Below are 54,080 nucleotides of genomic sequence, written 5' to 3'. Positions count from 1 at the left end.
CCAGCGCCTCCTGCGGCGCGCCCATCAGACCGCCGGCGTCGTTCAGCCAGGTCTCTGCGTCCGTCAGATCGCGGCCATAGGCTGACAGGGTGTGAGGCGAGGCGTCGCGCTCCACCGCCATCATCTCCAGAAAGGCTTCGATCTGCGGGGTCATGCGGGCGTCAGGTCATCGCTTCTGGGTGTGGAGCCGGGCGGCGTCTGGTGTAGAGGGTGTACGGACCATGCCTTCCGACGCCTCGCCTGATTCCTTCCCGTTGTCTTCGGTCCGCACCATAGCCTTGGTGGGGCTGATGGGCGTCGGAAAATCGACCGTGGGGCGGCGCCTGGCGGCCCGATTGGGCTTGCCGTTCGCTGACGGCGATCATGTGATCGAGGAAGCGGCGGGCATGACCGTCAGCGAAATCTTCGCCACGCGCGGCGAGGTCGAGTTCCGGGCAGGCGAAGCGCGGGTGATGAAGCGCCTGCTGGAAGGGCCGCCGATCGTGCTGGCGACCGGGGGCGGGGCGGTGCTCAACCCCGACACCCGCGCCCTGATGAAGCAGCACGCCGTCAGCGTCTGGATGCGCGCGGACCTGAAGGTCATCGCCGAGCGGGTAGGACGACGCGACACCCGGCCGCTGTTGCGCAATCGCGATCCTCTGACGGCCCTCAACGACCTGGCCAAGGCGCGCTATCCCATCTACGGCGAGGCCGATCTGACGGTCGATGTGGGCGGCGGATCGCATGCCCAGGCCGTCGAGGCCATCCTGAAACAATTGCGCCGGTTCGGACGGCAGGAGACCCAGTCATGACCACGACGATCCCGGTCGCGGGCGGCGCCTTCGCCCCCTATGAGGTCGTCGTCGGGCGGGGGCTGCTGAAGACGGCGGGAGCCGAGGTCGTCGCGTTGAAGCCCACGCGCGCCTTCATCGTCAGCGATGAGACGGTGGCGGCGATCCACGGCGAGACGGTGCGCGCCTCTCTGGCGGTGGCGGGCTTGGCGACGGGTATCGTCACCGTTCCGGCGGGCGAGGCGTCCAAGTCTTTCGAGCAGCTTGAGGCGGTGCTGGACCGATTGCTGGCCGAAGGGCTGGATCGCAAGAGCGTGGTCGTCGCCCTGGGCGGCGGCGTGGTGGGCGACCTGGCCGGCCTGGCGGCGGCCCTGTTCATGCGCGGCGTGGATTTCGTGCAGGTTCCGACCACTCTGCTGGCTCAGGTGGATTCCTCGGTCGGCGGCAAGACGGCGATCGACACACCGCGCGGCAAGAACCTGATTGGCGCCTTCCATCAGCCGCGCCGGGTGCTGGCGGACATCGAGGCCCTGGCCACCCTGCCGGTGCGCCAGGTGCGTTCGGGCTGGGCCGAGGTGCTTAAGCACGGGTTGATCTGCGACGCGGCCTTCTTCGACTGGCTGGGCGGCGAGGGGGCAGCGGGCGCCAAGGGCGACCCTGACGCGCTGGAGCGGGCGGTGATCCGCTCGGTCGAGATCAAGGCTCAGATCGTCGGCGAGGATGAGAAGGAGGCGGGCCGTCGCGCCCTGCTGAACCTGGGCCACACCTTCGGTCACGCCCTGGAGGCTGAGCTGGCGTTTGACGAGACCCTGACCCACGGCGAGGCGGTGGCGCTGGGTTGCGCCATGGCCTTCCGCTATTCGGCGCGGCAGGGGCTTTGCCCGGCGGTCGAGGCCGAGCGGGCCGAGGCGGGCATCCGCGCGGCGGGCCTGCCGACGCGACTTTCGGATGTGGCCCACGCCTTCGCGGCCGACGCCCTGATCGCGCGCATGGCGGGGGACAAGAAGGCCGAGGGCGGACGCCTGACCCTGATCCTGGCGCGGGCCGTCGGCGACGCCTTCACCGACAAGGACGTGGACGCCGAGGCGGTGCGCGCCTTCCTGATCGAGGAAGGCGCGGCGTGAAACTGTCGCCCGTCGTCCTTGAAGACGCCTTCGTCCGGCTGGAGCCGTTCACCGAGGCGCTGAAGGATGAAGTTCGGGCGGCGCTGGACTGCGACCCGGACGCCTGGAACGGCATGGTCGCGGCCGCCTATGGCGCGCACTTCGACGGCTGGTGGGACGCGGCGCTGAAGGCGATGGCGGCGGGGTCTCGCATCGCCTATGCCGTGCGGCGCAGGGACGGCGCCGTGGTCGGCACGACCAGCCTCTATGAGATCAAGCCCGAGCATCGGCGCTGCGAGATCGGTTCGACCTTCTATCGACCCGAGGCGCGGGGCGGGGCGATCAACCCGGCGTGCAAGCGTTTGTTGCTGGACTACGCCTTTTCGAACGGGGCGATCCGGGTCGAGATCATCACCGACGCCCTGAACGCCGCCAGCCAGGCGGCCATCCGCAAGCTGGGCGCGACCTTTGAAGGCGTGCTGCGCAAGCACAAGACGACCTGGACCGGGCGGGCGCGGGATACGGCGCAGTTCGCCATTCTGGACGAGGACTGGCCCGACGTGCGGCGACGGCTAGACGAACGGTTGGCGGCGCTCGCCTAGTCGACGGCCCGGCATTCGGTGGGTTCGCGGTCGGCGGCGGTCCATGTCGCCATGACGCCCTTGCCGCGCAGCTCATAGCCGGAGGCGCGATACCAGATGCCGTCGGCGGCGCGTTCCTGGAACAGATCCACCGCCTCGCCGCTGGAGTTGCGCACGGTGGCCATCTGGCGGGGGTTGTCGAAGTCGACCGACAGACGTTCGGAGTTGTTGCACAGGTAGACGGCGTGGACGACGCGGTTCAGGGCGCGGTCCTGAAGCTCGGCGCCGGTGCGGCGGCGCGCGGTCTGGGCTTCGACGGCGCGTTCGCGCACGGCGTCGCCGTCGGTCGGGGCCTCGCGCGGCTCCTGACCGCAGGCGGACAACAGCACCAGGACGGAGACGATGGTCGGCCAGAGGATACGGGTCGGCAAGAGGAGCCTCTCAAGGTCAAGCTTGGAAACTCAACGCCCGGCGTCGCTCAGCGTTCCTGATCGTGATTTCCGGCGTGAGCGGAAGAAGCTGCGCAGCATTTCAGCGGCCGGATCAGCCATGACGCCGCTCTCGGTCCGGGGCCGCCAGTGACAGGTCGGCTGGTCGAAGAAACGCCCGCCGTGGATCACGGCGCCGCCCTTGGGATCGTCCGCGCCCCAAACCACGCGGCCGATGCGGGCGTGGCTGATGGCGCCCGCGCACATGGCGCAAGGCTCAAGGGTGACGTAGAGAGTCAGGTCCGTAAGGCGATAATTCTGCAACTTCGCCGCCGCATCGCGCAGGGCGACGATCTCGGCATGGGCGGTCGGATCATGGGCCGTGATGGGCCCGTTTTGCCCGCGCCCAAGCACTTCGCCGGTGTTTTCGTCCACGATCAAGGCCCCGACCGGCACCTCGCCGGCCTCAGCCGCCGCTTGCGCCAGATCGAGCGCCATGCTCATGAACCGCTCATCATGGATCGCCATCCCAAAGACAACGACAAGAAGCCCCGTTCCCGTCAAGACGACGGCGCGCGCGGTCCCCGCAATTTCGCCGATAAAGGCCCGCGAAAGCCCTTCGACAAGGACGGAAAGCCGGGCGGCAAGCCTCGCGACCGCGCCGGGGGCAAGTCGAGCGACAAGTCCGCGCCCGAGGCCAAGGGCCCCGAACGCACCGAACGAATCGCCAAGGCTATGGCCCGCGCGGGCATCGCCTCGCGTCGTGAGGTCGAACGGCTGATCGGTCTGGGCAAGGTGGCGGTGAACGGCCGCATCCTGGCCACGCCCGCCGTACTGGTGACGCGCGACGACAAGATCACCGTCGACGGCAAGCCGATCGGCGCGGCCCAGGCGACGCGCGTTTGGCGCTATCATAAGCCCGCAGGCCTGATCACCAGCCACAACGATCCGGCGGGCCGCCCGACCGTGTTCGACGCCCTGCCCAGCGGCCTTCCGCGCGTGATTTCGGTCGGCCGCCTCGATCTGGCGACCGAAGGCCTGCTGCTGCTGACCAACGACGGCGAACTCAGCCGGGCGCTGGAACTGCCGGACACGGCCCTGGTGCGCCAGTATCGCGCCCGTGCGCGCGGCCGCATCACCCAGGAGCAGTTGGACAAGCTGAAGGACGGCGTGGTCGTCGACGGCGTGCGCTACGGCCCCGTGGAAGCCACCATCGACAAGGCCAAGGAAAAGACTGAGGGTGAAAAGTCGTCGGCCAACCTGTGGCTCAGCGTCTCGATCACCGAGGGCAAGAACCGCGAAGTCCGCAAGGTGCTGGAGAGCATCGGCCTGACGGTCAACCGCCTGATCCGCCTGGCCTATGGTCCGTTCCAACTCGGCACCTTGCCGGTCGGATCGGTTGAGGAAGTCGGCCCGCGCGTGATCCGCGAGATGCTGGCCGAGCATATCCGTCCCGAGAACCTGCCGACCGGCAACACGGTCGCGACGCCGGCGCCTATTCCGGGGCGTCGCGCCAACACGCCGATCGTGCGCGGCAAGTCCGGCTCGGCCATGTCGGACCCCTCGCGCAAGCCCAGCCGCGTGCGCGCCGCCGAAACGGCCGCCGAGGAAGGCGCTGAGTTCGGCAAGCCCGCTCGCAAGGAGGGCTGGGCCAAGGCCAAGCCGAAGTTCGAGCACAAGAAGACCTTCAAGCCGCGCGCCCGTCCGGGCGATGACGAAGGGACGGAAGGCGGCGATCGTCCGCGCCGTCCGTTCACGCCGCGCGAACCGCGCGCCGACCAGTTCATCGACGACCGCCGCGGTCCGCCCAAGGGCGGCCGTCCCGGCGGAAAGCCCGGCGGCAAGCCGTTCGGTCGTCCCGGTGGAGCCGGTGGGCGTCCCGATGCGCGTTCGGACTCTCGTTCGGGCGACCGACCAGGCGGTCCTCGCGGCGGCGGCAAACCTTTCGGCGGCAAGCCTTCGGGCGGTGCAGGCGGTCGTGGCGGCCCGCGCGGACGCGGCTGACTATTGAGCAGAGGCGCAAGGCATGGCGGACGTTGAAACCCAGTTGAACGGCCGCTGCCTGTGCGGGGCGGTGCGCTTCACCGCCACGCCCAAGGGCGGAATGCACGCCTGCCATTGCGAACGGTGCCGCCGGACTTCGGGCGGGGTGTCGCTCAGCGTCGACTGCGGCGACACTGTCGAGGTCGAGGGGCCGCTGTCGACCTATGACTCGTCCGATTGGGCCGTGCGGCAGTTCTGTTCGGCCTGCGGCTCCAACCTGTTCTGGCGATTGAAGGCGGGCGGCATGGTCATGGTCTCGGTCCAAGCGTTCGACGATCCGTCGGTCTTCGCCTTCGACAGCGAGATCTATATCGACGCCAAGCCTAGCAACTACGCCTTCGCCGGCGATCGCTCCCGCATGACCGGCGCCGAGGTCGAGGCGCTTTACGCGGAGGGCTGAGCGCGTCGGGCGCGCACGATCCGCTCGACGACGATCAACACCACGACCAGGGCGACGGCTTCATAGGCAAGCGCCGATAGCGGCGTGGGCTCCGTGGAAACCGCTTCCGTGGTCAGCGGTTCGCCCAGCAGGGCGATGGCGAGGTTTCCGGCCCAGTGGGCGCCGATGGCGAACTCGATCCCGCCAAGGCGCAAGGCCGCCCAGGTCCAGATCAGGCCTGACAGGGCGCGCGCGACGAAGGCCACAGGATCGGGGTCCAGGTGAATGGCGGAAAACACGACGGCGTTGAACAGGCATAGGATGATCAGGCTGCCTGTGAATCCGCCCGTCACCCGGAGCAGGACGCCGCGAAAGACGACCTCTTCGGCGGCGGCTGCGGCGAACAGGCCGAGGGTCGCGGCGGCGACGTAGAACAGGCGGCTTTCGATCGAATAGGCGGGATTCACGATCGGCGCCGGACCCGTGGGGTCGATCAGGTTGTAGATCAGAACGCTGGCGCTACCCACGACGGCCATGACGATGAACCCGAGCCACAGCTGGCGTCGGGCGAAGGGGCGGCCGGGCCACAGGAAGGCCGTCGTCGGCGCGCCATAGGCTATCTTGGCGCTGAGCAGCACGGCGCCCGCCAACAAACCGAGGAAGGCGCCGAGGCCCAGCACGGATACGATTTCGCCATACAGACGGTTCGGTCCTTCCGGCACAGGGTCAAAGACGCCGGCCCGAACAAGGCCCATCGCTTCGATGGCGATCATCGCCAGGGCGATGACGATGGAGGCGGCGATCATCAGTACGAACGACAGGGCGATGAAGCCCGCGAGCCGCTTCCACCGCGCCGCGGGCCGAGCGCCGACGATCAGCGGACTGTTACGCGCTTCTTCAATTGCAACGAGAAATGGCGAGAGGCGGGAGCCTGAGAATCCGGCGTTCGACATGGGGCGACCGTTGCATTGCGCGCGTGGTCGGTCCAGAGGCGGGGTCATGAGAATCGTCGCTGGACAATATCGCGGTCGGGCCATCGTCACGCCCGAGGGACAGAACACGCGGCCGACGTCGGATCGGGCGCGTCAGGCGATCTTCAACGTGCTGGAGCATGCGCCGTGGGCCGAAGGCCTGCATGAGGCGCGGGTGATCGATCTGTACGCCGGTTCGGGCGCGCTGGGGTTCGAGGCGCTGTCGCGCGGGGCGGCCTTTTGCCTGTTTGTGGATACGGACGACGGCGCGCGCGGCGCGATCCGCGAGAACATGGACGCCTATGGCCTGTTCGGACGGTGCCGTGTGCATCGGCGCAGCGCGACCGATCTGGGGCCGCGCCCCGGTTCGGCGGGCGAGGCCTTCACCCTGGCGTTTCTGGACCCGCCCTACGCCAAGGGGCTGGGAGAGCAGACGCTGGCGCGGTTGCTGGAGGGCGGCTGGCTGGCGCCGGGCGCCATTGTGGTGTTCGAGCGCGGCTCGGACGAGCCCGAGATCGACACCCCCGGCTATGAGCGATTGGACGCGCGCGACTACGGCGCCGCGCGCGTCCTGTTCCTCAGGGCGTCAGAAGCTTCGACCTGAGGTCCGGTTGTCGGCCCGGCTGCGCAGGCGGCTGAGGCCGTCGCGGTTGACGACATAGGGGCCACCGTTGCGGGACTTGATGACGCCCTTGCGCTTCAGGCTGCGCCATTGATCGAGGTTACAGCCGTCCAGCACCCAGCCTTCGCGGGTGAAGCAGCGGGCGGCCAGGATGCGGCCCTGTTCGTCGCGTTCCAGCAGGATGCGACCGCCCTGGGCGAGGGCGTGGAGCGTGCGTTGCTCCGCACGTGACAGGTTCATGGGATTGAGATTTCCAAGGCATGAGAAGACACGCGCCCGGCGCAACGGGGCGCGGGGCGGGCTCAGGAGGCCTCGGGACGATCAGCGTCCAGGCCTATGCCGTGGCTACAATCTCAAACATGGTTCCATCCCATTGGGGGAAGGCGCGGCTTATAGCGCGAGGTGTGGTCGGCGGCTAGGCGCTTCAACCTCTGCGGCGCTGAAGCTCGGAGGCCAGGGCGCGGGCGCCGGCCGTGACGTCGGCCCAGGTGACGTCGAAGCCGTCGTCCTCGCCGAAATAGGGATCGGCCACGGCCTGACCGGCGCGGCCCTCGACGTGATCCAGCAACAGGGACAGTTCGGCCGTGGCGTCGGGCGGGGCGAGGCGGCGCAGGTTGGCCAGATTATCGTGATCCATCGCCACCAGATGGGTGAAGCGGCGGTAGTCGGCGGGCTTCACCTGACGGCCGCGCAGGGCCGAGATGTCGACGCCGTTTTTCAACGCGACCGCCTGCGCCCGCGGATCAGGCGGAGAGTCGACGTGCCAGCCGCCTGTGCCTGCGGAATCGGCGACCACATCCAGCTTCAGGCGGCGCGCCTCTTCACGGAAGGCCGCTTCAGCCAGCGGCGAGCGACAGATGTTGCCGAGGCAAACGAAGAGGACGGAAGGAGTCATGCCCTCAGGTAGCGAAGCGGTAGGGTGACGAAAAGATCATCGCCGTCCGAACAGCTTCTCTAGATCGTGCAGCTTCAGCTCCACATAGGTCGGACGGCCGTGGTTGCACTGGCCGGAGTGGGGCGTGGCCTCCATCTGGCGCAGCAGGGCGTTCATTTCGGGCGCCGACAGGACGCGGCCCGAGCGCACCGAGCCGTGGCAGGCCATCGTGCCGCAAACCTCGGCCATCCGCTCCTTCAGCGACAGGGCGGCGCCGTGTTCGGACAGGTCGTCGGCGATGTCGCGGATCAGGCCCTGAACGTCGGTGTCGCCCAGCAGGGCCGGGGTTTCGCGCACCAGCACCGCGCCCGCGCCGAACGCTTCGACGATCAGGCCCATCTCGGCTAGTTCCTCGGCCTTGGCGGCGACACGCTCGGCCTCGGCGGGGTCCAGTTCGACGACTTCGGGCGTCAGCAGGGCCTGACGGGTGACGGCGCCGTCGGCCATCTGGGCCTTCATCCGCTCATAGACGAGGCGTTCGTGGGCGGCGTGCTGATCGACAATGACCAGGCCGTCGCGGGTCTGGGCCACGATGTAATTGCCGTGAAGCTGGGCCCGCGCGGCGCCCAGCGGGTAATCGATCAGGTCGGCGGGGGCCGAGGCGCCGGGCGCGATCTGGCCCGCATGTTCGGCCTGAATCTCGCCAAGGGTGCGGAAGCTGGTGGGGGCGGCTTCACCGCTCCACGTATGCTCGACGCGGGCGGAGCGTTCGTTGAGGCCCGGCAGGTTCTGGGCGGCGGCGGCCGGTTGCGACCAGCCCTGCCAGCCGCTCCAACTCGGCGCGGCGTTGCTGAACGTCTGCGGCGCGGCCGGGTTGTAGAGGGCCTCGCCCGTATGCGGGCGGAACCCTGACAGAGCGTCGGCGGCGACCGTGGTCGAGGCGCGGTGTCCCGCCGCGTGCAGGGCGTGGCGCAGGGCGCCGACGATCAGGCCGCGCACCAGCGCCGGATCGCGGAAGCGGACCTCCGCCTTGGCCGGGTGAACGTTCACGTCGACATACAGCGGGTCGATGTCGATGAAGAGGGCCGCCGCCGGGTGCCGGTCACGCGCCAGGAAGTCGGCGTAGGCGCCGCGCAGGGCGCCCTGCAGCAGGCGGTCGCGCACAGGGCGGCCGTTGACGAACAGGAACTGGTGCGCCGCATTGCCGCGCGAATAGGTCGGCAGGCCCGCATAGCCCGACAGGCGCACGCCGTCGCGCTCCTGATCGATCAGCAGGGCGTTGGCCTCGAAGTCGCGGCCCAGCAGGGCGCCGAGGCGTTTCAGCCGTCCCTCGTCGCCGGGATGTTCGGCGGGCAGGCGCAGGGTCGTCTTGCCGTCGAGGCTAAGGGTGAAGGCCACCGCCTCATGCGCCATGGCCTGGCGTTTGATCTCCTCGGAGATGGCCATGGCCTCGGCCCGCTCGGACTTCATGAACTTCAGCCGGGCAGGGGTGGCGTAGAACAGGTCGCGCACCTCGACCCGCGCCCCGTGCGGGCCGGGGAAGGCGGCGGGCGACAGGGGCCGCTGGGCGCCGCCCTCGACCGAAATGGCCCAGGCGTCGTTCTGAGGCTGGCCCGCCTCGACGCGCGCGCGGGTCGTGATGTTCAGCCGGGCGACCGAGCCGATGGAGGGCAGGGCCTCGCCCCGGAAGCCGAGGGTGAAGATGCGCAGCAGGTCCACGTCGCCCGCATCGTCCGGCTCAAGCTTCGATGTGGCGTGGCGTTCGATGGCGACGGGCAGTTCGTCGCGCGGGATGCCCTTGCCGTCGTCGGCGATCAGGATGCGGGTCAGGCCGCCGCCGTCTGCCTGAATTTCGATGCTGCGGGCGTCGGCGTCGATGGCGTTCTCGACCAGTTCCTTGATGGCGCTGGCGGGGCGTTCGACCACCTCGCCGGCGGCGATGCGGTTGACGGTTTCGGGGGGGAGGCGACGGATGGTCATGTGAGTCGCGAGGATAGGCGCCGTCGCCCGCAGACGCACCTCAATCCTTTTTTCGTGAGGTCGAAGGCTGTTTTCGTGATCGGGGGGCTTGAAGCGCGTGAATGGCAACTTATACTGTTGCAGTCCGACGGCGAGGCCGGACGGACACTCGACCTGTTTCCGGACTGTCTGTCCAGTTTTCGTTTCAACCGTTTGATTGAGGTTTCCTCTCCCATGAAGATCAAAGCCGCCCTGATCGCCGTTTCGGCCGCCGCCCTGCTGGCCGCCTGCAGCCAGCCCGCCGACACCGCCGGCGCCCCGACGACCGACGCCGCCTCGACCGCTCCGGTCGCGCTGAAGGCGACCTCGGGCGTCTATGTGATGGACCCGACCCACGCCTCGCTGCAGTGGTCGCTGCCGCACAACTCGATCTCGAACTACACGGCGCGCTTCAACAAGTTCGACGCCAAGATCACGCTGGACACCGCCAACCTGGCCAACAGCACGGTTGAGGCGACCATCGATCCGGCTTCGGTCGACGCCAACTATCCGGGCGACTACGTCGGCACCCACGCCGCCACCGGCTTCAAGAGCTGGAGCGAGGACATCGCCAAGAACAAGGCCTTCCTGAACGCCACGGCCTTCCCGCAGATCACCTTCAAGTCGACCAAGGTCGAGCTGACCGGCACGCGCACCGCCAAGGTGACGGGCGACCTGACCTTCCTGGGCGTGACCAAGCCTGTGACGCTGGACGCCACCTTCAACGGCGACCTAGAGAAGCACCCGTTCGTGCCGGCGCCGGCCATCGGCTTCTCGGCTGAAGGCAAGTTCAAGCGCACCGACTTCGGCATGGCGCTGGGTCCGGTCGGCGATGAAGTGACGATCCGCTTCGACGCCGAGTTCATCCAGGAAGTCGCCCCGGCGGCTCCGGCGGCTCCCGCCGCCTGATAGGCTGCGACACGACGAAGGGGCGGGGCCGTTCGGCCCCGCCCTCTTCATGTTCAGACTGACGCGAGAGCTCTCATGACCCGCCGCCGCCCCAGCCGATACAGCGCCGTCGCCATCACCCTGCACTGGTTGATCGCGGTCGCCATCCTGTCGATGATCCCGATGGGCTGGTGGATGAGCGACGCCATTGTCGAGCCGGACAGCCAGGCGCTGGCCTATCGCGTCTTCCAGATTCACAAGTCGATCGGCTTCCTGATCCTGGCGCTGACGGTGCTGCGGATCGCGTGGCGGCTGACGCACCCGGTTCCGGCCCTGCCCGGCGCCATGAAGGGGTGGGAGCAATTCGCCGCGCGGGCGACGCACGCCGCCTTTTACGCCCTGATGCTGGCCCTGCCGCTGACGGGTTGGGCCTATGTCTCGACCGGCTGGGCCGTGGTCACGGACACGCCGTTGGCCGTGGCGACCAGCTGGTTCGGCCTGTTCACCATTCCGCATCTGCCGTTCATCGAGCACGCCTCCGAAGCCGCCCGTCGCACGACAGCCTGGATGGCCATGGGTGCGCACAGCAAGCTGGCGTGGGGCGCGATCGTGCTAGTCGCCCTGCACGTCGGGGCGGCGCTGAAGCATCAGTTCTTTGAGCGCGACGGCGTGCTGTCGCACATGATCCCGGTCCTGCCGCATGGCGGTGACGCGCATGGTGTCGCGCCCGAGCCGACGCTGGCCCTGCGCTGGGCCGAGCGGCTAGCGGGCGTGGCCTTCGTGGTCGTGATCGGCGCCGCCTTCGGACTGGCGGCCAAGCCTGCGCCCAAGACGGAGGGGCAGGCGGTCGCCTCGGCGCCTGCCGCCGCGCCTGCGGCTGACGCCGCTGTGACGCCGGGCGCGGCCGCCGCCTGGACCGTGGACAAGGCCGCCTCGACCATCCAGTTCACCGGAACCCACACCGGCAAGGCCTTCACCGGCCGGTTCGAGCAGTGGGACGCGCAAGTCTGGTTCGACCCGGCCGATCTGGCTGGATCGAAAGCCGTGGTGACGGTCCAGACCGGCACGGCCAAGACCGGCGACGCCACCCAGGAAGGCAGCCTGCCGGGCGCCGAATGGTTCGACGCGTCGACCTATCCGACCGCCCGCTTCGAAGCGACGACGTTCAAGGCGCTGGGCGGCAACCGCTATGAGGCGACGGGAACCCTGCGCATCAAGACGACGACGGTCCCGGTCGTCCTGCCCTTCACCTTCGACGAGGCGAGCGGCACGGCCACGGTCGCGGGCAAGCTGGAGCTGGACCGCACGGCGCTGAACATGGGCATGATGTCCGACGCGGGCGGCGACTGGGTGTCCAAGGCCATCGGCGTCGAGATCAAGGTGACGGCGACGCGTCAGGGTTAAGAAATCGGGCGCGGGGTTTGCCCGACTCCGCGCGGGGCGCTACAGCCTTCGGCTCTCCCTTCCTTGAGCGCCGAAAGAGCGACGCCATGCACGATATCCGAGCCATTCGCGACAATCCCGAAGCCTTCGTTGCGGGCTGGTCGTCGCGCGGCGTGGATGACGCCGCCGATGTCGTCGCGCGCATTCTGGCGCTGGACGTCGACCTGCGCGCCGCCCAGACGCGCGGTCAGGACGCCCTGGCCAAACGCAACGCCGCTTCCAAGGCCATCGGCGCGGCCATGGGCAAGAAGGACATGGCCGAGGCCGACCGCCTGAAGGCCGAGGTTGAAGCTCTCAAGAGCGAGATTGTCGATGCGGGCGAGGCCGAAACCGCCAAGGGCGCTGAATTGCGCGACCTGCTGGCCGGGCTGAAGAATCTGGCCGCCGCCGACGTGCCGGACGGCGAGGACGAGAACGACAACGTCGAAGTCCTGAAATGGGGCGAGCCGCGCACGACGGGGCCAGCCAAGGATCACGCTGATCTGGGCGAGGCTTTGGGCCTGCTAGACTTCGAAGCCGCCGCGAAGATGTCCGGTTCGCGCTTCGCCGTGCTGAAGGGCCAGCTGGCGCGTCTGGAACGCGCCATCGGCCAGTTCATGCTGGACCTGCAGACCGACACACACGGGTATCAGGAAGTCGCACCGCCCTACATGGTCAAGGACGACGCCATGTTCGGCACTGGCCAGTTGCCGAAGTTCGAGGAAGACCTGTTCCGCGCGGGCGAGCATCTGCTGATCCCCACCGCCGAAGTCTCCCTGACCAACCTCGTGCGCGAGCAGATCCTGTCCGAGGACGAGGTGGCCCAGCCCATGCGTCTGACCGCCCTGACGCCGTGCTTCCGCGCCGAGGCCGGGTCGGCGGGGCGCGATACGCGCGGCCTGATCCGCCAGCACCAGTTCTCCAAGGTCGAGATGGTCTCCATCTGCCGCCCCGAGGACTCTGAGGCTGAACATGAGCGCATGACCGGCTGCGCCGAGGCGGTGCTGCAGGCGCTGGAGCTGCCCTATCGCAAGGTGCTGCTGTGCAAGGGCGACATGGGTTTCTCGGCGCAGAAGACCTATGACCTCGAGGTCTGGCTGCCTTCGCAGAACACCTATCGCGAGATCAGCTCCTGCTCGAACTGCGGCGACTTCCAGGCCCGGCGCATGGACGCCCGGTTCAAGCGCGCGGGCGAGAAGAAGACCGAGTTCCTGCACACCCTGAACGGCTCGGGTCTGGCGGTCGGCCGCACCCTGGTCGCGGTGATGGAAAACTATCAGCAGGAGGACGGGACCATCGCGGTTCCGGCCGCCCTGCAGCCCTATATGGGCGGACTCAAGACTGTAGGCGTAGCGTCCAACTGATGCGTATCCTTCTAACCAACGACGACGGCATCGAGGCCGAGGGCCTGGCCTGCCTGGAGAAGATCGCCCGCGCCCTGTCGGACGATGTCTGGGTCGTCGCGCCCCAGACCGAGCAGTCGGCCAAGGGGCGGGGCATCACCCTGACCGAGCCGCTGCGCGTCAATCAACTGGGCGACAAGCGGTTCGCCGTGACCGGCACCCCGACGGACTGCGTCATCCTGGCCGTCAACGACATCATGCCCGAGAAGCCTGATCTGGTGCTGTCGGGCGTCAATCGCGGCCACAACGTCGGCGAGGACGTCAGCTATTCCGGCACGGTGGCGGGCGCCCTTCAGGGCATGGCCTTCGGCATCCGCTCCATCGCCCTGTCACAGTCGCTGGAGCGTTTCCACGACGAGGCGATCGCCCATTGGGAAACGGCTGAGGCCTTCGGTCCCGGCATCGTCGCCCGTCTGCTGGAACAGAAATGGGGGGAGGGCGTGGTCATGAACGTCAACTTCCCGCGCCTGCCGCCCGAACTGGTCAAGACGGTCGAAGTGACGCGCCAGGGCTTCCGCGACATCGGCGAAATGCACGCTATCCGCCGCACCGACCTGCGCGGCCGCGACTACTACTGGATGGCCTTCCGCGGCGCGCCGCAGGAGCACGCTGACGGCACTGACCTGCGCGCCATGGACGAGGGCCGCATCTCGGTCACGCCGCTGCATATCGACCTGACGCACATGCAGTCGGTCAACGATCTGAAGAAGGTGCTGGGCGGGGCGCCGCCCAAGGGGCCGCAGGAAAAATGAGCCTCAGGGACGACCGCGCGGGCCGATTGATCCTGTCGCTGCGGCGTCAGGGGGTGACGGACGCGCGGGTTCTGAAGGCGATGGAGTCCATAGATCGCGCCGTCTTCGTCCATGAGAAGTTCCTCGATCAGGCGTGGGAGGATCAGGCCCTGCCGATCGACTGCGCCCAGACGATCAGCCAGCCCTTCATCGTTGGCCTGATGACCCAGGCGCTGGACGTTCAGCCGCGCCATCGCGTGCTCGAGATCGGCACCGGCAGCGGCTATCAGTGCGCGGTCCTCAGCCGGATGGCGCGTTTCGTCTATTCGGTCGAGCGCTACAAAAGTCTCTTAAGTGAGGCCGAAAACCGATTGAAAATACTCGGCATAGATAATGTCTTCACTCGCCATGGCGACGGCGGGCAAGGCTGGATGGAGCAGGCGCCGTTCGACCGCATCATGGTCACAGCCGCTTCGCCGCATGAGCCGACCGAGCTGCTGAAACAGTTGAAGCCAGGCGGTGTTCTGGTCGCGCCGGTGGGACGCACCTCGGTGCAGATGCTGAACCGCTACACGGGCCAGCCGGACGGCAGTTTCCAGCGCGAGAGCCTGTGCGAAGTTCGCTTCGTGCCGCTGGTCGAGGGTACGGCGAAAGAGGGTTGAGGAGCGAAATCTCACCGCTCCATTAACCTTTCCGCCCCACTTTCGCGCGGGTTATTGGGTTGGATTTGGCGGCGGACCGGGGCAAACCGGGTTCGAATGCTGAACAAGGTTAATACGGAGAGACGCATGAGCGGCTTCACAGGCTGGATCAGGGCGGCGGTTGTCGTCGGCGGGGCGCTGGCGGTTACGGCGTGTTCGACCTATCCGAGCGAGCCGCGCTATTCGACCCGGCCGACGGGGGCGGGCGGCTATCCGCAACAGCCGGGGCAACCCCAGGGCCAGCAGCCCGGCGCCTACCCGAACAATCCCTATTACCAGGGCCCGGCGACACAGCCGCAGCAGCCTGCGCCTCCGCCGTACGAGGAAGGGCCGCGTGCTCCGGCCGGCAGCATCGAGGGCGGCGGCCTGCCCCCTCCGGGCGGTCCAGCCTATCCCTCGACCGGCGCCCCGGTCACGGTGACGCCGCCCCCCGCCGCAGGCAATCCCTCGATGCCTGGCGCGACCTATGTGATCCAGCCGGGCGACACCATCTCGGGCGTGGGGCGTCGTTTCCGTACGCCAGTGCAGATTCTGATCGATCTGAACGGCCTGGGGCCGCGCGGCGCGATCTCGGCTGGGCAACGCATCATCCTGCCGGACAGCGCGGTGGACGCCGGGACTGATCCTTACGCCATGGGGCCGTCGCCTGTCGGCGTGCGTACGCCGAACAGCGGCGTGGTTCCTCCGCCGCCGCCGCCGCCCAGCGGTAATGCGCCGTTGCCGCCGCCTCGCGCGCCCGCTGCGGCGACGCCTGCTTCGCCAGTTCGCACGCCCTCGACGGCGGTCGGTCAACCGCTGGCCCTGCAATGGCCGGTGCGTGGTGACATCCTGCGTCGCTTCGGTCCGGTGGGCATGGGTGAGCGCAACAACGGCATCAACATCGGCGCTTCGGCCGGAACCGAGGTGAAGGCCTCGGCCGACGGCACGGTGGCCTATGTCGGCGATGACATCGTCGGGCAGGGGCTGACGGTGCTGGTCGTTCACCGCGACGGATGGCGCACGGTCTACGGCCATCTGGGCTCGGCCACGGTGCGGGACGGGGCGCAGGTTCGGGCTGGTCAAGCCATTGGCACGGTGGGTCTGACGGCGGGCGATGGACGCCCGTCGATCCATTACGAAGTGCGTCAGATGCGCGGCGATGATCCGGTCGCCCTGGACCCGCTGACGGTGCTTCCGCGCTGATTGGATGAAAAGACGTGTCCGGGCGGCGACGCCCGGATGCTCTTGTCACTGCGTCGCGTTGCAAATCGGCCCGGCGCGCCCTAGGTTCCGCGCCTTGTTTTTGATGGGCCCCCGATGAAGGCGCGGCCCGCGTCGGGGAGTTTCCAATGACTGCAACCCAAGACGGCGGCCTGATGGCCCTAGTCATCCAGATCGCGCCGATCGTCGCGATCTTCATCCTGTTCTACTTCCTGATGATCCGGCCGCAGCAGAAGCGGATGAAGGCGCACCAGGCCCTGATCGCCGGCGTCAAGCGCGGCGACGAAGTCGTCCTGTCGAACGGCATGGTCGGCAAGGTCACCCGCGTCGAGGACGCCGAGGCCATGGTCGAGATCTCGCAGGGCGTGAACGTCCGCGTGGTCAAGGCTATGATCGCCGAAGTCCGCAACCGCACCGCCATCGCGGCCAACGACAAGGGCTGATAGCCTCGCCTCGGCGCGGCGCGCGCCGGCCCTGAAGAGAACCGAGACATGATTCAGCTTTCACGCTGGAAGATCACCCTGGTCGCGCTATCGCTCGTCCTCGGGTTGTTCCTGGCCTATCCGAGCGTGCTGTCGCCGGCGCAGCGCGAAGCTCTGCCAAGCTGGCTCCCGAGCAACGGCCTGAACCTGGGCCTGGACCTTCAGGGGGGCTCCTACCTCCTGCTCGAGGTCGATGTACCCGAGATGCGCGAGAAGCGCATTTCCAACCTGATGGAAGACGTTCGGGTTTCCCTGCGGGAAGACCAGGTCAACATCGCGGGCATGCAGCGCGAGGCGGGCGGCGTCGTCGTGACCGTCGCCGAGGGCGCGGCCTATGACACGGCCTTCAACACCCTGCGCACCATGGCCCAGCAGGGCGCTGGCGCGACGGGCCAGCCGGACCGCGTGGCGACTAAGCTGGGCGGCGGCCGTATCCGCTACGCCTTCACCGACGCGGCCCTGGCCAGCATGGGCGCGACCGCTGTCGATCAGTCGATCGAGGTCGTGCGCCGCCGTCTGGACAGCTCGGGCACCAAGGAAATCGCCATCATCCGTCAGGGCGCCGACCGCATCGTCATCCAGGCGCCGGGTCAGAGCGATCCGGCGGAGCTGGAGCGCCTGGTGGGCCGTACGGCTCAGCTGACCTTCCAGATGGTCGATACTTCGCCGACGGGGTTGACCGACGCCCTGGCTGGTCGCGTGCCGCCGGACGCCGAACTGTTGGTTGATGATCTGGGCACCCCCTTCCTGGTCAAGCGCCGTATCCTGGTCTCGGGCGAGAACCTGACCCGCGCCAGCGTCGGCGCCGATCAGAACAACCGCCCGGCCATCGACTTCCAGTTCGACAGCCAGGGTTCGCGCCGTTTCGGCGAGGCGACCGCCCAGAACATCGGCAAGCCCTTCGCCATCATCCTGGACGGCAAGGTCATTTCGGCCCCCACCATCCAGTCGCCGATCACCGGCGGCCGGGGGCAGATCACCGGCAGCTTCACCATCGCTTCGGCGTCTGAATTGGTGAACCTGCTGAACGGCGGCGCCCTGCCGGCTCCGCTGAAGGTCGAGGAACGCCGCGTCGTCACCGCCGAACTGGGCGCTGACGCCGTGGCGGCGGGCGCCTTGTCGACCGCCCTGGGCTTCGCGGTCATCGTGGTCTTCATGATCCTGGCCTACGGCTTCCTGTTCGGCGGTATTTCCGTGATCGGCCTGATCCTGAACGGCATCCTGATCGTCGCGGCCATGTCGCTGACCCAGGCCACGTTGACGTTGCCGGGCATCGCCGGTCTGATCCTGACCTTCGCCGTGGCCGTCGACGCCAACGTGCTGATCTATGAACGGATGCGCGACGAGGCGCGTCAGGGACGTTCCGTGGTGGCGTCGATGGATGCGGGCTTCAACCGCGCCATGGGCACCATCATCGACGCCAACCTGACCACCCTGGTGGCGGCGCTCATCATGTTCATGTTCGGCGCCGGGCCCGTGCGCGGCTTCGCCTGGACACTGACCATCGGCGTCTTCACCTCCGTCTTCTCTTCGGTGCTGACGGCCCAAGTCCTGCTCGGCTACTGGCTCAAGATCGCCAAGCCGAAGAAACTGCCGATCGCGGAGTGATGTCGATGAACGGTTGGCCTCTTATCAAACTGCTGCCGCACAAGACGAACTTCCAGTTCGTCAAATACGCCAAGGGTTTCGCCGTGCTGTCGGCGATCCTGACGGTGGCGGCGATCATCGGCTGCTTCTACCCCGGTCTGAACCTGGGCATCGACTTCCGAGGCGGCGCCTCGATGGAAGTCGCCAAGCCGGCCGGGCAGGTGCTGGAGCTGGACAAGTTGCGCGGCGCCGTCAGCGGCCTGGATCTGGGCGATGTCCAGGTGCAGGGCATCGCGCGACGCGACACCAACCTGGACGACGGCTCGACCGCCATCGTCCGCTTCCAGGTGCCGGAAAACGAAGACCAGACGGCCGTCGTCCAGAAGGTTGAAGGTGCGATCAGCGAAGCCGTCGGCGATGTGGCCTATTCGGGCGTCAGCGTCGTGGGCTCGAAGGTCTCGGGCGAGCTGCTGGGCAACGGCGTAATGGCTCTGCTGGTGGCTGTGGTGCTGATGTTCCTCTACATCGCCTTCCGCTTCCCGTGGCAGTTCGGCATCGGCGCCGTGGCGGGCCTGCTGCACGACGTGGCGTTGACGTTCGGCCTGATCGTCGCCCTGCGGATGGAGTTCAGCCTGAACCTGGTCGCGGCGCTGCTGACGGTCATCGGCTACTCGATGAACGATACCGTCGTCGTGTTCGACCGCCTTCGTGAGAACCTGCGCAAGTACAAGGTCATGCCACTGCGCGAGGTGATCGACCTGTCGATCAACGAGACCCTCTCGCGGACCATCATCACCGGCCTGACGACCGTGATCGTGCTGATCGTTCTGGCGATCTTCGGCGGTGAGGCCTTGCGCGGCTTCTCGATTACCCTGGCCTTCGGCGTCGTGATCGGCACCTTCTCGTCCATCTATGTGGGCGCGCCGATCATCCTGCTGTGGGGCGTGGACCGCAGCGGCGGCGGCAAGGCGGACACGACTCCGGTCAAGTTTGGCATGGCCAGCCGCCCGTAACGGCGTCGCCTGCTTCTGAACCACGGCCCGTCTTCCGAAAGGGAGGCGGGCCGTGTGCGTTGGGGCTTGATGCGGGCGCTGCAATGGTCGAAGGGCCTGTCGCCATGACTGTTGATCTTGATGCCCAGGTTCGCGCCGCTGACCTCGACCGCTGGCTGGCCAGCCGATTCGTGGCGGACGAACAGGCGCGGGCCGATCTGATCGCCCTCTACGCCTTCGAGGCGGAGCTGATGGCCATTCCGACGCGCGTGACCCAGCCTCTGTTGGCCGAGATGCGCTACGCCTGGTGGGGCGAGCAGATGGAGGGCGTCTTCACCGACACGCCGCGCATCGGCCATCCCGTGCTGGAAGCCCTGACGACGGCGGTGACGCGGCATGGCCTGGAGCGGGCGCCGTTCGACGCCTTGATCGAGGCGCATATCGGCCGCATGCATGGCGAACCGCACGACCTGGACGCCTTCTACGTCGGCCCTATGCAAGCGGCTGTCCGCGTTCTGGCCGGCGAGGGGCATGAGGCGTCAGCCGCTGTCGCTGGACGACTGCGTGGCCTGGCCCAGACCGGACGAACGGATGAGGTTCAGGCTGTGCGGGCTGAGGCCAACACGGTGCTCAAGGTCTTGCCCGCGGCGGCTTTCCCGGCTGTGGCGGCAGCGGCTCTGACCCGTGCAGACGAGCCGGAGCCATTCAAGAGGTTGCGCCTGTTCTGGGCCGTCCTGCGCGGGCGCGTCTGACTTCCCAGGTCATATTTTATTATATTAGGTATTGCTAATTTAGCGTCGCGGCATATATCCGCGCCATGGTTGATCTCGAACGTATGGGACTGGAGCGCTTTCAAGCCAGTGCGGGCGATGCGTCGCGTCTGCTGAAAGCTCTGTCCAATGAACACCGCCTGATGATCCTGTGTCAGATCGGCGAGGGCGAACGCCAAGTGTCTGATCTACAGGTCGGTCTGTCGCAATCGGCGCTGTCGCAGCATCTAGCGCGCCTGCGCGAGGACAGGCTGGTCAGCGCGCGCAAGAGCGGCACCGCTGTCTTTTATCGTATCGCCGATCCCGCCGCCCTGAAGGTGATCGGGGTGCTGGCCGAGATTTTTTGCCCGCCTGAGGCGCGTTGAGCGCCGCCTCCCTGACGGAGAATCCGATGAATACGCTAATCTCTTTGTCGCCCGCAGACGTCGCCGCCCGCCTGAAAGCTGGTCAGGCCGTTCTGATCGACGTACGCGAGCCGGACGAGCACGCGCGCGAACACATCGCCGGCGCCGTGGCGGCGCCTTTGTCCGCTTTCGAGGCTGCTGATCTGGGACTCGATCCCGGCAAGGACGTGATCTTCATGTGCCGTAGCGGCAATCGCACGGCCGGCAACTGTGACCGGCTGGCCGCCCGCATCGATGGCCCGGCGCATGTCCTGGCGGGCGGTCTGGATGCGTGGAAGAAGGCGGGCCTGCCGATCGTCGCTGACCGCAAGCAACCGCTGGAGTTGATGCGTCAGGTGCAGATGGCGGCGGGCGGGCTGATCCTGGCGGGCGGGGCGCTGGGCGTCATGGTCCACCCCGGCTTCTGGGGGATCAGCGCCTTCGTCGGCGCGGGCCTGTTCGTAGCGGGGGCGACTGGCTTCTGCGGCATGGCGCGTCTGCTGGCGGTCATGCCCTGGAACCGCCGGATGAAGCGCGCCTAGGGCTCCAGCGCGCCGATCAGCCGAGCGAGCAGCGCGCTCAGCGTGGCCTGCTCCTCGCGCGACAGGCCGGCCAGCATGGTCTGGCTTTCAGCCATGTGCAGGGGCATCAGGCCGTCGATCAGGTCGAAGCCCTTGGCCGTCAGCCTGACCAACGAAGCGCGGCGGTCGCTGGGGTGGGGCGTGCGCTCGATCAGGCCGGATTTCTGCAGCCGGTCCAGCCGCGCCGTCATGCCGCCGGACGACATCATCGTCGCCTCATAGAGGGCCGTCGGCGTCAGCCCGTCCCGCGACGGCGCGCGCCGCAGGGTGGCCAGGACGTCGAACTCGCCATGCTGCAGCCCATGGCGGGCGTAGAGCGGCGCCTGCCGCTCGCGCGTCACCAGAATCGAGGCCTCGTGCAGACGGCCCAGCGTCTCCATGGCCAGCAGGTCGAGGTCGGGGCGCGCGACCGCCCATTGGGCGGCGGCGCGAGAAGCGCGATCGGTCATTGTCTTGACATCAAGATACTTGATAGCGAGACACTATCGCCTTTCGCAGCCGGAGTCACCTCGGATGGATCAGTCGAACGCCCCGCAACCGTCGCGCGGCGCGGGTCTGCTGTTGATCGCGGCCATCTTCGCCCTGGCGCTGAACCTGCGTCCGGCGATGGCGGCGGTAGGGCCGCTGCTGGACCTGATCGAAGCGGCGACCGGCATGGATTCGACCACGGCCAGCCTGCTGACCACCCTGCCGGTGGCGATGATCGGCGTCGGCGCTCTGTCGATCCGGCCGCTGCGGCGACGCCTGGGCGAGCGCAAGGGCATCCTGCTGGGCGCGGTGCTTATCGGCCTGGCCTGTCTGGCGCGAGCGGTTTTCGACGGGACGGCCGGTCTGATCGCCAGCGCCGTCGTGGTCGGCGTCGGCGTGGCCTTGATCCAGGCCCTGGCGCCCGTTGTCATCAAGCGGGCCTTCCCGACGCGCTTCGGCACGGTCATGGGCGTCTATACGACCGGCATCATGGGCGGGGCGGCCGTGGCGGCGGCGACGGCGGCAGGCTTGGCGGGAGCCGTCGGCTGGGCCGGGGCGCTGGCTCTATGGGCGGTCCCGGCCTTCCTGGCGGCGGTCGTCTGGATCATCGCTGCGCGCGACCCGGCGGCCGAGGAGCCGAACCGCGCCGTCGTAGCTGAAGGAACCCACGAGGTTCCGTTCTGGAAACAGCCCAGGGCGTGGGCGCTCGTTCCGATTTTGGGGCTGGGCACCTCGGCCTATACGCTCGTGCTGGCCTGGCTGCCGCCTTACTACGTCGACATGGGACAGGCGCGCGCGACGGCGGGCTTCCTGCTCAGCGGCATGACGGGCGCCGAGGTCGCGGCGGGCGTGCTGGTGTCCCTGTTCATCGCGCGTTTTCCCGACCGGCGTGGGCCGATGCTGGCGGCGGTGGCTCTGGCGTTGATCGGTCTGGCGGGATTGGTGCTGACCCCGGTCAGTCTGGCGGTTCCGGTCATGCTGCTGCTTGGCCTGGGGATCGGCGCGGTGTTTCCGCTGACCCTGATCCTGGCCATGGATCAGATCGACGATCCGGTGCGATCGGGCGATCTGCTCGCCTTCGTTCAGGGGGGCGGCTACATCATCGCTAGCCTGTCGCCGCTGGCGGCCGGGCTGCTGCGCGACCGCCTGTCGGACCTCAGCCAGGCCTGGATGCTGATGGGACTGGGCCTCGTCGCCATGGCGGCTATGACCCTGGCCTTCAAGCCTGGCGGCGCGAAACTGCGCTAAGCCGCCGTGTCTCGCCATGCCTTCAGAGCGTCCATGGCGCGGATGCTCTGCAGGCGCTTCTTGGCGCGGCCGCGTTCCTTGGGATGGATGCGCTTGCCGTCCTCATCGACCTTGGGCGCCTCCAGCGGCGGCAGCAGGCCGTAGTTGATGTTCATCGGCTGGAACTTCGAACCTTCCAGATGTCCGCCGGTGATGTGTTCGACCAGGGCGCCCATGGCGGTTTCCGGCGGCGGCGGGGCCAGGTCGCGCCCCAGCGCCTGGGCGGCGGCCAGGCGGCCGGTCAGCAGGCCCATGGCCGCGCTTTCGACATAACCCTCGACCCCCGTCACCTGACCGGCGAAGCGGAGGCGCGGAAGGGCCTTCAGCCGCATCTGCTTGTCCAGCAGGCGCGGGCTGTTCAGGAAGGTGTTGCGGTGCAGGCCGCCCAGACGCGCGAACTGGGCGTTCTCCAGTCCGGGGATCATGCGGAACACATCGGTCTGGGCACCGTATTTCAGCTTGGTCTGGAAGCCGACCATGTTGAATAGCGTTCCCAGCGCATTGTCCTGACGCAGCTGGACGATGGCGTAGGGCTTGACCGTCGGATTGTGCTGATTGGTCAGGCCGACCGGCTTCATCGGGCCGTGGCGCAGGGTCTCGCGACCGCGCTCGGCCATGACTTCGATCGGCAGGCAGCCGTCGAAATAGGGGACGTTCTCCCACTCCTTGAACTCGGCCTTCGGACCGCCCAGCAGGGCGTCGATGAAGGCTTCGTACTGGGCCTTGTCCATCGGGCAGTTGACGTAGGCCGCCGCGTCGCCGCCGGGGCCTTCCTTGTCATAGCGCGACTGGCGCCAGGCGACGTCGAAGTCGATGCTGTCGGCGTGCAGGATCGGCGCGATGGCGTCGAAGAAGCTGAGGCTTTCTTCGCCCGTCGCCTTCAGGATGGCGTCGGCCAGGGCGGGCGAGGTCAGCGGGCCGGTGGCGACGATGACGTTGTCCCAGTCTTCCGGCGGAATGCCCGCGATCTCCTCGCGGACGATGGTCACGAGGGGGTGAGCTTCCAGCTTGGCCGTGACAGCATCCGAGAAGCCGATGCGGTCGACCGCCAGGGCGCCGCCCGCCGGCACCTGATTGGCGTCGCCCGAAGCCATGATCAGGCTGTCCAGCGCCCGCATCTCGGCGTGCAGCAGGCCGACGGCGTTGTACTCCCAATCGTCCGACCGGAAGGAGTTTGAGCAGACCAGCTCGGCCAGGCCCGTGGTGTGGTGGGCGTCGGTGCGCACCTGCTCCGGCTCGTCCCGACGCATTTCGTGCAGGATGACGGGCACGCCCGCCTGGGCGATCTGCCAGGCCGCTTCGGATCCGGCGAGACCTCCGCCGATGACGTGCACAGGAGCGGGGCGGGGAGTGGTGGGCGCATTCGACATGGCGGCCTAATAGCCGTCCGCCGTGGTCCTGTCATGCAGGCTGTGGAAGCTGAGGCGGCGCGGGGTGTCGCAGCGGCGTCTTCCCCCGTATAGAAAACGGTGGAGGCTGTTCATGACCCATGGATTCCAGATCGATGAAGCGCTGGCGGATGGTTTCCGTCTGATCCGGCGTCGGCCGGGCAGCGTATTGGCCTGGGGCGTCGTCCTGGCCCTGCCTCTGTTGCTGTCCGCCATCGTCATGATCGACCTGTTCATGAGCATTGGTCTTGACGCGATGGCCGAGGATGCGGACCCCAGCCCGCAGGCGCTCGCCGCCATGATGCGAATGCAGGCCTGGTCCATGCTGATCAATGTGGTGCAACTGATCGGCTATGTGCTGATCATCGCCGCCATCTGCCGTGCTGTGCTGTGGCCCGAGCGCGCGCCGGGTCGCTTCTTCGATCTTCGCGTCGGCATGGATGAGGCGAGGGTTGCCGTGGCCGGTCTGGCCGTCATGGCGGGCTGCTATGGCGTGATGCTGGTCGTTGTGCTGCTGGCCTTCGCCTTCGGGGCGGCCTTCTGGATGGTGTCTGAAGCGGCGGCCGTGATCATGGGGGTGGTGGTCGGGCTGGCGGGGATCGTAGGCATTGTCTGGGCGGCGCTTCGGACGTCCATGATCATGCCGCTGAGCATTGCGTCGCAGGACTTCGCCTTCGTGTCGGGGTGGAAGATGACGAAGGGGCGCGTCGGCGTTCTGCTGGGCCTGTTTGCGGCGACCTTCGCCGTCACGGTCGTCGTCCATGTGCTGGTTCTGGTCGTGATTGGATTGATCGCGTTGGGCGTCAGCATTCCTTTCTGGTCCCAGTTGGCGGCATGGGCCGAGAGCGCACAGAGCGGGTTCCCTGACTTCAACCTCGGCGTAGTCGCAGCGGTGGGCGTTGCGGCCTTTGTGGCGATGGCGATCTATTACGGGATCGTCGTTGCGATCTGGGTCGCGCCCGGCGTGTCGGCCTGCCGGCAGATGCTGGCGACGCAGAAACAGGACGAAACCGGCGCAGCTGCGTTAAGCTGAGCGAGAATCGAGGAGCCAGCATGAGTTTCAACGCCACCGAATCCGCCTTTGAGGGCTTCCGTCTGGCCCGTCGGGCGCCGATGGCCCTTCTGGCCTGGGCTGCGGCCTATATCGTCTTCTTCGCGGTCTTCTTCGCCGTGGCGGGCGGCAGCCTGATCAACATCATCAACCTGGCCGAGCAGATCGAGCAGAGCGCCGAACCGTCCATGAGCGACCTGACCAGCCTGGGCCAGGCCTATGGCGCCATGATGGGGCTGGCTCTGCCGCTGTCGCTTCTGTTCAGCGCCGTGCTGACGGCGGCGGTGGCACGTTCCGTCATCCGGCCGGAGGAAAAGCGGTTCGGCTATCTGCGTCTGGGCCGCGATGAGTTGCGCATCCTGGGGGCCACGGTGCTCGTGGGGTTGTTGATGTTCGGCGTCGTGATGGGCGGGACGGCGCTGGTGGGCGTCTTCGTGGGCCTGGCGGCGAGCATGGGCGCGCCCTTCCTGATCCTGCCGGCGGTTCTTGTGGGGCTTGGAGTAGCGGCGGTCGCCGTCTGGCTGGCCGTGCGTCTCAGCCTGGTCGCGCCGATGACCTTTGCGGAGCAGAAGATCGCCATCAAGGAAAGCTGGGCCATGACCAAGGGCCGCTTCTGGCCGCTGTTGGGCATGGCGGTGCTGGCGGGCGTCATGTCGATGCTGGTGGGATTGCTGGGCTCCATCGTCATCGCGCCGCTGAACCTGATCTTCGGCGGTCTGGAGAGCCTGGCGGGGGCCGAGACGACCAATATCGCCACGCTGCTCGTGAAGTTCTGGCCGGCGCTGCTGGTGTGGGGCGTGGTCAACGCCCTGCTGTCGGCGGCTCAGGCGGCCATCATCTATGCGCCGTTCTCGGCCGCCTATCTGGGCATCAAGGGCGTGCCGCGCGTCTGATCCGAGACGGCATCGCCGGAAATGAAAACGCCGCGCTCCGCGAGGGGCGCGGCGTTTCTGTTGAGTCTGACCATCACATCCCGCTCATCCCGGCGGATGCCGGGGTGAGCGGATTGGAAACAGTTCAGGCGCTCTTGCGGGCCTTGGCGCGTTTGGCGGGCGCAGGTTCGGCGGTCAGAGCGGCGATGCGGCCCTTGCGGCGTTCCTCATGCCGGTCCAGCACCTCCTTCAAATAGCGGCCGGTCCAACTGGCGGGGTTCGCCGCGACCTGTTCCGGCGTGCCGACGGCGACGATCTCGCCACCTCCGTCGCCGCCCTCGGGGCCGAAGTCCAGCAGGTGGTCGGCCACCTTGATGACGTCGAGGTTGTGCTCGATCACGACGATAGTGTTGCCGTTCTCGACCAACTCCTGCAGCACCTCCAGCAGCTTGCGCGTGTCCTCGAAATGCAGGCCGGTCGTCGGCTCGTCGAGGATGTACAGCGTCTTGCCGGTCGCCCGTTTCGACAGTTCCTTCGACAGCTTGACCCGCTGCGCCTCGCCGCCGGACAGGGTGGTGGCGGGCTGGCCGACCTTGACGTAGCCCAGGCCCACCCGCTCCAGCGTCAGCATCTTGTCGCGGATTGACGGCACGGCGGTGAAGAAACGCGCGGCCTCTTCCACCGTCATATCCAGAACGTCGGATATGCTCTTGCCTTTAAAGACGATTTCTAGCGTCTCACGGTTGTAACGTTTGCCCTTGCAGACGTCGCAGGTGACGTAGACGTCGGGCAGGAAGTGCATCTCGATCTTGATGACGCCGTCGCCCTGACACGCCTCGCAGCGCCCGCCCTTGACGTTGAAGCTGAAGCGGCCGGGGCCATAGCCGCGCGCCTTGGCCTCGGGCAGGCCCGCGTACCAGTCGCGGATCGGGCCGAAGGCGCCGGTATAGGTCGCCGGGTTTGAGCGCGGGGTGCGGCCGATCGGCGACTGGTCGATGTCGATGACCTTGTCAAAATGCTCCAGCCCCTCGATGCGGTCGAAGGGGGCGGGGGCGTCGGACGCATTGTTCAGACGCCGCGCGGCGGCCTTGTAGAGCGTCTCGATGGTGAAGGTCGACTTGCCGCCGCCCGAGACGCCGGTGATGCAGGTGAAGACGCCGACCGGGATCTCGCCCGTGACGTTCTTCAGATTATTGCCCGTGGCGCCCGAGACCTTCAGCATCCGCTTGCGGTCGATCGGTCTGCGGCCCTCGGGCGGCAGTTCGATCTCGCGCGCGCCGGTCAGGTACTGGCCGGTCAGGGAGTTGGGGTTGGCCATTACCTCGGCGGGCGTGCCCTCGGCGCAGACCGTGCCGCCGTGAACGCCGGCGGCCGGACCCATGTCGATGACGTAGTCGGCCGTCAGGATGGCCTCTTCATCATGCTCGACCACCAGCACCGAGTTGCCGAGGTCGCGCAGCCCCTTCAGGCTGTCCAGCAGGCGGGTGTTGTCGCGCTGGTGCAGGCCAATGGACGGCTCGTCCAGCACATAGAGGACGCCGGTCAGGCCCGAGCCGATCTGTGACGCCAGACGGATGCGCTGGCTCTCGCCGCCCGACAGGGTGCCGGACGAACGCGACAGGTTCAGATAGTCCAGCCCGACGTTGTTCAGGAAACGCAGCCGGTCGGTGATCTCTTTCAGGATGCGCCGGGCGATCTCGATCTGTTTTTCGGTCAGAGCGTCTTCCAGCGTCGAGAACCACAAGAAGGCTTTGGAGATCGACAGGTTGGAGATGTCGGCGATGTCCTCGCCACCGACCTTGACCGCCAGGGCTTCGGGCTTCAGGCGCTTGCCGCCGCAGACCTCACACGGCGTTTCGGACTGGTAGCGGCCCAGCTCCTCGCGCACCCAGGCGCTGTCGGTCTCGCGCCAGCGGCGCTCCAGGTTCGGCAGCACGCCCTCGAACGGCTTGGAGACCTCGTATTTGCGGGCGTTGTCGTCATAGACGAACTTGATCTTGTCGCCGCCCGAGCCGCGCAGGATGACGCTCTGCGCCTTCTCCGGCAGGTCGCGCCACGCCTTGTCCATCGAGAAGCCGTAGTGCAGCGCTAGCGACTGCAGCGTCTGCGTATAGAGGGGCGACGGGCCGCGCGCCCACGGCGCCACCGCGCCCTTGTGCAGGGTCTTGTCGCGGTCCGGGATCACCAGATCGGCGTCGAAGGCCAGCTTGACCCCCAGGCCGTCACAGGCCGGACAGGCGCCGAAGGGGTTGTTGAACGAGAACAGCCGCGGCTCGATCTCGCTGATGGTGAAGCCCGAAACGGGGCAGGCGAACTTTTCGGAGAAGACGATGCGGCGGGGCTCTTCGCCCTCCGGCGCACTGGCCCACTCCGCCGTGGCGATACCCTCAGCCAGGCCCAGGGCGGTCTGGATGCTGTCGGCGTATCTCGGCTCAAGACCTTCTTTAGTTACAATGCGATCGACGACGATATCGATGTCGTGCTTGAACTTCTTGTCGAGCGTGGGGGCGTCTTCGATGGCGTAGAATTCACCGTCGATCTTCAGCCGCTGGAAGCCCTGACGCTGCCACTCGGCCATTTCCTTCTTGTACTCGCCCTTGCGGCCGCGAACGACCGGCGCCAGCAGCAGGATGCGCTCGCCGTCGGGCAGGGCGGTCAGCTTGTCGACCATCTGGCTGACGGTCTGGCTCTCGATCGGCAGGCCGGTGGCCGGCGAATAGGGAACGCCCACGCGCGCCCAGAGCAGACGCATGTAGTCGTGAATCTCGGTGACCGTGCCGACGGTCGAGCGCGGGTTCTTCGACGTCGTCTTCTGTTCGATGGAAATGGCCGGGGACAGGCCCTCGATCAGGTCCACGTCCGGCTTGCCCATCAGTTCCAGGAACTGGCGCGCATAGGCCGACAGGCTCTCGACGTAGCGGCGCTGGCCCTCGGCATAGATGGTGTCGAACGCCAACGAGGATTTGCCCGACCCCGACAGGCCGGTCATGACCACCAGCTGCTCGCGCGGAATGTCGAGATCGACGCCCTTGAGGTTGTGCTCGCGGGCGCCGCGAACGCGGATGAAGTTGTGCTTTTCGATCATGTGATCCGAGGAACGCGGGAGACCCCGAAAACGGTCCGGGGCGACGACGCTATATGGGGATCAATTTGCCGGAAACAGCAAGAACAATATGAGAACTTCTAGCCTGCTTCAGGCGTCCACGGCGTTTCCGGGCGGCGGTAGCGTTCACCGGGACCGACCAGCACGCCGTTGGCGTTGGCGACGCCCAGCTCCAGGCTTTCGGCGATGCGGTGCGCGCGGACGATGAAGTGTTCGGCGGCGACGGGCGGGCATAGTTCGCGGGCGGTGGCTTCGAACAACCCCAGCCAGTGATCGAAATGACGCGCGTCGATCGGCAGGGGCAGGTGCTTCGGCATGGGCCGCCCCTGATAGACGCCGGTGGATAGGGCGACGGACGACCAGAACAGCTTCATCTGCTCCAGATGCGGGCCCCAGTCGTCGATATGGGCGGCGAAGATCGGGCCGATGACGTCGTCTTCGCGCACCTTGGCGTAGAAGCCCTCGACCAGGGCGTCGATCATGGCTTCGTCGATGCCGGTCTCGGCGCGGATGCGGGCGACGGCGGCTTCGCGACGGGCGGCGGCTTCGGCTCGATCTGGCGCAGGACGATCGATGCGGAAGGCGACGGGACGGTCGGGCGTGCTCATGCCGGGAAGATAGGAAGCGATGACGACGAAGGCCATGACGCCGATTGTCCAAGGCGGCGGTTCTCGCTGCATTGCGAAAGCTGCGCCGCAAATTGGGGGTTGCGTTACGAAACGTCCGTCCCCATCCTTCACTCAGCCAACGCATCAGTGAGGAGGCGCGACGATCATGATCAGCACCCTGGAAATCGGTTTCGCCCTTTCCGTTCCGCTGCTCGTGTTCGCCTATGTCCTCGCTCAACCCAAGCCCAAACCGGTCCGCATCCGCGCTCGTGACGCTCAACAGCGTCGCGGCCCGCACGCCTGACGGTAGAGGCCTCTTCGACAATCTGACGCTCGCCTTCGGGCGCGAACGCACGGCCGTCGTGGGTCGCAACGGCGTGGGCAAGACCACGCTGCTGCGCCTTGTCGCCGGTCTGAGCGCGCCTGCTGAAGGCGCGATCACACGCGCCGGAACCGTCGGTTGGCTGGCGCAGGCGCAGACTCCGGCTGATGATGAGACGGTCGCCGATACGCTGGGCGTCGCTGCGCCTCTGGCCGTTTTGCGCCGAGTGCTGGCGGGCGACGGTTCGCTGGATGACATGGCCGAGGCGGACTGGACGCTGGAAGAGCGGATCCAGGCGGCGTTGGCCGAGGTCGGTCTGGCTGATCTGGCGCTGAACCGCCGCACGGCGGACCTCAGCGGCGGCGAACAGACGCGGCTGCGGCTGGCGGGTCTGAAGCTGGCAGCGCCGGACCTTCTGGTGCTGGACGAGCCGACCAACCATCTGGACGCCGAGGCCCGCGCCATGATCGCCGATGTCGTGGCCGAGTGGCCGGGCGGGGTGGTGCTGGTCAGTCACGACCGCGCCTTGCTGCGCCGCGTGGATCGCATCGTGGAGCTTTCCGGCCTGGGCGCGCGGGTGCATGGCGGCGGCTGGGATCTGTATGTCGAGCGCCGTGACGCCGAGCGGGCCGCCGCCGAGCGAGATCTGGAGCAGGCCGAACGCGCCGTCGGCCGCGTGCAGCGTGAAAATCAGGCGGCGCAGGAACGTCAGGCCCGACGCGACCGCGCAGGCAAGGCGGCGCGCGCCAACAGCTCCGATCCCAAGATATTGCTCGACGCTCAGGCCCAGCGGGCCGAGGAGAGCGGCGCGCGCGGTCAGCGTCTGGCCGAACGCAAGCGTCAGGCGGTCGAGGCCGACCTGACCGAGGCGCGCGAGCGGGTCGAGCGCGTGCGCCAGATGGCGCTGGCCATGCCGCCGACGGGCCTGCCTGGCGGGCGCACGGCGCTGAATTTGAGTGAGGCGGTTGTGACGGCCGATGACGGGCGCCGCCTGCTGGGCCCGCTTTCGCTGCGCCTGACCGGGCCGGAGCGCGTCGCCGTGGTCGGTCCCAACGGAGCGGGCAAGACGACGCTGTTGAAGCTGATTGCGGGCTTGATCGAGCCTTCGTCAGGGATGGTCGAGCGGCCGGTCCGAGCGGCTCTGCTGGATCAGCAGGCGGCGATGCTGAAACCGGACGAAACTCTGGTCGAGGCTTGGCTGCGACTGAACCCGCAAGGAACGCCGAACGCGGCGAGAGCGGCGCTGGCGCGCTTTCTGTTCCGCAACGTGCAGGCGGATCGACGTGTGGGCGAACTGTCGGGCGGAGAGCGGCTGCGCGCGGCGCTGGCCTGCATCATGACGGGCGCGCAGCCGCCGCAACTGCTGGTGCTGGACGAACCCACCAACCATCTGGACATCGATTCCGTCGAAGCGGTCGAAGCCGCCCTGTCAGGCTATGACGGCGCTCTGGTGGTGGTCAGCCACGATGCAGATTTTCTGACGAATCTGGGCGTCGACCGGACCCTTGTGCTGAAGGGCGGTCAGCTCCAGCCTTCGACCACCCCCTGACGGCGGCCGCGGATCGCGGGGGTGTTCAGTATGGTGCGCGGCTCGGCCTCGGCGCGCCCGAACAGCCAGCCCTGACCGTGGGTGACGCCAAGATCGCGCAGGGCGTCGGCGACCTGATCCGTCTCGATCATCTCGGCGATGGTCTCCAGGTCCAGCGAGCCGCACAGTTCGACCAGGTGGGCGACCAGGGTGCGCGTGCGGGCGTCGATGTCGATATCGCGCACCAGGGCGCCGTCGATCTTCACCGCATCGACCGACAGGCCGCGCAGATAGTCGAATGAGGCCGAGCCCGCCCCGAAGTCGTCGATGCAGACCTTGATCCCCGCATTGCGCAGGGCGCCCAGACGGCGGTCGGCGGCGGCCAGATCGGCCAGGGCGGCGGTCTCCGTCACCTCGACCATCAGGCTGCGCCGGTAGTCGGGCGCGGAGGCGGTCATCTTCAACAGGGCGGCGACATAGGCGTCATTGGCCAGAGAGGCGCCCGAGACGTTGACGGCGATCTTCAGCAGGCCGCCGCCTGGCTCGCGCAGGCGCCGCACCGCCTTTTCGGCCACGGCCAGGTCGAAGCCTTCGATCAGGGCCAGTTCCTCGGCCATGCGGATGGCGGCGGCTGGGCCGGATCCCTTGCCGAAGCGAGCCAGGGCCTCGAAGTGATGCACGGCCCGCGTCTTCAGGTCGACGATGGGCTGGTAATAGAGGGCGAACTCGCGGTCGCGCACGATGCTGCGGAAGCGTTCGGCGTCCTTCAGCGTGCGTTGCAGGGAATCGGCGAAGGACAGTTCAGGCTGATCCATCCCGCCGTCCTTCAAACAGCCTTCGATGGCGAAGCGCATGGCGCGCAGGGCCGAGGCGGCGTCGCCGCCCAAGGCGCTCTGGGTGGCGATGGCGGACAGGGCCAGACCCTCGGCCTGACCAGCCTTCTGCATTTCCGCCGCCAGGTCGCGCGTGTCGTCCAGATTGCGGATCAGGGCGTAGCGATCAGGCGTCAACTGACCCGCGCTGGCGCCGTCGTGAGAGGCGGCGTTCAGGGTCGCGCCGATACGGCTGTGAACCCGCTCCAGCGTGGCCGGGTCGACGCCTTGCAGGCCGTTTACGTCGATGAAGGCGAGAGCCAGCCGCTGCAGGGCGCCTGTCTCGCCGCCCGCCAGACCGGCGCGGGCATGGTTGAGGAAGCCTTCGGCGTCTCTGGTCGGGGCGCCGACGGGAAGGGGCGTGTCCTCGACGACAAAGGGCTCGCCTTCATAGGACAGGGCGCAGGACTGCGCCGGAGCAATATCAGGCAGGGCGAAGGCGCGCAGGGTGGCGCGGCGCATCCGGCCGTCGCCGCAGTCGACCAGCACCTCGGCGGCCGGACTGCGCTGACCGGGACGAAGCGCTCCCAGCAGATTCTGAAGAGCCGTCGCGCTGTTGATCGACAGGCGGTCGCTGAGGGGATGACCGACCCAGGCGGCCGTCTGCTGGCCCGCGACGGCGCCTGAACCCAGGGCGATGCGCACCACGCCATGCTGATCGACTTCGATCAGGGCGTCGGCGGCGGCGAAGGCCAGGCCCAGAAGGCGCGGGGTCAGGGTCATGCCAAAGCCATAGGACGCGGGCTGTTAAGGAATGGCGACGGTTGGCGTCAGGCGGTGCGATTCAACGCCACAGCCCGCCCGTCGCCCTGCATGGCCTGGCCAGAAGCGCCATAGCCCACGCCCTGTGCGCGGGCGCCCGCCACCTCGGCAGCGATGGTGCGGACCAGGCCTTCGGAGACTTGGCGCGCCGCTTCCACGGTCACGGCGTGCTCGGCCAGCACCGCTTCAAAGGCCTCGGTCGCCTTGATCAGGGCGTGACGATCGGCCTCCGGCGCGACGGCGATGGCGGCCGGGTTGGCTTTCACCTGGGCGGATTCGCGACGATAGAGGTTGGCCATCTCCTGCGTCTGGGCCATCCCCTCGTTCAGATCCTGGGCGCGATGGGCGCGCAGCGCCTCCATTTCCAACGACAGGCGCGCGGTCAGGTCGCGGGTCAGGCGCGTCAGGTGTTGCACGCGCAGGGCGGCGGTTTCGACATCGGCGGTCATGCGCCTTGCTCCTGCATTTTGATCATCTGGGCCAGGACGCTGTCGGCCAGGCCGACGCCGCCCGCCTTCACCGTCTGCTGCGCCATGGCGTCGACCAAGAAGCCGCGCCAGGCGGCCTCGCCAGCGCCGCCGCCGAAGGGCGCTTCGGTGCTCAGGCCCTCGAACATCGGCTTCATCATCTGCGACAGGAAGCTGGCCTCGAAGGCTTCGGCCGTGCGGCGCATGGCCTTCTGGTTCTCCGACGGGGCCGGATTGGCGGAGGCGTTGGCGCGTAGCAGGTCGGGAGAGACGGCGAGGGGGCTCATCAGATCACCTCGATTTCGGCTTGCAGGGCTCCGGCGGCCTTGATGGCCTGCAGGATGCTGATCATGTCGCGCGGGCTGACGCCGAGGGCGTTCAGGCCGTTGACCAGGGTGGACAGGGAGGTCGAGCCGCCCACGATCCGCATCTGGCGTCCGGTTTCCTCGGAGATGCTGATGTCCGACTGGGGCACGACGACGGTCTGGCCGCCACGGCTGAACGGCTCGGGCTGGCTGACCAGAGGGGTCTCCTGGACCGAGACGGTCAGGTTGCCTTGGGCCACGGCCACGGTCGAGATGCGGACGGCCTCGCCCATGACGATGACGCCGTTGACCTCGTCGATAATGACCTTGGCCGGGGAATCGATCTGGACCGGCAGGTTCTCGACCCGGCTGAGGAAGCCGGCCATGCCGAAGTTCTGGGGCGCGCGGATGGCGACCACGGTGCCGTTTTCGGCGAAGGCGCTCTGAGGGTAGATCTGGTTGATGGCGGCGGCGATGCGCTGGGCCGTGGTGAAGTCCGGATTGCGCAGGTTCAAGCGCACCACCGGCATGGAGCCGAGGTCGAAGCCGGTCTCGCGCTCGACCACGCCGCCCGAGGCGATGCGGCCCGCCGTGGGAACGCCGCGGGTGATCGAGGAGCCGGAGCCGCCCGAGGCCGAGACGGCGCCGGTCTGAACCGAACCTTGCGACACAGCGTAGATTTCGCCGTCAGCGCCCTGCAGGGCGGTGACCAGCAGCGTGCCGCCCAGCAGGCTCTTGGCGTCGCCCATGGCCGAGACGCTGACGTCCAGCCGCGAGCCGGGCGTGGCGAAGGGCGGCAGTTCCGCCGTGACCATGACGGCGGCCACGTTCTTGGTGTTCAGGTTGGCGCCGCGGATGTTGACGCCCTGGCGCTCCATCATCCCCTCCAGCGACTGGCGGGTGAAGGGGGAGTTGCGGACGCTGTCGCCCGTGCCGTTCAGGCCGACCACCAGGCCGTATCCGACCAGTTGGTTCGAGCGGACTCCCTCGATGGAGACGATGTCCTTGATGCGCGACTGGGCCTCGGCCGCGCCCGGCTGGGCGGCGAGAACCAGGGCCGCGATAGCCGGGCCGATAAGGGCGGTAAGCAACTTCTGCATACGACAGACGTCCCTGCGTGAGCGTTCGTGATTAACCATGCGAGGATCGTGCCGGAAGAAAACGTAAGTGAATTCAATGCCGGATGATCTTCAGTCCAGCGCCTAGCGGCAGGTTTTGCCGGGCCGTTAACCAAGACTTCAGCCCCTGAGGGCATGGTGGGAAACGTAGAAGGAGACGTCTTGCATGAAGGTCACCGGACCCTTGGGCGCCGCTTCGACGCCGACCACGCGACCCGCTGCACGTGCTGCGGGTGGTTTCGCCTTGCCGACGACAGGGGGCGCGGCCTCTGCGGCGCAGGCCGGCGCGACCTCATCCGCGTCAGGCGTCGCGAGCGCTGCGGCTCTGATGGCGTTGCAGGGCGTGGAAGACCCGACGGAGCGCCGCCGTCGCGCCATTCGCCGGGGCTCGGGTCTGCTGGATCGACTGGACGAGCTGAAGCTGGCGCTGCTGGGCGGTCAGGACGGGGCGGCGGCTCTGGGGCGTCTGGCCCGTGACCTGCGCGAAGAGCGCGATGAGGACGCTGAGCCGGGCCTGAAAGCTGTGCTGGACCAGATCGACCTGCGCGCTTCGGTGGAATTGGCAAAAGCGGAAATAAGCCGGTCGCGCGCTTGAAGGCGTTGAAACTTCGGCTGAACCCCGGATTTCCGGGGCTTTGTGAGGATAATTCGCCACACTGCCCCTGCGGAAGCGTAGCTTAGCCATATCACGGACTCGCGAACGCCATTGCCGCGACTCTTGCGCTTGCCTATACGGCCCATGCGCCGCAGGGGGGCGCGATTAGGGAATGAGTGTGAGTGCGATGACCGCATTGGCCTCTGTAGTGTCCGGGGATACGGCTGTTTATCGGCCGACCGACGACGAACCGTTCATGAACGAACGGCAGGTCGCCTATTTCAAGACCAAGCTCTTGTCCTGGAAGGATGACATTCTTCGCGAGTCGAAGGGCACCGTCACCAATCTGAAAGCCGAGACCGAGAACCACCCAGACCTGGTGGACCGGGCCTCGTCGGAATCCGATCGCGCGCTGGAGCTTCGGACGCGCGACCGGCAACGCAAGCTGATCTCCAAGATCGACGACGCGCTGCGCCGGATCGAGGACGGCTCTTACGGCTATTGCGAGGACACCGGCGAGCCGATCGGCCTGGGTCGCCTGGAGGCTCGCCCGACGGCGACCTTGTCGGTGGAGGCTCAGGAGCGGCATGAACGTCGTGAGCGGGTTCACCGCGACGACTGAAGCGATGCAAACTTTCGTCAAATGACGAAAAGTTCGGGTTTGCTCCAAGCTTGAGCCATTTTGCGCTGCGATAAGCGCAACGACGGCGTTGATCTGCCGTCGTTGCTCTTAATCTATGCAAGGATGTTTCATGACCCGTACGTTCGCCTCTCTTTCGGCTGTCGCCTTGTTGGCGCTGGGGGCCTGCGCCCAGACATCGACTGTCGAATCCGCGCCGCTGGTCCCTGCGGGGCAGGGCGGCGTTGTGGAGAAGGTTGTCTACGTGGCCTCTGAAATGCGCCCATGCACGGCGGGCGTGGCGCGGACGACCTGCCTGCAGGTGCGTGAGACCGAGAACGGGCCCTGGGAACTGCACTATTTTGGCTACGAAGGCTTCGAGCATAAGCCGGGCGTGGAGTACCGCCTGCGCGTTCGCGGTACGCCGGTCGCCAATCCGCCGGCCGATGCGTCTTCCATCCGCTGGGCGCTGATCGAGATTCTGGACCAGAAGCCGGCGCAGAACTGATCAGGGGTTCCGGTCGCGTTTCTCTTGACTTCGAGGGGGACGTGATCGACCTAGACGCTTATCGGAACGGCGTCGCGCCTGCACAGGTGCGACGCCTTTTCGACGTTTTCAGAGACTGGACGCCCTGCCCGGATCATCATGGTCTGCGGCGGGCCGCCCGGCCGCCTTCGCTTTCAGGCTCGCAGGATCCTCATGTCCGTCAAGGTTCGTTTCGCTCCGTCTCCCACGGGTAAGCTGCACGTCGGCAATGTCCGCACGGCTCTGGTGAACTGGCTGTTCGCCAAGGGGCAGGGCGGCAGCTTCGTGCTGCGCATCGACGACACCGACCTGGTCCGTTCGACGCAGGAGTCGGAAGACAACATTGAGATCGACCTGAAGTGGCTCGGCCTGACCTGGGACGAACGCTACAACCAGTCCAAGCGGTTCGACCGTTATGAAGAGGCCGCCGCCAAGCTGAAGGCCGATGGCCGCCTCTATCCCTGCTATGAAACCGCCGATGAACTGGACCGTCGCCGCAAGGTGCAGTTGTCGCGCGGCCTGCCGCCCATCTATGACCGCGCCGCCCTGTCGCTGACAGATGCTGAAAAGGCCGCGCTGGAGGCCGAGGGGCGCCGTCCGCACTGGCGCTTCAAGCTGGAAGGCAAGCGCGTCGCCTGGGAGGACCTGGCGCGCGGCCATGCCGAGGTGGACACCGCCTCCATGTCCGACCCGGTGCTGATCCGCGAGGACGGGCTGTTCCTCTATACGCTGCCGTCGGTTGTCGACGACATCGACATGGAGATCACCCACATCATCCGGGGCGAGGACCACGTCACCAACACCGGCGCCCAGATCGAAATCTTCGAGGCGCTGGGGGCCAAGGTTCCCGGCTTCGCCCATATGCCGCTGCTGGTCGGCGCCGACGGCACGGCCCTGTCCAAGCGTCTGGGCTCGCTGGCCATCATGGACATGCGCGCCGACGGCTATGAGCCGATCGCCATCACCAGCCACCTGGGCAAGATCGGCACCTCGGACAATCTGGAGGTCGCCGCTTCCCTGCAGGAACTGGGCGAGGCCTTCGCCTTCTCCAAGATGGGCCGTTCGCCCGCCCGCTATGACACGACCGATCTGGATCGCCTGAACGCCCAGGCGGTGCACGGGATCGACTACGCCGCCGCCCAGCCGCGCCTGGAAACCCTGGGCGTCGACTTGGGCGAGACCTTCTGGAACACGGTGAAGGGCAACCTCAGCAAATTCGGCGACGTTGTTGAGATGGCGAAGATCGTTACGGGGCCGGTGACGCCGGTGATCGAGGACGCCGCCTTCGCCGCCGCGGCTCTGGAACTGCTGCCCGAAACCATTGACGCCGACGCCTGGTCGACGTGGACCTCGGCGGTGAAGGACAAGACCGGCGCCAAGGGCAAGGGTCTGTTCATGCCGCTCCGTCTGATCCTGACGGGTCAGGCGCACGGACCGGACATGGCGGCCATGATCCCGCTGATCGGGCGCGAACGTATGATCCAGCGCCTGAAGGGCGAAACCGCCTGACGGTCCGCCTAACGGATAGAAGAAAGGCCGCCCTCGTCATGAAGGCGGCCTTTTTCATTCAGGACTGAAGTCGAGATCAGCCCGCGTTGCAGGCGGCGATCTCTTCTGCGCTCAGGGCCTGGCCCTTGTAGGAGAAGCTGGTCACCGGGCCGATCTTGGCGACCACGCGACGGCACGCGCGCGTCGCGGGCTGGTTGGAGCCGCCGGTGGCGGTGCAGGCGTCGCCTTCGCAGCGCCAGGTGGCGCCGTCGACGATCACACGGCCGGTCGGGGCCTTGGCGGCGTCAGCCAGGGTGGCGCTGGTGGCCGGGGCCTGGGCGAAGGCAGGGGCGGCCGCGAACAGGGCGACGGCGGCGAGAAGAGCACGCATGAACAGTCTCCGATAAGGGTGGGGCGCACGCCCAGCATCGCCATAGGCCGTTTTTTAAGAAAACTGTCAATCCAGCTTCTCGCCTGACGGATCGGCGTTACTGACGCACGTTTACTTACCGACGATCATGTTGCAAGTGGGGCGTGTCCTGAGCTGATTTCATGGCTTCGATCGCGGCCTCGACCGAATCGACGCTGACATAGGCCTCCAGGAAGCTGGCCGGCGTCATGCCCTTTTCGACCGTGTGTTCGATCAAGGTGAAGAAGCCGTCCCAGAAACCGTCCAGATTCAAGAAGATGACGGGCTTGGCGTGCAGGTCCAGCCGCTTCCACGACAGCAGTTCAACCACCTCTTCCAGCGTGCCGACCCCGCCGGGCGCGACGACGAAGACGTCGGATTCGTCGTACATCAGTTGTTTGCGTTCGTGCATGGAGGTGACGACGATCGTCTCCACATCGTCGAACAGGCGTTCGCGGCTGCGCAGGAAGGCGGGCATGATGCCGACGACGCGACCGCCCGCTTCATGCGCTGCACGCGCCGAGGCGCCCATCAGGCCCACGCCGCCGCCGCCATAGACGAAGCGCCAACCCGCTTCGGCCGTCGCCTTGCCGAACTCCGCGGCCGCCTGGATGTAACGCGGATCGGTCCCGTCGGAAGAGCCGCAGAACAGGCAGACGGATTGGCCCTCGAACGGGGCGATGTTGACGGAGGGCAGGGACATGGAACCTTTGGTGACCTCGGGCGGCAAGTGAAGACAGGCGGGGAGCGCCAAGCGGGCCGCGCCGAAGGGGCTGGGCCTAGCGAACGGAGCCGTCTATCTGGACAGACAGCCTTATAGCGATGCGGGACAGGATGGAACGAAGGATCGGCCTGCGACTGAGTTTGAGCCTGGCGCTGGGACTGGCGACAGCGCTTTCGGCTTGCGGCGCTCCCAAGAGCGATGCGGAAGCCGATGCCGCCGAAGTGCAGGACGGCGACTGGATGGCGACGCCGCGCATCATCAGCGTGTTGTCCCAGGCGTCTGGAGGCGCCCTGGTGCGAGGAGAAGCCGCACCTGGCGCGCGTGTGATCCTCAGCGGCACGGATGGTTCTGCCGTGGCCGCCGCCGCAGATGCGCAGGGACGTTTCGAGCTGCATGTCGGTCCAGCGGCGGTCGGGCAGATTCTGACGCCTGAGATCCAGATCGGGCAGGCGACGACGCCGGGACCGCAACGTCTGTTGGTGGTGGGTGAAGGCGAGCGTCTGGCCGCCTTGTTGACCGACGGCGGCGCCAGCCTGCGCCTGACGCCGGGACCGAGTCTGGACGCCTTGGACGGCGACGGACGCGGTCTGATCGCCTCCGGCCGAGCCGACCCTGGTCGAAAAGTCGCAGTCCGGGCCGGAGGAGGCACGGCCCAGGGCGTGGCGGATTCGCATGGTCGCTGGGGCGTTGTCGTTCCCGTTGTGGGTGATCGGGCAAGCGATATTGAGGTGGATGGGCGCATCTTCCACTATCCAGGCCCTGGTGCGCCCGTTGACCGCGTCGAGCGGGCAGGAGAAGGATGGCGGGTCACACGCCAGCTATCAGGCGCGGCGCGCCAGACGACTTGGTTCCCTGATCCCAGTGCCTGAATTCAAGGGACGACCGTCGTTAATGCGGCGTTAACCAAACCAGTTGATCAAGAGAGGGTCTTCTTTCTTCGAGGACACCCACCATCACCAAACGACTTTCAGCCCGATGCTCACTGCGTCGGGCTTTTTTCTTGTGCGTCGGCGCCAAGTGCGACGGACAGTCGGGATGGCGTTGTCACTGAGTTGAAGTAAAATTGGTCTAGACCAATCTCTCTTGCGGGAAGATTGGGCCTGACGTGAAATCGCTGACGCAAAAGTTGAAGAGTGCGGGTCCGATCGGTTTCTCGATCTTCGCGGGCCTGGCGGGGTTCTGCGCCTACTTCTCCATGTACGCCTTCCGCAAGCCGTTCTCAGCGGCGACGTTCGAGGGGGTAGAGGGCTGGGCCTTCGTACTGGACTACAAGGTCGCCCTCGTGATCGCCCAGGTCATCGGTTACGCCCTGTCGAAGTGGATCGGCGTTAAGGTGATCGCCGAGGCGGACGGTCAAGGACGCGGCCGGGCCATCCTGATGTTGATCGGCGCCTCATGGCTGGCGCTGGTCGCTTTCGCCCTGATCCCGGCGCCGTGGAATGTGGCGGCTCTGTTCTTCAACGGCCTGCCGCTGGGTCTGATCTGGGGGCTGGTGTTCGCCTATATGGAAGGGCGGCGCGTGTCCGACGTTCTGGGCGCTGTGTTGTGCGCCAGCTTCATCTTGTCGTCCGGCGTGGTGAAGGCGGTCGGCAAGCTGCTGCTTCAGGCCGGCGTCAGCGATCTGTGGATGCCGGCGGCGGCGGGTGCGGTCTTCATGCCCTTGTTGCTGATCTCGGTCTGGGGGCTGGCGCAACTGCCGGGCCCCAGCGCGGACGACGAGCGCGAACGTGTGCGCCGCGCGCCGATGAACCAGGATGAGCGGCGACGTTTCCTGGCCGATTACGGGCTGGGACTGGCCGCACTGATCGCCGCCTATGTGCTGTTCACCGCCTTTAGGGATTTCCGCGACAACTTCTCAGCCGAAGTCTGGGAGGCGGTCGGATATGGCGATGCGGCAGGCGTCTTCGCCGCCAGCGAGCTGCCGGTGGCGGTCATCGTGCTGATCGTGCTGGGCAGTCTGATCCTGATCCGCGACAACCGGCGCGCGCTGATGGTGATGCACGGTGTGGTAATCGCGGGCGCGGCGCTGATCGGTCTGTCGACCCTGGCCTTTCAGACCGAGCTGGTGTCGGCGCTGACGTGGATGATCCTGAGCGGGGCGGGCCTCTACATGGCCTACACCCCGTTCAACGCCATGCTGTTCGACCGGATGCTGGCGGCGACGCGCAGGGTCGGGACGGCAGGCTTCCTGATCTATGTGGCCGATGCGTCAGGCTATATCGGCAGCGTCGTTCTGTTGCTCTATCGTAGCTTCGCGGCGCCACAGCTGGATTGGCTGCAGTTCTTCATCGGCGCGGCCTACGCCTCAGCGACAGCCAGCCTGGTGCTGACGCTGGCGTCGGCGCTTTATTTCGGGCGCAAGCTGGGGCGGAAGCATCAGTCGCCGACGATACAGGCCGCGCCGGACGCCGCCGCATCTTGAACGCTGGACGTCAGGGCGTGACGTCCAGATCGACCTTCACGCGCAGCGCGTCGTGACGCCAGTATTCGTGGTCGTATTCGACGATGCGCCCGGCCGCGTCGAAGCTGGCGCGGATCACCAGAAGGCCCGGCGTGCCTGACTTGACGCCCAGAGCCTCAGCCTCTTCTTGGATAAGCGCGCAGGGCTGCATCTCGACCCGGTTGCGCGTCACCGCCAGCCGATAACGGCTCTTGAGAATCTGCGTCAGTGAGCCGTCCAGATCATGCGCCAGCAGATCCGGCGCCCGCTCCGCCTCGACATAGATGCGTTCGACCAGCACCGGTCGCCCGTCGATCAGGCGGCGTCGCCGGATCAGGTGCACCGACGCGCCCAGCGGCAGGCCCATGGCCTTGGCGACCCCGTCCTGGGCTTCGACAGAGGCGGTCGACAAAGTCTCAGTCGCGGGCTGGCGGCCCTGTTCAGACACATAGGTCATGAAGCCGGCCCAGCGGGTTGGATCATAGGTCACGGGTTCGGGCGAGACGTACCAGCCGCTGCGGTCGCGGCGGAAGATCATCCCCTCGGACTCCAGCTGGAACAGGGCCTCGCGGATCGTGCCGCGCGCTACGCCCAGCCCATCCTGAAGCTGACGTTCCGACGGCAGCTTGGCGCCTGGCTTCAGCGCGCCGCTGTGGATCTGGCGGGCGATATGATCGCGGGCCACCAGATAGCGGCCCCGATCGCCCGCAGGCGTTTCGGTCGGTGAATTCCACCAGGCAGGCGCAGGGGCGGCGGACATGAAAGCTCGTCGGCTGAGAAGTCGTTGACGCCTTATCGCGTCTTCGCGTCCCGGCGTCGATCCTCTGCGCCGCCCGTAACGAAAACGGCGGCGACCCTTTCGGATCGCCGCCGCCAGGGCATCGGACTGTTGATGGCCTCAGTAGCTGTAGCTCATGCGGAACAGGAAGGTCCGGCCCGGCTCCATATAGTCCTTCATGTAGCTGGGGCTTTCACCCTTGGTCGTATAGTAGCGGTGGCCGTCCAGAATGTTCTGCACGTCGAAATCGACCGCCAGCTGCTCGTTGACGTGGTAGCGCGAGTGGAAGTCCAGCGTCTTGGTCGGCTGCACCCATTTGTCGACGGCGTTGTCGCGCAGATCCTCGATGTACTCGCCCTGATAGTTGTAGGACAGGCGCGCTTCGAAGCCGTACTTCTGATAGGTCAGCGAGGCGTTGTACATCAGGTCCGGCGCGCCGACGAAGGAGATCGGGCGCCCCTTGCGATAGTCCAGGCCCGTCTCGCCCTCGCTGGTCTGCAAGGTCAGATTGCCCTCGAAGCCGAAGCCGTCCAGCGGCGCGGCCAGGCCGTCGAAGCTCTTGATGAAGTTGAACTCGACCCCGGCGATTTCGGCGGTGTCGCCGTTCTTGGGCTGGGTGATTTCGATGAAGCCCTCGGTCGTGGTGGCGTCGACCTGGCTGCCGTTGGTGAAGATGAAGTTGTCGATCTTCTTGTAGAAGACGCCTGCCGACAGGACGCTGCTGCGGTCAGGATAAAACTCGGCCGACAGGTCCAGATTCAGCGCTTCCGCCGGTTTCAGGTCCGGGTTGCCGCGGCTGATGGCCAGGATCTCGTTCGTCACCGGATCGCGCGTCACCGATTGCCCGCCCGAGATGTAGCCGTACTCGGGCCGCGAGAAGCTGGTCCAAAGGGCGGCGCGATAGACCCACTGCTCGTTCGGACGCCAGGTCGCCGTCACACTGGGCAGGAAGACGCCGTAGTCTGCGTCGCTGGTATCGAACCCGCTGGCGTCGCCGTCGTCCGACCAGAAGGTGTTCTTGACGTCGGTCTGTTCATAGCGGCCGCCCGCGATGACCTGCAGGTCGCCCCAGCGCAGTTGCGCCAGGGCATAGGCGGCGTAGATGGTCTCCTGCCCCTGTTTGTCGTCCTGGCTCAGGCGTTCATAGGACATGGAGGACGGGGTGGCGGCCTCGGCCGCGCGGATGGCGGCGATCACCCGTTCGCGGTTGAAGATGGCGCCATAGTAGTATCGGCCGCCCAGGATGCGATCGACCTCGCGTTCGATCAGGCCGGAGGCAGCCATGGACTGGCCGTCCAGCGCCGTGCCGGAGAAGTCGCCGTCCCAGATCGGGGTGCTGTCGTACTCACGTTCTGATTTCAGGTATTTGGCGCCGAAGCGGATCTGTTCCAGCGGGCCGCGATCGACCCGGTAGCGAGCGTCGATCTTGAAGGCGAGGCGGTCGTCCTTCTGACGCGAACGGCTGTGGCCTGCGCCGTCCAGCGGCAGCAGCGACGGGTCGCGTTCAACATGGGCGGCGAAGGCGGGCAGTTGCGGCATGGGGAAGCGTCCATCGTAGGACGACCACAGCAGGCCAGTTTCGTTCAACGGCGCAGCGCAGGCGTCGCAGTTGTAGCCGATGGAGTAGTTGTCGGGGTTTTCGCGCTCGCCGAAGCTGTAGCTCAGGTCGTAACTCAGCTCGAGCGCGTTCAACCGGCTGACGCCGCCCAGGTTGACGGTGGCCAGGGTCTGGTTCTCGTCGGAAATGTCCATGTTGCGCGAGAACTGGAACGCCTGCGGATCCCACACGCCCGAGCGGCCGTGCAGGGACCAGTAGGATTTCCGGGTCCGGTCCGCATCGGTGATGCGGCCGTCGCCGTCGGCATCGACGATCTGGCCCGTCGTATAGCCGTAGACGGCGCCCAGGCTTGCGTCCTGGCCGATGATCATTTTCTCAGGCGCTGACAGGCTGCGGTCTTCGTCGTTCACCTGTACCAGACGCATGGTCGGGCGACTGCGATAGTCGGTCCAGTCATTGGTCGAGGCGCGCTCGAAACGGTTGTACTGGCCGCGCAGGTACAGATCGTGATCGGCGCCGCGATAGTCGAAGGAAACGTTGCCGCCATACCGCTCCTGTTCGTTGCGGCGGTAGTCCAGGTCGATGCCCGGCAGGTACATGGAGCGTTCGTCGATCGCTTCTTCAGCGTTCTTGCGCCAGATGTAGGGCTCCCATTCGCCGTCGTTCTCGGTCTCTTCGGTGACGCCGTTCGAGCGGCCGTAGTTGATTGAGGCGAAGACGCCGAAACGCTCGTCCTTCAGGCGGCGGCCGAAGTCGGCCTGCAGCAAATAATTGTCCGAGGATTCGCCCTGATCCTTGGCGCGGTCGTTGAAGCCGTAGCTGGCGAACAGGCGCGCCACCGGGGCGTTGAAGTCAAAGGCGTTGGGCGTGCGGAAGTCGATCGATCCGCCGATAGCGTCGCCGTCCATGTCGGGCGTCAGCGTCTTGGAGACGGAAATCGCCTGCAGACCGTTGGGCGGCAGGACGGTCATCGACATCTTGCGGCTGTCGGTATCGGTCAAAGCCACGCGCACGCCGTTGATCGAATAGGCGTTGAAGGTGCCGGCGAAGCCCCGGACGGTGACGTATTCGCCTTCGCCCGTCGTCTGGTTGACGATGACGTTGACGCCCGGCAGGCGCGCCAGGGCGTCGGCGACGTTGGCGTCGGGCAGCTTGCCCATATCATCAGCCGACAGGACGTTGACTACGCCGTCGGCGCGACGCTGGGCCGAGATGGCGTTGGCGGTGCCCAGGCGTTGGCCAGTCACCACCACCTCGCCGACGACGGTCGGTTGGGCTTGGTCTTCTTCAGAGGCGGCGGCGATCGCCGCGCCTGCAACGGCCCAGGTCAATGCTAGGGCGCTGACGCCTGCGATGCGGTTCGCCGTGCGTGATGCGACGGCGGCGGAATGAAACGACATTGGTGATCCCCACCCAGAGTCCAGAAATTTTGGCTGGGAGAGGGCGCTTCTCGGGCCGTCCCCCGTCCGCATCGGCGGACGAGGGCGGGGTAGCCTCAAGCCAAACTGGTGTAAACCAGTTGCTTTGATCTACACAAAACATTCATGGTTAGAATGTTTGCATATATGAGTATTGTTGTCCGACTTCGGATCTATGCATATTGCTATTTCAGCGCCGCCTGGATGATGTCGATATAATGCGAGACATCAGGCGTAATAACGCCGGGCTGCTTGCCTAGGTCGTCATAGCGGCGCAGGCGCAGGGCCTCCCTGAAAAACGGGTGCGCCTCAAAGGCCGCGCATTCCGCCTTGTTGAACGGTCCGCCCTGAAGACTCAGGCTCAGCGCCGATGCGCCGCTCAGGGCTTCAAGATAGCCTGGTTCAACGGCGCACAGATAGCGTTTGGCGGCGACGTGCAAGGCGATCGGGGCTGTCACAGCTTCAGGAAACCATTGAGATAGAAAGGCTTCACCCAGCTTTTCATGAGCTGCGTCGTAGCCGTGATCCTCAGCCGCATCGCCCGCGCCTTCAAGGAATTGTCCCACGTCATGCAAAAGGGCCGCCGCGATCATGGCCGGGGTGTCTCCGGCGTCTTCCGCCAGCTTGGCGCATTGCAGCATATGCTCGCGCTGATTGACGTGCTCGCCGTAGCGGCTCTCGCCGTGGCGGTCGAAGAGGTCGGTAATCTGCTTCACAGGCGTAGCCCTCGCCGTCGACCAGAGGTCGCAAACGGCTGATCAGTTGTTGTGGAGTGTTTCTGCGCCCGCCCAGTCATTAAACAGTCATGGCGAACCCCTATTGGTCTAGACCACAAAATCGTCTCCAGCAAGACCACGGACAGACTGTCATGAACCGCACGCTCATCGCCGCCCTGCTAGCTTCGGCTTGCCTGATCCCGACTGGCGTTCAGGCGATGCAGGGCCAGGCCTGGGATTTCACGCCGCGCTATGAATTGCCGCGCGGTGCAGGACCGCAGCGTACAGACACGCCGTCGCCGATAGCGAAGCTGACCCCGTCCGCGAGCTCCATGCGGTTCAACAACATGGCGCCAACGGAGCGCCGGAACCTGGAAACGGCTTTTGATTCCAGACGCGATTTCACCGTCGAGATGTGGATTCTGGACCATGTGAATCACCCGGTCGCCGCTGTCCTGACGCCGGACGGCGCGAACGGCGCGACGCCCTGGCTGCTGTCCTATCGCGACGGCCAGGCCTCGTTCGGCCCAGCGGGCGCGGCCATGGTCGACGCCCCCGACTATAAAGACGTCTGGCGACACGTCGTGGGGGTGCGTCAGGGCGACGCCTGGCGCCTTTACGTCAATGGCGCCCTCGCCGGATCGACCTCGGCGTACATGACCGGCGCCTCGGAAAGCTCTCTGGCGCTGACGGCTTACCTGGAGGCCGAGCCCTATATGTCCCTGCCGGACCTCGTGCGCGGCGCAGCGGTGCATGATCGCGCTCTCAGCGCGGCAGAGGTCGAAGCCGCCTTCGCCGCCCGCGCGGCCCTGGTCGACCAGGGCCGCCTGAATGCCGAGACCTTCCACTTCACCCAGCCGCCTTATCTGAACGCCCCGACGACACAGGATGTCCAGCTGTCGTGGGAGACGGATCGTCCAGCCCGCTTCACCGTCGCCTGGGGCGAGACGGAGGCTCAGATGCGTCGCATCGAGGTTCTCGCCCCCGAAGAGGACCGTCTGGGCGGCGTGACGCTGGACGGTTTGAAGGCCGATACGCCCTATTTGTATCGCGTCACGGCCTCGACTGAGGACGGGCGGGCGCTGGATTCGGGCCTGTTGTCGTTCCGCTCGGCGCCGCTGCCCGGCGCGCCTTTCGTCATCGCCGTCTCGGCTGACACCGAGGCGCGCCCCCATATCAACAACCGCATGAGCCAGCTGATCTGGGAAGAGCGGCCGAATCTGCTGTTGCTAGCCGGCGATCTGACCGACGGCGGCGACATCGAGCGCCGCTATCAATGGACGCACGAGTACTTCCTGGGCATGGGCGGCCTGTTCGGGCGCGTGCCGGTCATCACCGCCCCCGGCAACGGCGAGGGCGAGCAGCACTGGTTCCGGCGTTATCACCGCCAGCCGGGCGCAGAGAGCTATTTCAGCCACCGCTACGGTGACGTCGAGTTCTTCGTCCTCGACAGCAATCTGGAGGACAGCGAGGAGCGGAAGCCCGGCTTCCGGGCACGCCAGGTCGCCTGGCTGGAGCAGGCTCTGGCTCGCTCCACCGCCCGCTGGAAGATCGCCATGCACCACCATGACGTCTTCACTAGCGATGAAGACGATCACGGCGACAGCTGGGCCGCCCGCTCAACCTACGGCAGCGAGACGATGCAGCGTGAATTCACCTCGATCTTCGAACGCCATGGCGTGGATCTGGTCATCTACGGCCACCTGCACGCCTATGAGCGCACCTGGCCGATGACGCAGGGCGCGATCGATCTCGAAAACGGCGTCACCTATGTTCAAGTCGGCGGCATGGGCGGCAATCTGGAAGACTTCGCGCCGAACAAGCCAGCCTTCAGCGCCAAGACCGCCCGGACGCACCACTACGTCATGCTGCGCGGGGCAGGAGATCGGATCGAGGTCGAGATGATCGATATTGAAGGCCGCTCGCGGGATCGTTTCACCCTGACGAAGTAGGCGTTCTTTCACTCTGCTCGGGTGAGGCGACGATCTGCTGAGGCGTATCCGCGAGGCCTGGCCCAAGGCGCTATTGGTCACCCGGATCAATCGGCCGCTAGAAGACGTTGCGTCGGATGTGGAATCTGGTCTGGCCGATATGGCGCCGGCGATACGTCGAATACGCCGACGCCCACCATTTCATCGTGGTCGATGAGCGACGAAATGTGCTCGCCGACCTGCTGGCGTTCCTGGGTGAGAGCGAGGCGACTGGCCTACATGAAGGGCTGAACGATAGCTGACAAAAGGTGTCAGCATGAGACGCTAAGACATCGTCCATCGACAAGTAAACCAGATGGAAAAGCGCCATGTCAGATTCGAGCCGGGTGACCCTCTATTATTCGCCGCAAAGCCGGGCGACCGGCGCGCGTGTTCTGTTGGAGGAACTGAGTGCGCCCTATGACCTTCACGTTCTGAATGCGAAGGCCGGGGAGCAGCGCGAACCCGCCTATCTGGCCATTAATCCGCTGGGCAAGGTGCCGGCGATCCGGCATGGCGACGCGCTTGTGACGGAGCAGGTGGCCATCACCATCTATCTCGCCGACCTGTTTCCCGAGGCGGGCATGGCGCCTGGATTGAGCGATTCGCTGCGTGGACCTTACCTGCGCTGGATCGCCTACTACGGTTCATCGTTCGAGCCGGCGCTGATCGACCGGTTCATGCAGCGTGAGCCGGCTCCGGTCACGCAATCGCCTTACGCAGACTTTGACACCATGCTTGGCGCTCTCGAGGCGCAATTGTCGAAAGGGCCTTATCTCTTCGGTGACCACATGACGGCTGCGGACATCCTGTGGGGCGTCGCGCTCAGCTGGACCATGATGTTCGGCATCGTACCCAAGAGGAACGTTTTCGTGCGCTACGCCGAGCAGATTACCTCCCGGCCTGCATTCCAGCGGATAACAGCCGCTGACGCCGCGCTGGCGGCGGAGCATGCGGCAATGGTCGGGGAGTAGCCGAGCAACTGGCCCGCTCCATGTTTGCGGCTAGCCAGTTCACGAGAGACGTGGTCACGGCTTCACGTTTGATGGGGCGCGGATTGCCATAGGGGCGAGTTGCGACACGGTTCTGAAAGCCGGACCGATCAGGAAGCGATTGATAACGGCGGCTGCAGCGTGGCGAGCCGCCGTGAGGGGGGCGTTGTCGCGAGCGGATTCGGCTGCCATCCGTGTTCGTAAGAAAGCGCGGGGCCCTTCGACTATGGAGTCATGAACCCCATCGACACCTCGCCGCCTGGTATAGATCTGAACACCCATGAAGACGCTGACGAACGTTATCAGCGAGCCGCGGGTCTGTTCGGACCCGCGTTGAGCCGCCTTGTCTCCGGCTACGAGGCCAACGCGGCCGAGCGGCAGGATCTGCTGCAGGATATCCACCTTCAGCTTTGGCGCAGTCTGGCCAGGTTTGACGGTCGATGTTCCCTCAAGACCTGGGTCTATCGCGTCGCACACAACGTCGCCGCCGATCATGTGCGGCGATCCGTGCGGCGCGGCTCCATGAGCAGCCTCGAAGATCTGGAGTCGGCAAGCGAGAAGATCCCGCTTCCATCACATGAGAAGGAGGTGCTGGATCGGCTGACCTTGGCTCAGGTCCATGACCTGCTCCTGCGTATGGAGCCGCTCGATCGACAGGTGATCCTGCTCTACCTCGAAGGTGAGGACGCCGCCGCGATTGCTGAAGTCAGCGGCCTTTCCGCTGGGGCGGTCGCCACCCGAATTCATCGCATCAAACGCCTGTTGGCGAACCACTTCGACCGGAGGAGCTTCCAATGAACACGCCCTACGACCCATGGATGGATCAGCCGTCGACCGTGGCGCGTCCTTCGTTCGACGACCTGCGCCGACGCCGGGATGAACTGGATCGCCGAACCCGTCGTCGCAATGCCGTGGAGCTCATTGCGGGCGGGGCGGCGTCGGTGTTCCTTCTGGTGATGTGCGCCCTTTCCCTGGCGCGCGTCGACGACCCTGCCGATCTGGTGAGAGCGCTCGGTTTTGCAGCCTTGCCGCTAGGTCTGCTGGTTTCGGCCGCCTACGTCTTCTTCAATGGCCGCAGGGCGGAACAGGACATGGCTCGGACGGGTCTTGATCATCTCGTCCGAGGGCTGCGGCGCGAGCATCGACTGCTGCGGCTTGCCTGGTTCTGGTACGTCGGACCGATGATTCCGGGATTCGTGATGATCTACGTCGGGACCTATCTCGCGCAGCCTGAGATGTGGGCTTTCGCCGCCATCGCCGGCGGTTTGACGGCGCTGTTCCTGATCTGGGTCGCTACGATCAATCTGTCGGCGGCGCGCCGTGTCGGGGATGAAATTCAGCGCCTTGAGCAACTGGAAGGGGCGGGGCGCTGACCTGTCGAATCGAGGAGCGGGAGGCGCTCCTCGATCTCTAGACGGTTGCCGGCCTAGCCTGTGCTGCGGCTTGGGCGCGGACTTAGATCCGGACAGGTTTGGGTGAACATCATGCGCCGTCCGATCCTCAGCAGTTCGGCGGCCATGGGCGGGTCGCGGTTCACGAGCACGACCACGACGGCGTCATCCTGAGGGAAGGCGACCGCTTCCGAATTGACGCCGAGGGCGCCGCCGCTGTGGCCGAACCAGGGATGCTCCTCGAAGTCGCCGGTGCTGAAACCGAAACCGTAACCGAGTTCCGGAAGGTTTCCTCGAGCGGGGCCGGACACGATCTGTTTCTGCTGAAGTAGACGGGCTGTTTCCGGTTTGACGAGGCGGCCGGACTGAAGCGCGGAGAAGAAACGTTCCAGATCCTCAACCGTACTGAAGGCGCCTCCGGCCGACGTGCCGGGCAGAACAGACTCCGCAGAAGGGCGCAGTTCCAGAGGCGCGCGTGAGCTCGGCGGCGCGGCCTGTTCCGACGGTCGGTCGTTCGAACCCTCTTGTCGTCTGTCGCTCGGGGCAGACGGACGAGGAGGCAGAACGCCGCTGGTCATGCCTTGAACAGAGGCTGTGGGGAGGTCGTGCGTGAGGCTCGAGGCTGCCATGTCGGCCGGAGCGAAAATGTGTTCGGCGACATAGGCGTCATAGGTCTGTCCCGACGTCTGTTCGATCAGAAAGCCCAGTAATAGAAAGCCGCTGTTGGAATAGGCGAACCGAGAGCCCGGCTCGAAGGCGGGCGCATCGGCGGCGATAAGGGGCTTGAGTTCGGCGAGGGTCTTCGCGCGCCCGATTGCGGCGGCGTTGTCCGGCGTGAAGAAGTTGCCGAGCCCGGAGCTGTGGGTCAGCAATTGCCTGACCGTGACATTGGAGGCTTCTGCGGTCAGCCCATCGACATAGCGCCCAATCGGAGCGTCGAGGTCGATCTGGCCCTTCTCGACAAGTTGGCCGACCGCTACGGCCGTGAACATTTTCCCGGCCGAGCCTATGTTGAACCGCGATCGGCTCGTGATGGGGGCGCCGTCCGACTGCGCGCCACGGGCGTAGGTCATGGTCTGACCTTTCCGTGAGATCAGGACCGCTCCTGAAAAGTCCAGGGTTTCGGCGCGCGCAGCGACGCACGCCCGCAAGGCTTCGATCTCAGGGCTCGGCTCCTCCGCTTGCGCTGCGACCGGCGACAGGAACAGCAAGGCGGCGCAGAAAGGCGTCAGGGTTCGGCGAGGCGACATTCTCTTCTCCGGTCGGTGTTTAGCGGGCGGGCAGCGGCTTCAACGGGCCCCTTGGCCGAGAGCGTCCTGAGTTTCGATCCACCGCCGCGCGACATGCAGCGGGTCATCGCCGCCGTTCTGATCCGGGGTCACGCCGAGACGCTCCCAGTCGCCGCCGGTCTTGTGGTTGACGGGGCGGCCGTTCGGAATGGTGATGGATAGGCTGTGGGGAAGGCGCGTCGGCTCGCCGATCATATGCGCGGCGCCGCCGGTGCGCGAGCCGATGACGATGGCTCGTTTCTCGTTCTGGAGCGAGTAGGCGAGAAATTCCGCCGCCGATCCGGTCCGCCGATCGACCAGCACGACGACAGGCCGGTCGGAGGGAAAGCGCGGCAGGCTCGTCGTTGAGAGGGCTTGGGGTGTCAGGCCGGACCGTGTCTCAATCGACTGGACGGAGGTCGTTTTGGGATCGATCAGGCTGGAGAGCAGGAGGTTGGCGGTGTCCGCATCACCGCCGCCGTTCTGGCGTAGATCGAGAATGAGGCCGCGCGCGTCCTGCAGGAGCAGCAGGGCGGCGCGCAACTTGGGTTCAGCCTGGTCGGGCGCATAGAAGGCGCTGAGGCGCAGATAGCCTATGCTGGGATCCAGCAGGCGAACATCCCTGACGCCGGCGTTGGCGGCCATGCCTGCCGCTCGCCAGTCTGCCAGCCACTGTCCGGCAGGCGCCTCGGGACGCGACAGACGCACCTGGAAATGGCCGTCGTGGGCATCCAGATCCCGTTCAAGCTTCAGGGCGAAGGCCGAAGGATTCGCACAATCAACCGCATAACGGTTCGTGGCGCTCCAGCGACGAATGTCCGTCGCGATCTCGGCTCCACGCGCAGCATTGAAATAGGCGCTTTCGACGGCGTTGGCGGCGGCGTCGAGCGTCTCTGCCTGAACTGGGCAGGCGAGGGCGGTCAGAAGAGTGAAAAGCGGCACAGGGGAACCCGATTGGGTTGATGATGTAACAGCGCTAATATAATAAATCGAACATGGCAAACAGCATCACACTCGGCACGCAGTTGCGGCGTCTTCTCGAACTGCTCGATGGCGACGTCGAAGCGGCCTATCGGCGGGCGGGCCTGAATTTCCGTCCGCGATACACGCCGATCTTTCGGGCGCTCATGAGAGAGGGCGCCTTGAGCATCAAGGATGTCGCGAGGCTCGCCTGCGTCACCCACTCCGCAGCGAGCCAGACGGTTGCGCAGATGATCCGGGAGGATCTGGTTCAAGCTGAGCTGGGAAGCGACCGTCGTGAGCGCCTGGTCGCCCTGACGCCGCGCGCCCTGGCCATGGCGCCGGACCTTGAACGTTGCTGGGCGGCGACAGCGCGCGCGGCCGCGTCGCTGGACGAGGATCTATCCTTTGAGCTGGAGCCCGTTCTACGCGCGGCCGTCGTCGCCCTGACGGCCAAGCCGTTTCTGGATCGAATGGTCGATCCGGCGAAGCCTTGTGAGGAAAATTGAGGCGAGCTGACAAAGACCTGCGAAGCAGGCGGCTAGTCGACGGATGTGTGTGGAAGGGGCTGCGCTAGAACTGAGAAAATCAGTCTTGGGCTTAATGCCCCCGAGTGGCTCCGATTCGCGGAGGCGTTTCGAACGATCTGCTTCCTGCCAAATCGAGAAGTAGGAGCTTTGTTTGAGATGGTGCGATTCTTCTATAAGGAACGAGAGGAGGCTCCTGACCTCTCGCCAACTTAATCGTGTTCTCTTCACGCGGGACCGTGTTGACGCTCAACGCGGGCGCAGTGGCGATCTCAGATTAGCTCATTGCGCTTTTCGGCGCCGTGGCGGCCCTCGCCGGAACTGTGCGAGGATGGATGGAGGCTCCGTGAGACGGCCGACGCAACCCGCCCGGTCGGAGAGGGTTGAGCCTTCATGCGCTTCCTCGATCTGCTTCCCTCGGCCCTGATCGGCGCCGCCGCCAGCGCGCGTTCGATGACGCCCATGGCCGTCATCGCCGCAGCGCGGCTGGGCCGCCGCGCCACGCCGGGCAGACTCGTTCTGCTCGATCGTCCGTTATTCAGGTTCGGTGCGCTGGCGATGGGCGTTGGCGAACTGCTAGGCGACAAGATGAAGTCCGCGCCGGATCGTACGGTATTCCTCGGCCTGCTTGCGCGGATCGC

At 66.5% G+C, this 54,080-nt stretch carries 58 protein-coding genes and 1 pseudogene; 37 read left to right on the top strand and 22 right to left on the bottom strand.

The features are described 5' to 3' along the window. On the bottom strand, positions 1-154 hold a 154-nt coding region (locus B2Y21_RS10585; protein ID WP_292059608.1), incomplete at its 3' end, for a site-specific integrase. Between the two features lie 67 nt (positions 155-221). Between B2Y21_RS10585 and B2Y21_RS10580 the strand changes: the two genes are divergently transcribed. From B2Y21_RS10580 to B2Y21_RS10570, 3 genes are read left to right on the top strand one after another with little or no spacing between them, the layout of a single operon-like run. After that, positions 222-791 (top strand): shikimate kinase, encoded by a 570-nt coding sequence (locus tag B2Y21_RS10580; protein ID WP_003165277.1) that lies wholly within the window; start codon positions 222-224, stop codon positions 789-791. Further along, a complete protein-coding gene (gene aroB / locus B2Y21_RS10575; RefSeq protein WP_292059605.1) occupies positions 788-1,894 on the top strand; it encodes a 3-dehydroquinate synthase in 1,107 nt (368 codons plus the stop codon). The genes B2Y21_RS10580 and aroB overlap by 4 nt, the downstream gene beginning before the upstream one ends. Beyond that, a complete protein-coding gene (locus B2Y21_RS10570) occupies positions 1,891-2,475 on the top strand; it encodes a GNAT family N-acetyltransferase (protein ID WP_292059603.1) in 585 nt (194 codons plus the stop codon). The genes aroB and B2Y21_RS10570 overlap by 4 nt, the downstream gene beginning before the upstream one ends. Here B2Y21_RS10570 and B2Y21_RS10565 read toward each other — a convergent pair. Together B2Y21_RS10565 and tadA are read right to left on the bottom strand one after the other, a co-directional pair. Continuing rightward, positions 2,472-2,885, bottom strand: coding sequence for an MliC family protein (locus tag B2Y21_RS10565; protein ID WP_046654111.1), 414 nt, complete (start codon positions 2,883-2,885; stop codon positions 2,472-2,474). The two genes, B2Y21_RS10570 and B2Y21_RS10565, sit on opposite strands and share 4 nt — an antisense overlap. Positions 2,886-2,915: 30 nt before the next feature. After that, a complete protein-coding gene (gene tadA / locus B2Y21_RS10560) occupies positions 2,916-3,386 on the bottom strand; it encodes a tRNA adenosine(34) deaminase TadA (protein ID WP_292059601.1) in 471 nt (156 codons plus the stop codon). Between the two features lie 12 nt (positions 3,387-3,398). On the opposite strand from tadA, the gene B2Y21_RS10555 reads away from it, so the two are divergent. Both B2Y21_RS10555 and B2Y21_RS10550 read left to right on the top strand, forming a co-directional pair. Continuing rightward, on the top strand, positions 3,399-4,886 hold the full coding sequence (locus B2Y21_RS10555; protein ID WP_292059599.1) for a pseudouridine synthase: 1,488 nt from the start codon (positions 3,399-3,401) through the stop codon (positions 4,884-4,886). 22 nt (positions 4,887-4,908) lie between these two features. Beyond that, positions 4,909-5,325, top strand: coding sequence for a GFA family protein (locus B2Y21_RS10550; protein WP_292059597.1), 417 nt, complete (start codon positions 4,909-4,911; stop codon positions 5,323-5,325). Here the strand turns inward: B2Y21_RS10550 and B2Y21_RS10545 are convergent. Further along, the gene (locus B2Y21_RS10545) at positions 5,310-6,257 is read right to left on the bottom strand and encodes a CPBP family intramembrane glutamic endopeptidase (RefSeq protein ID WP_292059595.1); all 948 of its coding nucleotides are present in this window, start codon (positions 6,255-6,257) and stop codon (positions 5,310-5,312) included. The genes B2Y21_RS10550 and B2Y21_RS10545 overlap by 16 nt on opposite strands. Before the next feature lie 46 nt (positions 6,258-6,303). On the opposite strand from B2Y21_RS10545, the gene rsmD reads away from it, so the two are divergent. Further along, positions 6,304-6,879, top strand: a complete 576-nt coding sequence (rsmD, locus tag B2Y21_RS10540) for a 16S rRNA (guanine(966)-N(2))-methyltransferase RsmD (protein ID WP_269298343.1) — start codon at positions 6,304-6,306, stop codon at positions 6,877-6,879. Here the strand turns inward: rsmD and B2Y21_RS10535 are convergent. From B2Y21_RS10535 to mutL, 3 genes are all read right to left on the bottom strand, one after another. Beyond that, positions 6,862-7,137 (bottom strand): YjhX family toxin, encoded by a 276-nt coding sequence (locus B2Y21_RS10535; protein ID WP_003165268.1) that lies wholly within the window; start codon positions 7,135-7,137, stop codon positions 6,862-6,864. The two genes, rsmD and B2Y21_RS10535, sit on opposite strands and share 18 nt — an antisense overlap. A 184-nt stretch (positions 7,138-7,321) precedes the next feature. Then, complete coding sequence (locus B2Y21_RS10530; RefSeq protein ID WP_292059593.1) at positions 7,322-7,792, bottom strand: low molecular weight protein-tyrosine-phosphatase; 471 nt, start codon at positions 7,790-7,792, stop codon at positions 7,322-7,324. A 36-nt stretch (positions 7,793-7,828) separates the two neighbouring features. Further along, positions 7,829-9,751 carry a DNA mismatch repair endonuclease MutL gene (gene mutL, locus B2Y21_RS10525; protein WP_292059590.1) on the bottom strand — a complete coding sequence of 641 codons (1,923 nt, stop codon included), beginning with the start codon at positions 9,749-9,751 and terminating at the stop codon, positions 7,829-7,831. Positions 9,752-9,964: 213 nt separating this feature from the next. Between mutL and B2Y21_RS10520 the strand changes: the two genes are divergently transcribed. The 12 genes from B2Y21_RS10520 to B2Y21_RS10465 all read left to right on the top strand — a co-directional run bounded on the left by B2Y21_RS10520 (position 9,965) and on the right by B2Y21_RS10465 (position 20,870). Beyond that, entirely contained in the window at positions 9,965-10,678 is a 714-nt protein-coding gene (locus tag B2Y21_RS10520; protein ID WP_292059588.1) for a YceI family protein, read from the top strand. 75 nt (positions 10,679-10,753) lie between these two features. Further along, positions 10,754-12,061, top strand: coding sequence for a YceI family protein (locus B2Y21_RS10515; protein ID WP_292059586.1), 1,308 nt, complete (start codon positions 10,754-10,756; stop codon positions 12,059-12,061). Positions 12,062-12,147: 86 nt separating this feature from the next. Beyond that, the gene (serS, locus tag B2Y21_RS10510) at positions 12,148-13,443 is read left to right on the top strand and encodes a serine--tRNA ligase (RefSeq protein WP_292059584.1); all 1,296 of its coding nucleotides are present in this window, start codon (positions 12,148-12,150) and stop codon (positions 13,441-13,443) included. Continuing rightward, positions 13,443-14,234, top strand: coding sequence for a 5'/3'-nucleotidase SurE (surE, locus tag B2Y21_RS10505; RefSeq protein WP_003165262.1), 792 nt, complete (start codon positions 13,443-13,445; stop codon positions 14,232-14,234). Before serS ends, surE begins: the two co-directional genes overlap by 1 nt. After that, a complete protein-coding gene (locus tag B2Y21_RS10500; RefSeq protein WP_292059582.1) occupies positions 14,231-14,875 on the top strand; it encodes a protein-L-isoaspartate(D-aspartate) O-methyltransferase in 645 nt (214 codons plus the stop codon). Before surE ends, B2Y21_RS10500 begins: the two co-directional genes overlap by 4 nt. A 126-nt stretch (positions 14,876-15,001) precedes the next feature. Continuing rightward, on the top strand, positions 15,002-16,096 hold the full coding sequence (locus B2Y21_RS10495; protein WP_292059580.1) for a peptidoglycan DD-metalloendopeptidase family protein: 1,095 nt from the start codon (positions 15,002-15,004) through the stop codon (positions 16,094-16,096). A gap of 146 nt (positions 16,097-16,242) precedes the next feature. Continuing rightward, positions 16,243-16,557, top strand: a complete 315-nt coding sequence (yajC, locus tag B2Y21_RS10490) for a preprotein translocase subunit YajC (protein WP_003165259.1) — start codon at positions 16,243-16,245, stop codon at positions 16,555-16,557. Positions 16,558-16,605: 48 nt separating this feature from the next. Then, positions 16,606-18,204, top strand: coding sequence for a protein translocase subunit SecD (gene secD / locus B2Y21_RS10485; protein WP_292059578.1), 1,599 nt, complete (start codon positions 16,606-16,608; stop codon positions 18,202-18,204). Then, positions 18,204-19,196 (top strand): protein translocase subunit SecF, encoded by a 993-nt coding sequence (gene secF / locus B2Y21_RS10480; protein ID WP_292059576.1) that lies wholly within the window; start codon positions 18,204-18,206, stop codon positions 19,194-19,196. Before secD ends, secF begins: the two co-directional genes overlap by 1 nt. Positions 19,197-19,300: 104 nt before the next feature. Further along, positions 19,301-19,927: a squalene/phytoene synthase family protein gene (locus B2Y21_RS10475; RefSeq protein ID WP_292059574.1), complete on the top strand. Its 627-nt coding sequence runs from the start codon at positions 19,301-19,303 to the stop codon at positions 19,925-19,927. A 65-nt stretch (positions 19,928-19,992) separates the two neighbouring features. After that, a complete protein-coding gene (locus B2Y21_RS10470) occupies positions 19,993-20,310 on the top strand; it encodes an ArsR/SmtB family transcription factor (protein WP_292059572.1) in 318 nt (105 codons plus the stop codon). A 26-nt stretch (positions 20,311-20,336) separates the two neighbouring features. Then, entirely contained in the window at positions 20,337-20,870 is a 534-nt protein-coding gene (locus B2Y21_RS10465; protein WP_292059570.1) for a rhodanese family protein, read from the top strand. Here the strand turns inward: B2Y21_RS10465 and B2Y21_RS10460 are convergent. Beyond that, positions 20,867-21,358, bottom strand: coding sequence for a MarR family winged helix-turn-helix transcriptional regulator (locus B2Y21_RS10460; RefSeq protein WP_292059568.1), 492 nt, complete (start codon positions 21,356-21,358; stop codon positions 20,867-20,869). The genes B2Y21_RS10465 and B2Y21_RS10460 overlap by 4 nt on opposite strands. A gap of 64 nt (positions 21,359-21,422) precedes the next feature. On the opposite strand from B2Y21_RS10460, the gene B2Y21_RS10455 reads away from it, so the two are divergent. Further along, positions 21,423-22,625, top strand: a complete 1,203-nt coding sequence (locus B2Y21_RS10455) for an MFS transporter (RefSeq protein ID WP_292059566.1) — start codon at positions 21,423-21,425, stop codon at positions 22,623-22,625. Here the strand turns inward: B2Y21_RS10455 and trmFO are convergent. Continuing rightward, positions 22,622-24,034, bottom strand: coding sequence for a methylenetetrahydrofolate--tRNA-(uracil(54)-C(5))-methyltransferase (FADH(2)-oxidizing) TrmFO (gene trmFO, locus B2Y21_RS10450; RefSeq protein ID WP_292059564.1), 1,413 nt, complete (start codon positions 24,032-24,034; stop codon positions 22,622-22,624). The genes B2Y21_RS10455 and trmFO overlap by 4 nt on opposite strands. Before the next feature lie 112 nt (positions 24,035-24,146). Here trmFO and B2Y21_RS10445 point away from each other — a divergent pair, with 112 nt between their 5' ends. Together B2Y21_RS10445 and B2Y21_RS10440 are read left to right on the top strand one after the other, a co-directional pair. Continuing rightward, positions 24,147-25,085, top strand: a complete 939-nt coding sequence (locus tag B2Y21_RS10445; protein ID WP_292059562.1) for a hypothetical protein — start codon at positions 24,147-24,149, stop codon at positions 25,083-25,085. 20 nt (positions 25,086-25,105) lie between these two features. Further along, the gene (locus B2Y21_RS10440) at positions 25,106-25,996 is read left to right on the top strand and encodes a hypothetical protein (RefSeq protein ID WP_292059560.1); all 891 of its coding nucleotides are present in this window, start codon (positions 25,106-25,108) and stop codon (positions 25,994-25,996) included. Positions 25,997-26,120: 124 nt separating this feature from the next. Here the strand turns inward: B2Y21_RS10440 and uvrA are convergent, their stop codons facing one another. Together uvrA and B2Y21_RS10430 are read right to left on the bottom strand one after the other, a co-directional pair. After that, the gene (gene uvrA / locus B2Y21_RS10435) at positions 26,121-29,060 is read right to left on the bottom strand and encodes an excinuclease ABC subunit UvrA (RefSeq protein ID WP_292059558.1); all 2,940 of its coding nucleotides are present in this window, start codon (positions 29,058-29,060) and stop codon (positions 26,121-26,123) included. 98 nt (positions 29,061-29,158) lie between these two features. Beyond that, positions 29,159-29,722, bottom strand: a complete 564-nt coding sequence (locus B2Y21_RS10430; protein WP_292059556.1) for a group III truncated hemoglobin — start codon at positions 29,720-29,722, stop codon at positions 29,159-29,161. A 130-nt stretch (positions 29,723-29,852) separates the two neighbouring features. Here B2Y21_RS10430 and B2Y21_RS10425 point away from each other — a divergent pair, with 130 nt between their 5' ends. Next, complete coding sequence (locus B2Y21_RS10425; RefSeq protein WP_003165247.1) at positions 29,853-29,990, top strand: hypothetical protein; 138 nt, start codon at positions 29,853-29,855, stop codon at positions 29,988-29,990. Then, positions 29,956-31,557: an ABC-F family ATP-binding cassette domain-containing protein gene (locus B2Y21_RS10420; RefSeq protein WP_292059554.1), complete on the top strand. Its 1,602-nt coding sequence runs from the start codon at positions 29,956-29,958 to the stop codon at positions 31,555-31,557. The genes B2Y21_RS10425 and B2Y21_RS10420 overlap by 35 nt, the downstream gene beginning before the upstream one ends. Here the strand turns inward: B2Y21_RS10420 and B2Y21_RS10415 are convergent. Genes B2Y21_RS10415 through B2Y21_RS10400 form a run of 4 tightly spaced genes read right to left on the bottom strand, consistent with a single transcriptional unit; the run spans position 31,530 to position 35,042 of the window. Beyond that, positions 31,530-33,131 (bottom strand): EAL domain-containing protein, encoded by a 1,602-nt coding sequence (locus tag B2Y21_RS10415; RefSeq protein ID WP_292059551.1) that lies wholly within the window; start codon positions 33,129-33,131, stop codon positions 31,530-31,532. The two genes, B2Y21_RS10420 and B2Y21_RS10415, sit on opposite strands and share 28 nt — an antisense overlap. A gap of 47 nt (positions 33,132-33,178) precedes the next feature. Further along, positions 33,179-33,619: a flagellar basal-body protein FlbY gene (locus B2Y21_RS10410; RefSeq protein ID WP_292059550.1), complete on the bottom strand. Its 441-nt coding sequence runs from the start codon at positions 33,617-33,619 to the stop codon at positions 33,179-33,181. Further along, on the bottom strand, positions 33,616-33,924 hold the full coding sequence (locus B2Y21_RS10405; protein WP_292059548.1) for a rod-binding protein: 309 nt from the start codon (positions 33,922-33,924) through the stop codon (positions 33,616-33,618). Before B2Y21_RS10405 ends, B2Y21_RS10410 begins: the two co-directional genes overlap by 4 nt. After that, complete coding sequence (locus B2Y21_RS10400; RefSeq protein ID WP_292059546.1) at positions 33,924-35,042, bottom strand: flagellar basal body P-ring protein FlgI; 1,119 nt, start codon at positions 35,040-35,042, stop codon at positions 33,924-33,926. The genes B2Y21_RS10405 and B2Y21_RS10400 overlap by 1 nt, the downstream gene beginning before the upstream one ends. A 184-nt stretch (positions 35,043-35,226) precedes the next feature. On the opposite strand from B2Y21_RS10400, the gene B2Y21_RS10395 reads away from it, so the two are divergent. The 4 genes from B2Y21_RS10395 to gltX all read left to right on the top strand — a co-directional run bounded on the left by B2Y21_RS10395 (position 35,227) and on the right by gltX (position 38,309). Then, positions 35,227-35,655 carry a flagellar assembly protein FliX gene (locus B2Y21_RS10395; protein WP_292059544.1) on the top strand — a complete coding sequence of 143 codons (429 nt, stop codon included), beginning with the start codon at positions 35,227-35,229 and terminating at the stop codon, positions 35,653-35,655. Positions 35,656-35,842: 187 nt separating this feature from the next. Next, positions 35,843-36,277 (top strand): RNA polymerase-binding protein DksA, encoded by a 435-nt coding sequence (gene dksA / locus B2Y21_RS10390; protein ID WP_292059542.1) that lies wholly within the window; start codon positions 35,843-35,845, stop codon positions 36,275-36,277. A gap of 130 nt (positions 36,278-36,407) precedes the next feature. Continuing rightward, a complete protein-coding gene (locus B2Y21_RS10385; protein WP_292059540.1) occupies positions 36,408-36,782 on the top strand; it encodes a DUF4377 domain-containing protein in 375 nt (124 codons plus the stop codon). A 192-nt stretch (positions 36,783-36,974) separates the two neighbouring features. Beyond that, positions 36,975-38,309: a glutamate--tRNA ligase gene (gltX, locus tag B2Y21_RS10380; protein WP_292059538.1), complete on the top strand. Its 1,335-nt coding sequence runs from the start codon at positions 36,975-36,977 to the stop codon at positions 38,307-38,309. A 76-nt stretch (positions 38,310-38,385) separates the two neighbouring features. Here the strand turns inward: gltX and B2Y21_RS10375 are convergent, their stop codons facing one another. Further along, positions 38,386-38,679, bottom strand: a complete 294-nt coding sequence (locus B2Y21_RS10375) for a CC_3452 family protein (RefSeq protein WP_292059536.1) — start codon at positions 38,677-38,679, stop codon at positions 38,386-38,388. Between the two features lie 115 nt (positions 38,680-38,794). After that, entirely contained in the window at positions 38,795-39,400 is a 606-nt protein-coding gene (locus B2Y21_RS10370) for a TIGR00730 family Rossman fold protein (RefSeq protein ID WP_292059533.1), read from the bottom strand. A gap of 131 nt (positions 39,401-39,531) precedes the next feature. On the opposite strand from B2Y21_RS10370, the gene B2Y21_RS10365 reads away from it, so the two are divergent. Beyond that, a complete protein-coding gene (locus tag B2Y21_RS10365) occupies positions 39,532-40,290 on the top strand; it encodes a hypothetical protein (RefSeq protein ID WP_292059531.1) in 759 nt (252 codons plus the stop codon). A gap of 236 nt (positions 40,291-40,526) precedes the next feature. Continuing rightward, the gene (locus B2Y21_RS10360; protein ID WP_292059529.1) at positions 40,527-41,843 is read left to right on the top strand and encodes a DUF5690 family protein; all 1,317 of its coding nucleotides are present in this window, start codon (positions 40,527-40,529) and stop codon (positions 41,841-41,843) included. A gap of 10 nt (positions 41,844-41,853) precedes the next feature. On the opposite strand, the gene B2Y21_RS10355 is transcribed toward B2Y21_RS10360, so the two are convergent. The 3 genes from B2Y21_RS10355 to B2Y21_RS10345 all read right to left on the bottom strand — a co-directional run bounded on the left by B2Y21_RS10355 (position 41,854) and on the right by B2Y21_RS10345 (position 46,331). Next, entirely contained in the window at positions 41,854-42,621 is a 768-nt protein-coding gene (locus tag B2Y21_RS10355) for a UTRA domain-containing protein (protein WP_292059527.1), read from the bottom strand. 138 nt (positions 42,622-42,759) lie between these two features. Beyond that, positions 42,760-45,597, bottom strand: coding sequence for a TonB-dependent receptor (locus tag B2Y21_RS10350; protein ID WP_292059525.1), 2,838 nt, complete (start codon positions 45,595-45,597; stop codon positions 42,760-42,762). Between the two features lie 203 nt (positions 45,598-45,800). Continuing rightward, the gene (locus B2Y21_RS10345) at positions 45,801-46,331 is read right to left on the bottom strand and encodes a phosphonate degradation HD-domain oxygenase (RefSeq protein ID WP_292059524.1); all 531 of its coding nucleotides are present in this window, start codon (positions 46,329-46,331) and stop codon (positions 45,801-45,803) included. 152 nt (positions 46,332-46,483) lie between these two features. Here B2Y21_RS10345 and B2Y21_RS10340 point away from each other — a divergent pair, with 152 nt between their 5' ends. From B2Y21_RS10340 to B2Y21_RS10320, 5 genes are all read left to right on the top strand, one after another. Next, a complete protein-coding gene (locus B2Y21_RS10340) occupies positions 46,484-48,283 on the top strand; it encodes a metallophosphoesterase (protein WP_292059522.1) in 1,800 nt (599 codons plus the stop codon). A 116-nt stretch (positions 48,284-48,399) separates the two neighbouring features. Next, positions 48,400-48,564, top strand: coding sequence for a hypothetical protein (locus B2Y21_RS10335; RefSeq protein ID WP_292059520.1), 165 nt, complete (start codon positions 48,400-48,402; stop codon positions 48,562-48,564). 66 nt (positions 48,565-48,630) lie between these two features. Further along, positions 48,631-49,275: a glutathione S-transferase family protein gene (locus B2Y21_RS10330; RefSeq protein WP_292059519.1), complete on the top strand. Its 645-nt coding sequence runs from the start codon at positions 48,631-48,633 to the stop codon at positions 49,273-49,275. A 252-nt stretch (positions 49,276-49,527) separates the two neighbouring features. Then, entirely contained in the window at positions 49,528-50,091 is a 564-nt protein-coding gene (locus tag B2Y21_RS10325) for an RNA polymerase sigma factor (RefSeq protein ID WP_292059517.1), read from the top strand. Further along, complete coding sequence (locus tag B2Y21_RS10320; protein WP_292059515.1) at positions 50,088-50,666, top strand: hypothetical protein; 579 nt, start codon at positions 50,088-50,090, stop codon at positions 50,664-50,666. Before B2Y21_RS10325 ends, B2Y21_RS10320 begins: the two co-directional genes overlap by 4 nt. A 53-nt stretch (positions 50,667-50,719) precedes the next feature. Here B2Y21_RS10320 and B2Y21_RS10315 read toward each other — a convergent pair whose 3' ends face one another. Continuing rightward, positions 50,720-51,934 carry a serine hydrolase domain-containing protein gene (locus B2Y21_RS10315; protein ID WP_292059514.1) on the bottom strand — a complete coding sequence of 405 codons (1,215 nt, stop codon included), beginning with the start codon at positions 51,932-51,934 and terminating at the stop codon, positions 50,720-50,722. A 39-nt stretch (positions 51,935-51,973) separates the two neighbouring features. Further along, the gene (locus B2Y21_RS10310) at positions 51,974-52,597 is read right to left on the bottom strand and encodes a S41 family peptidase (RefSeq protein WP_292059512.1); all 624 of its coding nucleotides are present in this window, start codon (positions 52,595-52,597) and stop codon (positions 51,974-51,976) included. Positions 52,598-52,675: 78 nt separating this feature from the next. Here B2Y21_RS10310 and B2Y21_RS10305 point away from each other — a divergent pair, with 78 nt between their 5' ends. From B2Y21_RS10305 to B2Y21_RS10295, 3 genes and pseudogenes are all read left to right on the top strand, one after another. Continuing rightward, positions 52,676-52,915: a hypothetical protein gene (locus tag B2Y21_RS10305; protein ID WP_292059511.1), complete on the top strand. Its 240-nt coding sequence runs from the start codon at positions 52,676-52,678 to the stop codon at positions 52,913-52,915. A 32-nt stretch (positions 52,916-52,947) separates the two neighbouring features. Then, the gene (locus B2Y21_RS10300; RefSeq protein ID WP_292059508.1) at positions 52,948-53,421 is read left to right on the top strand and encodes a MarR family winged helix-turn-helix transcriptional regulator; all 474 of its coding nucleotides are present in this window, start codon (positions 52,948-52,950) and stop codon (positions 53,419-53,421) included. A gap of 411 nt (positions 53,422-53,832) precedes the next feature. Next, positions 53,833-54,080, top strand: a pseudogene (locus tag B2Y21_RS10295) (hypothetical protein); the annotation flags it as partial.

It is taken from the genome of Brevundimonas sp. UBA5936 (genome assembly GCA_002430835.1).
Taxonomy (GTDB): domain Bacteria; phylum Pseudomonadota; class Alphaproteobacteria; order Caulobacterales; family Caulobacteraceae; genus Brevundimonas.
Note: the sequence above shows the minus strand (reverse complement) of the source record. Positions and strands in the feature narration are given on the sequence as shown.

Excerpts from the sequence above, each read along its gene's own strand:
- B2Y21_RS10580 (WP_003165277.1), top strand. The coding sequence starts at position 222 with ATGCCTTCCGACGCCTCGCCTGATTCCTTCCCGTTGTCTTCGGTCCGC.
- aroB (WP_292059605.1), top strand. The coding sequence starts at position 788 with ATGACCACGACGATCCCGGTCGCGGGCGGCGCCTTCGCCCCCTATGAG.
- tadA (WP_292059601.1), bottom strand. The coding sequence starts at position 3,386 with ATGAGCATGGCGCTCGATCTGGCGCAAGCGGCGGCTGAGGCCGGCGAG.
- B2Y21_RS10555 (WP_292059599.1), top strand. The coding sequence starts at position 3,399 with ATGGATCGCCATCCCAAAGACAACGACAAGAAGCCCCGTTCCCGTCAA.
- B2Y21_RS10550 (WP_292059597.1), top strand. The coding sequence starts at position 4,909 with ATGGCGGACGTTGAAACCCAGTTGAACGGCCGCTGCCTGTGCGGGGCG.
- B2Y21_RS10545 (WP_292059595.1), bottom strand. The coding sequence starts at position 6,257 with ATGTCGAACGCCGGATTCTCAGGCTCCCGCCTCTCGCCATTTCTCGTT.
- rsmD (WP_269298343.1), top strand. The coding sequence starts at position 6,304 with ATGAGAATCGTCGCTGGACAATATCGCGGTCGGGCCATCGTCACGCCC.
- B2Y21_RS10535 (WP_003165268.1), bottom strand. The coding sequence starts at position 7,137 with ATGAACCTGTCACGTGCGGAGCAACGCACGCTCCACGCCCTCGCCCAG.
- B2Y21_RS10530 (WP_292059593.1), bottom strand. The coding sequence starts at position 7,792 with ATGACTCCTTCCGTCCTCTTCGTTTGCCTCGGCAACATCTGTCGCTCG.
- mutL (WP_292059590.1), bottom strand. The coding sequence starts at position 9,751 with ATGACCATCCGTCGCCTCCCCCCCGAAACCGTCAACCGCATCGCCGCC.
- B2Y21_RS10520 (WP_292059588.1), top strand. The coding sequence starts at position 9,965 with ATGAAGATCAAAGCCGCCCTGATCGCCGTTTCGGCCGCCGCCCTGCTG.
- B2Y21_RS10515 (WP_292059586.1), top strand. The coding sequence starts at position 10,754 with ATGACCCGCCGCCGCCCCAGCCGATACAGCGCCGTCGCCATCACCCTG.
- serS (WP_292059584.1), top strand. The coding sequence starts at position 12,148 with ATGCACGATATCCGAGCCATTCGCGACAATCCCGAAGCCTTCGTTGCG.
- surE (WP_003165262.1), top strand. The coding sequence starts at position 13,443 with ATGCGTATCCTTCTAACCAACGACGACGGCATCGAGGCCGAGGGCCTG.
- B2Y21_RS10500 (WP_292059582.1), top strand. The coding sequence starts at position 14,231 with ATGAGCCTCAGGGACGACCGCGCGGGCCGATTGATCCTGTCGCTGCGG.
- B2Y21_RS10495 (WP_292059580.1), top strand. The coding sequence starts at position 15,002 with ATGAGCGGCTTCACAGGCTGGATCAGGGCGGCGGTTGTCGTCGGCGGG.
- yajC (WP_003165259.1), top strand. The coding sequence starts at position 16,243 with ATGACTGCAACCCAAGACGGCGGCCTGATGGCCCTAGTCATCCAGATC.
- secD (WP_292059578.1), top strand. The coding sequence starts at position 16,606 with ATGATTCAGCTTTCACGCTGGAAGATCACCCTGGTCGCGCTATCGCTC.
- secF (WP_292059576.1), top strand. The coding sequence starts at position 18,204 with ATGTCGATGAACGGTTGGCCTCTTATCAAACTGCTGCCGCACAAGACG.
- B2Y21_RS10475 (WP_292059574.1), top strand. The coding sequence starts at position 19,301 with ATGACTGTTGATCTTGATGCCCAGGTTCGCGCCGCTGACCTCGACCGC.
- B2Y21_RS10470 (WP_292059572.1), top strand. The coding sequence starts at position 19,993 with ATGGTTGATCTCGAACGTATGGGACTGGAGCGCTTTCAAGCCAGTGCG.
- B2Y21_RS10465 (WP_292059570.1), top strand. The coding sequence starts at position 20,337 with ATGAATACGCTAATCTCTTTGTCGCCCGCAGACGTCGCCGCCCGCCTG.
- B2Y21_RS10460 (WP_292059568.1), bottom strand. The coding sequence starts at position 21,358 with ATGACCGATCGCGCTTCTCGCGCCGCCGCCCAATGGGCGGTCGCGCGC.
- B2Y21_RS10455 (WP_292059566.1), top strand. The coding sequence starts at position 21,423 with ATGGATCAGTCGAACGCCCCGCAACCGTCGCGCGGCGCGGGTCTGCTG.
- trmFO (WP_292059564.1), bottom strand. The coding sequence starts at position 24,034 with ATGTCGAATGCGCCCACCACTCCCCGCCCCGCTCCTGTGCACGTCATC.
- B2Y21_RS10445 (WP_292059562.1), top strand. The coding sequence starts at position 24,147 with ATGACCCATGGATTCCAGATCGATGAAGCGCTGGCGGATGGTTTCCGT.
- B2Y21_RS10440 (WP_292059560.1), top strand. The coding sequence starts at position 25,106 with ATGAGTTTCAACGCCACCGAATCCGCCTTTGAGGGCTTCCGTCTGGCC.
- uvrA (WP_292059558.1), bottom strand. The coding sequence starts at position 29,060 with ATGATCGAAAAGCACAACTTCATCCGCGTTCGCGGCGCCCGCGAGCAC.
- B2Y21_RS10430 (WP_292059556.1), bottom strand. The coding sequence starts at position 29,722 with ATGGCCTTCGTCGTCATCGCTTCCTATCTTCCCGGCATGAGCACGCCC.
- B2Y21_RS10425 (WP_003165247.1), top strand. The coding sequence starts at position 29,853 with ATGATCAGCACCCTGGAAATCGGTTTCGCCCTTTCCGTTCCGCTGCTC.
- B2Y21_RS10415 (WP_292059551.1), bottom strand. The coding sequence starts at position 33,131 with ATGACCCTGACCCCGCGCCTTCTGGGCCTGGCCTTCGCCGCCGCCGAC.
- B2Y21_RS10410 (WP_292059550.1), bottom strand. The coding sequence starts at position 33,619 with ATGACCGCCGATGTCGAAACCGCCGCCCTGCGCGTGCAACACCTGACG.
- B2Y21_RS10405 (WP_292059548.1), bottom strand. The coding sequence starts at position 33,924 with ATGAGCCCCCTCGCCGTCTCTCCCGACCTGCTACGCGCCAACGCCTCC.
- B2Y21_RS10400 (WP_292059546.1), bottom strand. The coding sequence starts at position 35,042 with ATGCAGAAGTTGCTTACCGCCCTTATCGGCCCGGCTATCGCGGCCCTG.
- B2Y21_RS10395 (WP_292059544.1), top strand. The coding sequence starts at position 35,227 with ATGAAGGTCACCGGACCCTTGGGCGCCGCTTCGACGCCGACCACGCGA.
- dksA (WP_292059542.1), top strand. The coding sequence starts at position 35,843 with ATGACCGCATTGGCCTCTGTAGTGTCCGGGGATACGGCTGTTTATCGG.
- B2Y21_RS10385 (WP_292059540.1), top strand. The coding sequence starts at position 36,408 with ATGACCCGTACGTTCGCCTCTCTTTCGGCTGTCGCCTTGTTGGCGCTG.
- gltX (WP_292059538.1), top strand. The coding sequence starts at position 36,975 with ATGTCCGTCAAGGTTCGTTTCGCTCCGTCTCCCACGGGTAAGCTGCAC.
- B2Y21_RS10375 (WP_292059536.1), bottom strand. The coding sequence starts at position 38,679 with ATGCGTGCTCTTCTCGCCGCCGTCGCCCTGTTCGCGGCCGCCCCTGCC.
- B2Y21_RS10370 (WP_292059533.1), bottom strand. The coding sequence starts at position 39,400 with ATGTCCCTGCCCTCCGTCAACATCGCCCCGTTCGAGGGCCAATCCGTC.
- B2Y21_RS10365 (WP_292059531.1), top strand. The coding sequence starts at position 39,532 with ATGGAACGAAGGATCGGCCTGCGACTGAGTTTGAGCCTGGCGCTGGGA.
- B2Y21_RS10355 (WP_292059527.1), bottom strand. The coding sequence starts at position 42,621 with ATGTCCGCCGCCCCTGCGCCTGCCTGGTGGAATTCACCGACCGAAACG.
- B2Y21_RS10350 (WP_292059525.1), bottom strand. The coding sequence starts at position 45,597 with ATGTCGTTTCATTCCGCCGCCGTCGCATCACGCACGGCGAACCGCATC.
- B2Y21_RS10340 (WP_292059522.1), top strand. The coding sequence starts at position 46,484 with ATGAACCGCACGCTCATCGCCGCCCTGCTAGCTTCGGCTTGCCTGATC.
- B2Y21_RS10335 (WP_292059520.1), top strand. The coding sequence starts at position 48,400 with ATGTGGAATCTGGTCTGGCCGATATGGCGCCGGCGATACGTCGAATAC.
- B2Y21_RS10330 (WP_292059519.1), top strand. The coding sequence starts at position 48,631 with ATGTCAGATTCGAGCCGGGTGACCCTCTATTATTCGCCGCAAAGCCGG.
- B2Y21_RS10325 (WP_292059517.1), top strand. The coding sequence starts at position 49,528 with ATGAACCCCATCGACACCTCGCCGCCTGGTATAGATCTGAACACCCAT.
- B2Y21_RS10320 (WP_292059515.1), top strand. The coding sequence starts at position 50,088 with ATGAACACGCCCTACGACCCATGGATGGATCAGCCGTCGACCGTGGCG.
- B2Y21_RS10315 (WP_292059514.1), bottom strand. The coding sequence starts at position 51,934 with ATGTCGCCTCGCCGAACCCTGACGCCTTTCTGCGCCGCCTTGCTGTTC.
- B2Y21_RS10310 (WP_292059512.1), bottom strand. The coding sequence starts at position 52,597 with ATGGCCGCCAACGCCGGCGTCAGGGATGTTCGCCTGCTGGATCCCAGC.
- B2Y21_RS10300 (WP_292059508.1), top strand. The coding sequence starts at position 52,948 with ATGGCAAACAGCATCACACTCGGCACGCAGTTGCGGCGTCTTCTCGAA.